Below are 56,422 nucleotides of genomic sequence, written 5' to 3'. Positions count from 1 at the left end.
CGGCGGCGCGTTCCTCGGTGTGCAGTTCCCGTCCCAGTTCCAGGAGTTCGGTGAGGCTGCCGACCCGGGCGAAGCGTTCGCGGTAGTGCTCGACGCGCTGCTCCGCGCCGTGGCGGCAGGCGGCGGCGAGGAGTTCGTCGACGCTGCCGAAGTGGTAGAAGACCAGGGCCTGGTTGACGCCCGCGGTGGCGGCGATGGTGCGGGCCGAGGTCTTGGTGATGCCCTGCTCGGTGAGCGTCCGCAGCGCTCCGTCGAGCAGTTTCGTACGGGTATCGGGGCTCACGCCCGCGCCTCCTCGCGCAATGGCCGCAGTCCGGCGCGTACCCCGCGCTCGGCGACGTTCATGAACTCGGCGTCGAAGGACCCCTCGTAGCCGAAGAGCGGGCCGAACCGCCGGTTGCCGACCCGTACCTGAATGCGGAAGCACCCGGCCGCGTCATCGTACGACTCGCGGACCACGGCGTCGCCGCCGATCAGGTCCGGTACCCGGACGTCGACCGGCCCCTCCCGGAAGCGGTGCTCGCCGGAGCGGATGACCAGGGCGCCGCTGTCGTCGACCGTGAAGTGCAGGTCGGTGGCGAGGTGCTGGTGGGTGCCGAGGTAGTCGACGACGCAGCCGCGCTCGGGGCTGAAGACCATGGTGGCGTCGAAGCGGCGGGGGCGGCGCGGACGGCCCGGGAAGGAGAAGGTCCGGACGAAGGTGACGGTCTCGCGGCCGAAGGAGTCGGTGTACGGGACGTTCTCGATGACGAAGGGGATGTCCCGGCCGGCCTGCGGGACGAGGATGTGGCGGCTGCCGCCGAGGGCCAGGAACGGCCGGACGAAGCTGCGGCCGTGCCAGATCCGGTCCATCGTGCCCCGCCCGACGCACGCCTCACCGCTGTCGAGCCCGACGGAGAAGCGCCGCCGGATCTGCGGGTGCAGCCGGTCGAAGTCGGCGCCCAGGGCGCGCTGGAAGATCGAGGTCATGACTGCTCCAGGGTGGCGAGGAGGGCGGTCGGGGCGGCGGCGCTCCGGTCGCGTCCGGCGGCCCGCTCCGGCGGGCGGCGCAGACAGCGGCGGGCGGCGGGGGTGCCGGGCAACGGCGGCAGCAGCACCGCGGCGGCCGCCACGGCCGGTACGGTCGCGGCGAGTACGGCCACCGGGGACACCGGGGCCACGGGGGCGAGGGCCGCGGTGACGAGAACGGCGGCGATACGCACGAACAGCTCCGCGAGCGCGTGGCGCAGCGACCGCTCGGGGGTGATCCCGCGCTCGCACCACAGCCGCAGCCGGTCGAAGGACCAGGCGGTGGCCCAGCCCATGAGCGGCCGGAAGAGGAGCCGGTCGGCGAGCCGGCCGAAGCGCCCCCAGCGCGGCCGGTAGTCGTATCCGGTGAGGAAGCGCAGCTCCGCGCCGTCCGGTATGTACCGCCAGTACCCGCGGCCCTCCTCGATGAGCGAGAGCGGATGGGCGGAGGCGAAGCGGAGGGCGGAAGTCCGGGTGCCGTCGGGCCGGTTGCGCTCACCGGCCGAGACGCCGGTGCCGTCGACCGTGAGCAGTGGCAGCACGCGGGTGGCGTAGCGGAAGCGCTGCGGCTCCCCCGGCGCGCACGGCAGGTAGTCGATCTCGCTGAACCTCAGGTCCCAGCGCTGGTGCCGGTCCGGCAGCTGGCTCCGGTCCCACACCTCGTCGAGCCCGGCGCGGATGCGCGCCTCCACGTACAACCCCATGCGGCTGCCTCCACCCCAGACGTTTGAGCGACTGCTCAAAACGCAGCGTAGAGGGTTTTGAGCAGTCGCTCAAGGCGGTTGTCCGGACGGGGCGTTCGGGCCGGCCCATCGCGGCGGCACCCGGATCCCGCCGTGGGCCGGCGGCCGCGGGCGCCCCGCAGGCAGGTGACTTACGGCCGCGCCCGGGAACAGACCGCCGTTTCCGGGCACTGACATAGGTATGAGTGACAACAGCGCATTCGGCGACTCCGACGACTTCCGGACCGAGCACGACTCCATGGGTGAGGTGCGGGTCCCGGCGCATGCCAAATGGCGGGCGCAGACACAGCGGGCGGTGGCGAACTTCCCCATTTCCGGGCAGCGGCTGGAGCGGGCGCACATCGCGGCGCTGGCCCGGATCAAGGGGGCGGCCGCCCTGGTCAACGGCGAGCTGGGGGTGCTGGACAAGGAGATCGCGGAGGCCGTTCAGGAGGCCGCCGCCGAGGTCGCCGAGGGGCGGTGGGACGAGCACTTCCCCATCGACGTGTTCCAGACGGGGTCCGGCACGTCATCGAACATGAACACCAATGAGGTCATCGCGACGCTGGCGGGTGAGCGGCTGGGCCGGGAGGTGCATCCGAACGACCATGTCAACGCCAGCCAGTCGTCCAACGACGTCTTCCCGTCGTCGATCCACATCGCGGCGACCTCGGCGGTCCTCAACGACCTGATTCCGGCGCTGGAGCATCTGGCGGAGGCGCTGGAGCGGAAGGCCGAGGAGTTCGCCGAGGTCGTGAAGTCGGGCCGGACGCATCTGATGGACGCGACCCCGGTGACACTGGGTCAGGAGTTCGGCGGCTATGCCGCCCAGGTGCGCTACGGCGTCGAGCGGCTGCGGGCCTCGTTGCCGCGGCTGGCGGAACTCCCGCTGGGCGGCACGGCGGTGGGGACGGGCATCAACACCCCGCACGGATTCTCGGCCGCGGTGATCGCCGAGGTGGCGCGGGCGACCGGGCTGCCGCTGACCGAGGCGCGCAATCACTTCGAGGCGCAGGGGGCCCGGGACGCGATCGTCGAGACCAGTGGGCAGCTGCGGACGATCGGGGTCGGGCTGACGAAGATCGCCAACGATCTGCGGTGGATGGCCTCGGGGCCGCGGACCGGGCTCGCCGAGATCGCGCTGCCGGATCTCCAGCCGGGTTCGTCGATCATGCCGGGGAAGGTCAACCCGGTGATCCCGGAGGCGGTGCTGATGGTGGCGGCGCAGGTCACCGGCAATGACGCGACGGTGGCGGCGGCCGGGGCAGCCGGCAACTTCGAGCTGAATGTGATGCTGCCGGTGATCGCGAAGAATGTGCTGGAGTCGGTGCGGCTGCTCGCCAATGTCTCGCGGCTGCTGGCGGACCGTACGGTCGACGGGATCACCGCGAACGTGGATCGGGCCCGGGAGTACGCCGAGTCGTCGCCCTCGGTCGTCACGCCGCTCAACAAGTACCTCGGGTACGAGGAAGCGGCGAAGGTCGCCAAGAAGTCGCTCGCCGAGCGGAAGACCATTCGTGAGGTGGTCCTGGAGGGCGGCTATGTCGAGCGGGCGCTGCTGACCGAGGAGCAGCTGGACGAGGCGCTGGACGTGCTGCGGATGACGCGCCCGTAAAACGGCACGGCGCAGGATAGCGCGTTCGTTACGCCCGGTGCGGCTCACGTCACGGCGCGCTCCGGGCCGCGCCTCTAAGATCTGCGCATGACAGCGGACATGGTGGACACGACGGAAGGCGAGGCGGCCGGCGGTCGCGGGGCGGCCGGGGCGAGGCGGGCGGCGGACGGGGCGCGCTGGGCGCCGGGGGACCACATCCTCTGGCGCTATCGCGACAACGCCGATGCCGGGCGGTTCCACATCTGCCGGCCGATGACCGTTGTCCAGGACACCGATGAGCTGCTGGCGGTGTGGATGGCGCCCGGCACCGCCTGCATCAAGCCGGTGCTCGCCGACGGCACACCGGTCCACCGCGAGCCGCTGTCCACCCGCTACACCAAACCGCGCCGCACCGCCCGGGACCACTGGTTCGGCACCGGCGTGCTGAAGCTGGCCCGGCCCGGCGACCCGTGGTCGGTGTGGCTGTTCTGGGAGCGCGGCTGGCAGTTCAAGAACTGGTACGTCAATCTGGAGGAGCCGCGCCGCCGTTGGGCGGACGGCATTGACTCCGAGGACCACTTTCTCGACATCTGTGTCTTTCCGGACCGGCACTGGGAGTGGCGGGACGAGGACGAGTTCGCCCAGGCGCAGCGGGACGGGCTGATGACGGACGCCCAGGCCGCCGAGGTCCGGTCGGCGGGCCGGGCCGCGATCGCACAGATCTCGGCCTGGCGCGCGCCGTACGCCGACGGCTGGGAGGACTGGCGGCCCGACCCGGCCTGGGGTGTTCCCCGGCTCCCGGCGGACTGGGACCGCGCACCGGAGCGTTTGCGGTCGTGAGGGAGTGAAGTGAAACGACGTGAGTGAAGAGGGCGAACCGTGGAAAGGTGCGCCTATGGGCAAAGCTGTTTCCCGCGGGGCGGGAGACGGGGCCGAGCCCCCTTGCTGCGCCCCGGGCCTTCAAACGTAGGATCGTCCTCCGCAAGACTGCACAGGCGCAACTCCAGAACTGGAAAACGAACTTGACCGCGGTCGCAGGAGGGGCGAGGTCGTGAGCGCGACTAGCTACGACGGATATGAGGGGCTGAACCGGTTAGCACTGGACCGGGCCGGCCAGGCCGAGGCGTTCGACGCGATCGGCGACCGGTATGACGACGCCTTTCCACACAAGGAGGGCCAGCTCGCTTCGGGTGCCTGGCTGGCCGACACCCTGCCGGCCGGCTCGCGCATCCTGGACCTCGGATGCGGTACCGGCCTGCCGAGCGCCCATCAGCTCTCGGACGCCGGGCACCGCGTGGTGGGTATCGATCTCTCCCCCTCGATGATCAAACTGGCCCGGCAGAACGTCCCCGCTGCCGACTTCCACCGGCTGGACATCGCCGATCTGCGCGGCGGCCGGCTCGGCGGACCGGGCTCCTTCGACGGTATTGCCGCTTTTTTCTCCCTCCTGATGCTGCCCCGTGCCGAAATCCCTTACGCATTGGGCATGCTCCATGATCTGCTACGTCCTGAGGGGCTGCTCGCCCTGTCGATGGTCGAGGCGGATGTGGACGACTTCACGATTCCGTTCCTGGGCAACTCGATCCGGGTATCGGGTTACCTGCGGGACGACCTGCGCCGGGTCGTGCACGACGCGGGTTTCGACGTCGTCGGGGAAGATGCCTACGCATACGCCCCGTCAAGTACGGACGTACCACCCGAGATCCAGCTCTTTCTGCACCTGCGACGCGCTTGAGACGCAGCGCGTCGGGCGCGGCCGCACGGACGGCCCGCTCGGAACGCGGCGCGTCGGGCGCGCAGCCCCGGACGGATGGAATCCCACGCGTGACGGAGCACCCCACCTCCCACGAATCGCGGCAGTCGGCACCGACCGCCGCGTCCTCGCTGTCCCCTGCCCGGGGGCCGGCCGGGACGGCGCCGCTCGGCGCGGTCCCCGACCCGCGCAGCGCCCTCCAGCAGCCCGGCACGACCGGCTGCGTGCCGGCGCCCGGCACCGGTTTCGCGGTGCGCGGCGGTGACGACATAGGTCTCGCCGGTGTCACCGTCACGGCCTCGGCGGGCCCGCCGGCCGGCCGTGACGACGGCGAGCCGGCCGCGGACCACGGCGCGGCGCGGCGGGACCCGTCGGCGGACGCGGACAGCGCCGCCGCCGGGCACTCCGGCGGGCGTGCCACCGAGCACTCCGCCACGCACCGCGGCGGCCATCCCGCCGCATGCGACGCCTCGGTCCCGTATGGGGAGGCGTACGGCGACTCGTACGGGGAGGTGTCCATGCCTGCGAGCGGACGGCCGGAGGGGGCGGACCGGGAGACGGCCCGGGCCGGACGGCGGGTGGCGCAGGGCGCGGTGGGCCGCGCCGAGGCGCCCGAGCCGGGTGAGGAGCCGCGCCGCGGGCACCGCCCGCACCACGGCGGTGAGGGAGTGGGGCGCCCGCGCGAGGGCGGCGGTCCGTCCGGCGCCGGGCGGTCGCGGCCGCGCGGCGGTGACCCGGGCGGGTCGGTGCCGGAGCAGGCGCCGCACGGCGGACGGTCGGCGGCCTCGGATGCCCCGCACGGTGCGGTGTCACGGCCGGCGGCCGGGGAGGCCACCGGGGAGCAGGTGCCCGCACCGGCCGGCCCGCCGCCGGGCCCGCTGCCCACTCCCCCGGCCCGCTCGGCACATCCGGGCGAGAGCGGTGAGGTGGCCGCGGCCCGGCAGGCCGGCGGGGACCGGCTGCGCTTCATCGGGGCGGCGACCCGGCGGATCGCCCGGGGCATCGACCTCGACGAGATCGTGCTCGGGCTGTGCCGGGCGACGGTACCGACGTTCGCCGACGCCATCCTGGTCTATCTGCGCGATCCGCTGCCGGTGGGCGATGAGCGGCCGACCGGTCCGGTGGTGCTGCGGCTGCGCCGTACCGACCGGATCCCGGAGGAGCCGGACACCAACGGCGGCCGGCTGCCGATGCTGCCCGCACAGCCCGATCTGGGCCCGGCGATGGGCGGCAGCGCGGCGGAGCTGGCCGAGGTGGAGCCCGGCGGTCCGCTGGCCGAGGTGCTGCGGGGCGTACGTCCGCTGTTCGGCGAGGCCCAGGCGGCGCGTACGGCGCTGCCCGAGCTGCTGGGGCCGGATCCGCGGCTGCCCAGTGGCCACCGGGTGATCCTGGCGCCGCTGCGCGGCCGCCGCCGGGTGATCGGTGCGGCGGTGTTCCTGCGCCGTCCGGACCGGCCGGCGTTCGAGCCGGACGATCTGCTGGTGGCGGCGCAGCTGGCGACGCACACCGCGCTGGGTGTGGACAAGGCGGTGCTCTACGGCCGCGAGGCGTACATCGCCGACGCGCTCCAGCGCACGATGCTGCCGGACTCGCTGCCGCAGCCGACCGGCGTCCGGCTGGCCAGCCGCTATCTGCCGGCCGCCGAGACGGCCCGGGTCGGCGGCGACTGGTACGACGCGATCCCGCTGCCCGGGAGCCGGGTCGCGCTGGTCGTCGGCGATGTCATGGGGCACTCGATGACCTCGGCCGCGATCATGGGCCAGCTGCGGACCACGGCCCAGACGCTGGCCGGGCTGGACCTGCCGCCGCAGGAGGTGCTGCACCACCTCGACGAGCAGGCCCAGCGGCTGGGCACGGACCGGATGGCGACCTGCATGTACGCGGTCTACGACCCGGTCGCGCACCGGATCACCATCGCCAACGCGGGCCATCCGCCGCCGGTGATGCTGCACCGCGGCGGGCGTGCCGAGGTGCTGCGGGTGCCGTCGGGCGCGCCGATCGGCGTCGGCGGGGTGGACTTCGAGGCGGTGGAGCTGGACGCACCGGCGGGCGCCACGCTGGTCCTCTACACGGACGGCCTGGTCGAGTCGCGGATCCGGGACGTGTGGACCGGGATCGAGCAGCTGCGGGAGCGGCTGGCCGAGACGGCCCGGCTGACGGGTCCCAACCCGCCGCCGCTGGAGCCGATGTGCGACGAGGTGCTGGACATGCTGGGCCCCGGCGACCGCGATGACGACATCGCGCTGCTGGCGGCCCGGTTCGACGGGATCGCGCCCAGCGATGTCGCCTACTGGTACCTGGACCCGAAGGCGCAGACCGCCGGCCAGGCCCGTCGGCTGGCCCGGCGGGCGCTGGCCCGCTGGGGCCTGGACGAGCTGACCGACCAGTTGGAGCTGCTGGTCAGCGAGGTGGTGACGAATGCGGTGCGGTACGCGGAGCGGCCGATCACGCTGCGGTTGCTGCGCACGGACGTGCTGCGCTGCGAGGTCGGGGACGATGTTCCGCAGCTGCCGCGGCTGCGGCAGGCCCGGCCGTCGGACGAGGGCGGGCGGGGGCTCTACCTCGTGAACCGGATGGCGCGGCGCTGGGGCGCGACCCGGCTGAGCATGGGCAAGGTCGTCTGGTTCGAGCTGTCGATGCCGCCGGGGACGCCGCGCCGCTGAGGTCTGCCGGGCGCCCGGCCGCGTCCCACATATTGGACCCCGTCTGAGACCGGACGGGGTCCAACTCTTGCCGACAGGCAGTCCGGGGAGTTGACTGCTTGGGTGGACGTAAGGGACCGGCTGCCCCAATTCGGGCCTGCCCGCTCCCGGCTCCCCGCCGTCGAGACAGGAGGCACTCCTCCATGACCAGCACCGCGCCCCACGACCCGCGCACCACGAACAACGCCGGCATCCCGGTGGAGAGCGACGAGCACTCACTCACCGTGAGTCCCGACGGCCCCATCCTGCTCCAGGATCACTACCTCATCGAGAAGATGGCCCAGTTCAACCGCGAACGGGTCCCCGAGCGGGTGGTGCATGCCAAGGGCGCCGGCGCGTACGGCTTCTTCCAGGTCACCAACGACGTCAGCCAGTTCACCAAGGCGGATCTCTTCCAGCCGGGCAAGACCACCGAGATGCTGGCCCGCTTCTCGACCGTCGCGGGTGAGCAGGGCTCCCCCGACACCTGGCGCGACCCCCGTGGTTTCGCGCTGAAGTTCTACACCCAGGACGGCAACTACGACCTGGTCGGGAACAACACCCCGGTCTTCTTCGTCCGTGACACGATCAAGTTCCAGGACTTCATCCGCTCGCAGAAGCGCCGCCCGGACAACGGGATGCGCGACAACGACATGCAGTGGGACTTCTGGACGCTCTCGCCGGAGTCGGCGCATCAGGTGACCTGGCTGATGGGCGACCGCGGTATCCCCAAGACCTACCGCCACATGAACGGCTACGGCTCGCACACCTATATGTGGGTCAACGCCGGTGGCGAGAAGTTCTGGATCAAGTACCACTTCAAGACCGACCAGGGCATCGACTTCCTCACCCAGGAGGACGCGGACCGGATCGCCGGCGAGGACGGCGACTACCACCGGCGCGATCTCTTCGAGGCCATCGACGGCGGGAACGTCCCGTCGTGGACGCTGTATGTGCAGGTCATGCCGTTCGCGGACGCCCCGGACTACCGGTTCAACCCGTTCGATCTGACCAAGGTGTGGCCGCACGGCGACTACCCGCTGATCGAGGTCGGGCGGATGACGCTCAACCGGAACCCCGAGGACTACTTCATCCACATCGAGCAGGCGGCGTTCGAGCCGTCCAACATGGTGCCGGGTGTCGGCCCCTCGCCCGACAAGATGCTGCTGGGCCGGCTGTTCTCCTACGCGGACACCCACCGGTACCGCATCGGCCCCAACTACGCCCAGCTGCCGCCCAACCGGCCGCGGGTGCCCGTCCACTCGTACGCGAAGGACGGCCCGATGCGGTACGAGCCGTCCCGCGCGGCCCGGCCCTACGCCCCGAACAGCTACGGCGGCCCGACGGCGGACACCCGGCGCTACGGGGAGCCCGCGGGCTGGGAGACCGGTGGCGAGATGGTCCGCGAGGCGTACACGCTGCGCCGGGACGACGACGACTTCGGCCAGCCGGGCACGATGGTCCGCCAGGTCCTCGACGACGCCGCCCGCGACCGGCTGGTCAGCAATGTCTCCGGTCATCTCCGCAACGGCGTCAGCCGTCCCGTGCTGGACCGCGCGGTCCAGTACTGGCGCAACATCGACAAGAACGTGGGCGACCGGATCGCCCACCACGTGAACGGGGACGGGGGCTGAGGCCCGCCTCCTCCCCCCACGCACACCGCGGCCCCCACCCTGGCGAGGGTCGGGGCCGCGGTGTGCGGTGCCGGGAGCGGCGTCAGTTGAAGTCGGTCAGGCTGTCTTTGCCGCCTCCGCCGCCGCCGTTCCCGCCGGTCGGCCTGCCGCCGGTGTCCCCGCCGTCCACGCCGCCGGCCGGCGGGCTGGAGCTGGGATCTGTCGGGGTGGCCGGGTCCGACGGCTTGCCGCTCCCGGACTCCGACGGCGAGGTGCTCGGGCTCGACGGCGTCTGCGACGGGGTCTTGCTCGGCGTCTCGGACGGGGTCGGGCTCTTCGACGGGGTCTGGCTCGGCGTCGGGGTGGGGGTCGGCGGGACGCCGGCACCGAGATCGGTGTCGAGGTCGAACTCCGCGCCGGTGCTGCCGCCCAGCGCCGACGCCGTGTAGTCGGCCCAGACCCGGGCCGGGTAGCCGCCGCCGTTGACCCGGCCGCCGCCACCGGTGCCCTTCAGGGTGACCTGGGCGCCGCCCTTGGGGGACTCACCGAACATGCCGACCGCGGTGACCAGCTTGGGCGTGTAACCGACGAACCACGCCGACTTGTTGTCGTCGGAGGTACCGGTCTTGCCGGCCGCCTCGTACGCGGTGTTCTTCACGGACTCCGAGGCGGTGCCGTCGTTGACCACGCCGGTCAGGACCGAGGTGAGGGTGTCGGCGGTGCGGCGGCTGAGGACCTGGTCGCCGATCGGGTCCTTGAGCGGGACCTCGGTCTGGACGCCGTTGACGGGGTGCGACGCCTTCTTGACCAGGGTCGGGGTGACCTTCTTGCCGTGGTTGTCGAGCGTGGCGTAGGCCCCGGCCATCTGGAGCGGGCTGGCGCCCATGGTGCCCAGGGTCATCGCGGGCTTGGCGTCGATCTTGGAGCCGTCCATGCCCAGGCTGACCGCGGTCTTCTTGATCTCCTCCAGGCCGACGTCCGCGCCCATCTGCGCGAAGACCGCGTTGACGGAGTTGTTGGTCGCCGTCTGGACGCTGATCTTCCCGTACTGGTGCTCGTCCTCGTTCGGCGGCGCGAAGGGGATGGTGCCGCCGACGACCGGGCGGCGGTTACGGCCGTCGTAGATCGTGTTCGGGGTGATCGGCAGGCGGTCCTGGGTGACCGCGTTGTTCTCCATCGCCGACGCCAGGATCAGCGGCTTGAAGGTGGAGGCGGGCTGGTAGTCGGAGCGCGTGGCGTTGTTCGTGTAGTGCTTGGGAGGGCCCGCGCCGCCGTACATCGCCACGATGTGACCCGTCTTGGGGTCCACCGAGGTGGCACCGAGCTGGACGTCCCTGTCGACCTTGCGGTTCTTGGGGTCCAGGTCGTCGGTGAGCTTGCGCTTGACGGACTTCTCCAGCGCCTGCTGCTTCTTCTTGTCGATGCCGAGGGTGACGGTCCAGCCGCCGGCCTCGAATTCGGTCTCGTCGACGCCCTGGGCGAAGAGCTCGTCCTTGGCCTGCTTGACCAGGTAGCTGGTCTGGCCGCTCACGCCGGGCAGCGGCTTGGGGTCCTGGGGCACCTCGAACTTCTGCTTGGCCCGGTCCGCCGCGGGGAGCCACTTCATCTCGACCATGTTGTCGAGGGTGTACGCCCAGCGCTCCTTGACCCGCTTCTGGCCGGCCTTGGTCGCGCTGGACCAGTCGTACTGGCTCGGGGCCTGGAGCAGCGAGGCGAGGTAGGCCCCCTCCGAGACGGTGAGCTTCTCGACGTCCTTGCCGTAGTAAGCCTGGGCGGCGGCCTGGATGCCGTAGGCGCCGCGGCCGTAGTAGCTGGTGTTGATGTAGCCGGCGAGGATGTCGTCCTTCTCGAACTTGTTGTCCACCTTGAGCGAGATGACGATCTCCTGGAGCTTGCGGGAAACCGTCTGCTCCTGGCTCAGGTAGTAGTTCTTGACGTACTGCTGGGTGATCGTCGAGCCACCCTGCTTGCCCTGGCCCCGCAGGGTGTTGAACACACCGCGCAGGGTGCCCTTCAGGTCGACGCCGGAGTCGTCGTAGAAGGTCTTGTTCTCCGCGGCGACGAAGGTGCGCTGGACGTCCTTGGGTATGCGGTCGATCGGGACGCTCTCCCGGTTGACCTGGCCGACCCGCGCCATGACCTTGCCATCGGCGTACTTGTAGACATTGCTCTGCAACTTGGCAGCGCTGTTGCCCTTGGGGATGTCCACGTACAGATACAGGCCGATGAAACCGAGGATGCCCAGCAGGCACGCCCCGAGGAAGGCTCCGAGGAGCTTCTTCCAGGTGAAGAAGCGGCGTATGCCGGACTTCTTTTCTTGCTTGGCCCGGCGAGCGCTTCCCTGTCGCGCTCGTCTCGCGTCCGCTCGGCCCATCGCTTCAGCAACTCCAGTCGTTCCGCCCCCAGCTAACTCAGCTGTTGAAGCTAACACCGCATCTGTAAACAAATACTCATCGATACAGGCTTTTCCTGACGTGACAAACAGCACCCGCCACGACGGAACCATGGGGTGGGTTTTGCGCGTCGCCCCGCTCTCACCTGGTGCCTTGCCTCCGGAGAGCCCCCGCGCAGTACTGGACGCCGCGGCTCGGCGAGCGCTAAAGTGCTATCACTTTGCTAGACCAGCGACATCACCAAATGCGGCGGACATCACCCGTCGCACCTGGAGAAACGGGGACCCCATGTCCGACCAGACACCGGCCGACCGCACCGGCGGCCCCGGCGACGACCTCACCGTCGACGCCCCCGAGATGCCCAGACCACAGGTCCGCGAGGTCCCGGCGCACAGCATCGGCGGCGGCCTGGCCCTGCTGCTGACCGTGCTCGGGGTCGCGCTGGGCATCGTCGCGATCATCAGCGGCGGCATACTCGGCGACGGCGGCAACAAGGCGACCGGCGTGCCGCTGATCATCGGCGGTGTCCTGCTGCTGCTCACCTCCTTCTTCTGCATGACCGGCGTGAAGATGGTCGCGCCCGGCGAGGCCCGCGTGATCCAGCTCTTCGGGCGCTACGTCGGCACCATCCGCACCGACGGGCTGCGCTGGGTCAACCCGCTCACCAGCGCACGGAAGATCTCCACCCGGGTGCGCAACCACGAGACCGCCGTCCTGAAGGTGAACGACGCCTACGGCAACCCCATCGAGCTGGCCTCGATCGTGGTCTGGCAGGTCGAGGACACCGCCCAGGCGCTCTTCGAGGTCGACGACTTCCTGGAGTTCGTCGCCACCCAGACCGAGGCGGCCGTCCGGCACATCGCGATCGAGTACCCCTATGACGCCCACGACGAGGACGCCCTGTCGCTGCGCGGCAACGCCGAGGAGATCACCGAGAAGCTGGCCCTGGAGCTGACCGCCCGGGTCCAGGCCGCCGGCGTACGGATCATCGAGTCCCGCTTCAGCCACCTCGCCTACGCGCCCGAGATCGCCTCCGCGATGCTCCAGCGCCAGCAGGCCGGTGCGGTGGTCGCGGCCCGCCAGCAGATCGTCGAGGGCGCCGTCGGCATGGTCGAGCAGGCACTGGTACGGATCAGCGAACAGGGCATCGTCGAGCTGGACGAGGAGCGCAAGGCAGCGATGGTGAGCAATCTGATGGTCGTGCTGTGCGGCGACCGGGCCGCCCAACCGGTCCTGAACACGGGCTCGCTCTACCAGTGAGCGAGCGCAGCGAGCGAACCATCGAAAGGTGCGCGCCGAGCGAGTGCGAGGCCGAGCGAAGCGAGGCTTCGGCATGAGTGCCGACACCCCCGAGGGATCCGGCGCCGAGGGCGGGCGGACCCCCGCGCGACGGCCGCAGCAGCGCAAGCAGGTGCTGCTGCGGCTGGACCCGTTGATCCACGACGCGCTGGCCCGCTGGGCCGGCGACGAACTCCGCAGCGCCAACGCCCAGATCGAGTTCCTGCTGCGCAAGGCCCTGGCGGAGGCCGGCCGGCTGCCGAAGGACGCGGGGGCGATACCACGACGGGGGCGGCCGCCCAAGGAGCCGGAAGAGGGCTGAGGAGGTGCTATACGCCGCATGTATACACCCCCGGCACACCCCCCGAGTAAGGTGATCGCCATGTCAATCGGTCATACGCTGCTGGGCCTTCTGGAGTCCGGTCCGCGCCATGGGTACGACCTCAAGCGGACCTTCGACGAGCACTTCGGGCAGGACCGTCCGCTGCACTACGGGCAGGTCTACTCCACGATGTCCCGGCTGCTGAAGAACGGGCTGGTCGAGGTGGACGCCGTGGAGGCCGGGGCCGGGCCGGAGCGGAAGCGGTACGCCATCACGGACGCCGGGGTCACCGATGTCGCGCAGTGGCTGGCCCGGCCGGAGAAGCCCGAGCCGTATCTCCAGTCGACGCTCTACACGAAGGTCGTCCTGGCGCTGCTGACCGGCCGGAACGCCGTCGAACTGCTCGACAGCCAGCGCGCCGAGCATCTGCGGCTGATGCGCGGACTGACCGAGCGCAAGCGCAGCGGCGACCTCGCCGACCAGCTGATCTGTGACCATGCGCTGTTCCATCTCGAAGCCGATCTGCGCTGGCTGGAGCTGACCGCCGCACGGCTGGACAAGCTGGCGGAAGCGGTCCGCCCGTGACGCCGGAGGGCTCCCTGCTCGCGGCGGAGGGGCTGTGCAAGTCCTACGGGGCGACGCCGGCGCTGGACGGCGTGGAGTTCTCCGTCCACCCCGGTGAGGTCGTCGCCGTCATGGGGCCGTCCGGCTCCGGCAAATCGACCCTGCTGCACTGCCTGGCCGGGATCATCAGCCCGGACGCCGGTACGGTCCGCTACGGCCCGCACACCCTGACCGGCCTCAGCGACGCCCAGCGCAGCGCCCTGCGCCGCAGCGACTTCGGCTTCGTCTTCCAATTCGGCCAGCTGGTGCCGGAGTTGACCGCGCTGGAGAACGTGGCGCTGCCGCTGCGGCTGAACGGCACCACGCGCAAGGAGGCCGAGCGGCAGGCCCGCGCGTGGCTGGAGCGGCTGGAGGTCGACGACGTCCGGGGCAAGCGGCCCGGGGAGATATCCGGCGGCCAGGGCCAGCGGATCGCGGTCGCCCGCGCCCTCGCCACCCGGCCGCGGGTCATCTTCGCCGACGAGCCCACCGGCGCGCTGGACTCCCTCAACGGCGAGCGGGTGCTGAACCTGCTGACCAACGCCGCCCGGGAGAGCAATGCCGCGGTGGTCCTGGTCACCCACGAGGCCCGGGTCGCCGCCTACTCCGACCGGGAGATCGTCGTCCGCGACGGCAAAGTGAAGGACACGCCGGCGGGCTTGATATGAGCCTGCTGCGCTCGCGGGCCGTGCGCGACGGCGGTCACGGCGACGACCGCGCGCCCGGCCCGCCCGCGTCCCCGCGCACCGGCCCCGGCGCCTGGGCCCGGGACCTCGCGATGGGGATGCGGTTCGCGGCCGGCGGCGGCCGCGAGGGCTGGATCCGTACGGCGCTGACGGCCGCCGGGGTCGCCCTGGGCGTGGCCGTCCTGCTGCTCGGGTCGTCCGTGCCGAGCCTGATGGACGCCTGGCACGGCCGGGAGAAGGCCCGCGAGAACCTGGGCCAGCTGCACGAGCCGCCGCGCGCCGACGACACCGTGCGCTACACCTCGACCGACACCGTCTTCCACGGGATGCCGGTCCGTGGCCGCGTGGTGTGCCCGGACGGCGCGCATCCGCCGGTGCCGCCCGGCATCCGCCACCTCCCCGGCCCCGGCCGGATGCTGGTCTCCCCCGCGCTCAAGGAACTCCTGGACTCCCCCGAAGGCGCGCTGCTGCGCGACCGGCTGGACTACCGGGTGGCCGGCACCATCGGCGACGAGGGGCTGAGCGGCCCGCGGGAACTCACCTACTTCGCCCAGAGCACCGGCCTCGCCGCAGCCGAGAGCTATCGCATCGACCACTTCGGCAAGAACTGGCGCCCGGCGCCGATGCGGGCGCCCGCCGTGGTCCTGGTGATCATGACGTGTGTGGCGCTGATGACGCCGGTGCTGGTCTTCATCGGCACCTCCGTACGGTTCGGCAACGAGCGCCGGGAGCGGCGGCTGGCCGCGCTCCGGCTGGTGGGCGCCGATGTTCCCACGACCCGCCGGATCGCCTCGGGGGAGGCGCTGTTCGGCTCGCTGCTGGGGCTGGTGGCGGGCGGGGCGCTGTTCCTGGGCGGCCGGCAGTTCGCTTCGGTGATCACGCTGTGGGACATCAATGTCTTCCCCTCGGACGTGGCCCCCGGACCGCTCGCCGTGGCACTGATCGCCGTGCTCGTACCGACGGCGGCGGTGGCGGTGACGCTGTTCGCGCAGCGCGGGGTCACCGTCGAGCCGCTGGGCATCGTCCGCCACCGCCCGCCGGTCCGCCGCCGGCTGTGGTGGCGTCTGGCGCTGCCCGCCGTGGGCGCCCTGCTGCTGGTGCCACTGGCCCGGGAAACCCCGTGGCGGGACACCCCGTTCAACACCCTCCGGCTCGCGGCCGGTGCGCTGCTGCTGCTGCTCGGCGTCACCGCGCTGCTGCCCTGGCTGGTCGACGCGGTGGTCGGCCGGCTGCACGGCGGGCCGGTCTCCTGGCAACTGGCCGTCCGGCGGCTCCAGTTGAACAGCGGCTCGGCCACCCGCGCGGTCAGCGGCATCACCGTCGCGGTGGCCGGCGCCCTCGCGATCCATATGCTGCTGACCGGTATGCAGTCCGGTTTCAGCCAGGCGTACGCCGAGTCCGGCAAGCTGCCGCGGATCGGTCTGTGGGGCAACGCCCGTGACTGGCCGCAGGTCCAGCGGGCGCTCACCGCGCTGCGCGCCACCCCCGGGGTGACGGCGGCCCGCGGCACGATCGGCGCCAACGCCGACCTGCTGCCCACCCCCGGGCAGCCCCGGTCCACCGACCGCTTCGCGACGATCGCCATCGGCAGCTGCGCCGAGCTGCGCACCCTGGCCCGGCTGGACTCCTGCCGGGACGGCGAGGTCTTCCTCACCGGCGCCCGCGGCCACACCCTCGGGCCCGGCGCGACCCTCGATCTCAACCCCCCGTACGAGAAGAGCGATCCGGCGCGGCCGCACCCCTGGAAGGTCCCCACGGCGGCCCGCGAGGCCCGGCTGCGGGACCCCGGCCGCGCCCCCGAACGCGTCCGCTACGACCTGCTGGCCACCCCCGCCGCGGTCGACATCAGCCGCTTCCGGTACCCCAGCGCGGATTACCAGGTCGACTTCGACCGTGACACCCCGGACGCGGTGGAGCACATCCGCAACACCGCGGCCCGGATCGACCCGACGATGGCCGAGCTCTCCTCGGTCGACAATCCCCATGACGCGCAGTACTCCAGCGTCCGCAACGGCCTGTTCGCCGGCGCCGTCATCACCCTGCTGCTGATCGGCTCGGGCCTGATCATCTCCACCGTCGAACAGCTCCACGAGCGCCGCCGTGTGCTGTCCACCCTCGACGCCTACGGCACCCGCCGCAGCACCCTGGGCTGGTCGGTGCTCTGGCAGACCGCCCTCCCGGTCGTCCTCGGCCTGGGCCTGGCTCTGGGCTGCGGCCTGGCGCTGGGCGCGCTGCTGCTGACGATGATCGACAGCAGGGTGACGGTGGACATCCCGGTGGTGGCGGGGATGACCGGCATCGGCGGCGGCGTGATCCTCTTCGTGACGGCGCTGAGCCTGCCGCCGTTGTGGCGCCTGATGCGCCCGGACGGCCTGCGGACGGAGTGAATCTGCGAGATCATTCCGGCGCAGCAGTGCACATCAACTGCCCAAGGGGGGCCCTTTATGCGTCGGCTTGTCTACTGCATCGCTTCCACTCTCGACGGTTTCCTCGCGGGTCCTGACGGCGCGGACCCCACCGGTCCGGACGGCTTCTGGCCGATCGCCGACGACTACGTCAAGCACCTGGCCGCCGAACTCCCGGAGGTACTGCCCGTCCAGGCCCGGTCGGCGTTCGGCCTCACCGGTGAGGGCACCCGCTTCGACACCGTCCTGGAAGGGCGCCGCACCTACGACATCGGCCTGCGGGCCGGGATCACCGACGCCTACCCCCATCTGCGGCACCTGGTCTTCTCCCGAACCCTGACGCAGAGCCCGGACCCGGCGGTGGAGCTGGTCGCCACCGACCCGGTGGCGAAGGTACGCGAGCTCAAGGCCGCGGACGGCAAGGACATCTGGCTGCTGGGCGGCAGCACCCTCGCCGGCGCGCTCTACCCGGAGATCGACCAGCTGATCGTCAAACTCAGCCCGCTCACCCTCGGCAGCGGCATCCCGCTCTTCTCCCGGGACACCGCCTTCGACCCCCGCACCTGGCAGCTGACCGAACACACCGTCCTCCAGAGCGGCGCGGCCTTCCTGACGTATACGCGGGCGGGCGCGGCGTAGCGGCCCCGGCGACGCTCTCGGCGGGGCAGCGGTCCTCGGCGTCGCCCGCCCCTGCCCCTCACTCCTTCACGATCCGCACCGGCAGCCCCCGCAACGCCCCGCGCAGCGCCTCCGCGAACTCCTCGAATTCCTGGTGGCGGGCGGCGCCGGTGCGCATGGCCAGCGCGATCCTCCGGGAGGGGGCGGGGTCCGCGAAGTAGCCGGTGGTGAGCTGGTCGTTGCGGCCGGTCTCGACGCGGAGGGCGGTGCGGGGCAGGAGGGTGACGCCGAGTCCGCCGGCGACCAGCTGGACGAGGGTGGACAGGCCCGCGGCGCTGGTCGTCACCGGAGTGTTCTCGTCGCGGCCGGCCTCGCGGCAGATGTCCAGGGCCTGGTCCCGCAGGCAGTGCCCCTCGTCGAGCAGCAGCAGATCCAGTTCCTGGAGGGCCTGGCGCGGGATGTCGCCGCGGCCGCCGAGCCAGTGCTCCTTGGGCGCGACCAGGACGAAGTCCTCGTCGAAGAGCGGGAGTTCGGCGACCTGGGGGACGCCGAGGGGGACCGCGAGCAGCAGCAGGTCGAGGCGGCCATGGGCCAGGCCGTCCAGGAGGGAGGCGGTCTGTTCCTCGTGTACCTGGAGATCCAGGTCGGGGTAGGTCTCATGGACCAGCCGCAGCACGGCCGGCAGCAGATACGGGGCGACGGTCGGGATGACACCGAGCCGCAGTACGCCCGTGAAGGGCGCGCGGGCCGCCTCCGCCTCCTCCATCAGATCGCCGACGGCCTCCAGGACCGCACGGGCCCGCGCGGCCACCCGCTCCCCCGCGGGCGACAGCAGCACCTTGCGCGTCGTACGCTCCAGCAGCTGCACTCCGAGGGTCTCCTCCAGCGCGGAGACCGCCCCGGACAGCGCGGGCTGGCTCATCCCGATCTCGGCCGCCGCCTCGCGGAAATGCAGATGCTCGGCCACCGCCGCGAACGCGCGCAGCTGGGCCAGGCTGGGCTGGCGGGGCCGGCCGCCCAGGTGTGCCGGTGACGCCACTGATAACCACCTCCGATCAACAGCAACCAGTCTAGCTATTTCCCTGATCAATGGCTGCTGTGCCACTGTGTAACCCGTCCAAGCCTCAAGGAAAGTCCTCAAAAGGGACTTTCTGCGCAACAAGGAGAGTACGTGCTCACTGTCGGTGACAAGTTCCCCGAGTTCGACCTGACCGCCTGCGTTTCGCTGGAAAAGGGCCAGGAGTTCGAGCAGATCAACCACAAGACCTACGAGGGCAAGTGGAAGATCGTCTTCGCGTGGCCCAAGGACTTCACCTTCGTGTGCCCGACCGAGATCGCCGCCTTCGGCAAGCTGAACGACGAGTTCGCCGACCGTGACGCCCAGGTTCTCGGCTTCTCCGGCGACTCCGAGTTCGTGCACCACGCCTGGCGCAAGGACCACCCGGACCTGACCGACCTGCCCTTCCCGATGCTCGCCGACTCGAAGCACGAGCTCATGCGCGACCTGGGCATCGAGGGCGAGGACGGCTTCGCGCAGCGCGCCGTCTTCATCGTCGACCAGAACAACGAGATCCAGTTCACCATGGTGACCGCCGGCTCCGTCGGCCGGAACCCCAAGGAGGTCCTGCGGGTCCTCGACGCGCTCCAGACCGACGAGCTGTGCCCCTGCAACTGGTCCAAGGGCGACGACACCCTCGACCCGGTCGCGCTGCTCTCGGGCGAGTGACACTCCGCTAGCGAACTGGAGGCTGATCCGACATGGCTCTCGACGAACTGAAGTCCGCGGTCCCGGACTACGCCAAGGACCTCAAGCTGAACCTCGGTTCGGTCATCGGCAACAGCGACCTGCCGCAGCAGCAGCTGTGGGGCACCGTGCTGGCCTGCGCGATCGCCTCGCGCTCGCCGAAGGTGCTGCGCGAGCTGGAGCCGGAGGCCAAGGCCAACCTCTCCGCCGAGGCGTACAACGCCGCCAAGTCGGCCGCGGCCATCATGGCGATGAACAACGTCTTCTACCGGACCCGGCACCTGCTGTCGGACCCGGAGTACGGCAACCTGCGCGCCGGTCTGCGGATGAACGTCATCGGCAACCCGGGCGTGGACAAGGTCGACTTCGAGCTGTGGTCGCTGGCCGTCTCGGCCATCAACGGCTGCGGTATGTGCCTGGACTCGCACGAGCAGGTGCTCCGCAAGGCCGGTGTGGACCGCGAGACGATCCAGGAGGCCGTCAAGATCGCGTCCGTCCTTCAGGCCGTCGGCGCCACGCTGGACGCCGAGGCCGCGCTCGCCGAGTAATTCGGTACGCGCGGACACCCCCGCAGTACAGAACCCCCGCAGACCTGGTGTCTGCGGGGGTTCTGTGCGTCCGGCGGGCAAGTGCGGCTACTCCCGGGGCTCCTCGGACGGCCGTGGCGTCGGGGGCGGGGTCGGTGCCACGGAGATCGCGGTGGCACCGCGCGGGGCCACCGACATCCGCAGCGCCTGCTCCGTGGAGTACGAACGGAGGTAGCCGACCACCGTGTTGGTGACCGCCACCAGGGGGACCGCGACGACCGCGCCGCCGATGCCCGCGATCAGCCCGCCCGCGGCCACCGAGAGGATCACCGCGAGCGGATGGACCCGGACCGCCCGGCCCAGGATGAACGGCTGGAGGACATGGCCCTCGATCTGCTGGACGGCCAGCACCACCGCCAGCACCATCAGCGCGGTGAACACCCCGTTGGCGACCAGGGCGATGACACAGGCCAGCGCGCCCGAGACCACCGCGCCGACCAGCGGGATGAACGCGAACAGGAAGATGAAGACGGCGAGCGGGACGGCCAGCGGCACATTGAGGAAGTAGAGCCCGATACCGATGAAAATGGCGTCGATCAGGGCGACCACGACCGTGCCGCGTACGTAGGCGGTCAGGGTGCGCCAGGCCCGCGGCCCGGCCCCGGCCACGCCCTCACGGGCCGCGCTCGGGACCAGCTTGAGCAGCCAGTTCCAGATCCGCCGGCCGTCGTAGAGCAGGAAGAGCGTGGTGAACATCGCCAGCAGGATGCCGGTGAACACCTCCAGGATGACGGTGACGCCCTCCAGACCGGCCGAGGTGATCGCCTCGGTGTTGGCGCCGATCGCATCCTGGAGATTCTTCGCGATGTGGTTGATCTGACTCTCGGTCACATGGAACGGGCTCTTCAGCAGCCAGCCCTTGAGCTCGGTGATGCCCTCCTGGATACGGCTGGAGACCGAGTCGATGTTGTCCTGGACCTGCCACACGACGAACCAGCCGACCAGGCCCATGACCACGAACCCGCCGATGAAGGTCAGCGCGGTGGCCGGCCCGCGCGGCAGCCCGCGGGAGCGCAGCCAGCCCACGGTGGGCTGGAGCAGCGCGGTGATCAGCGTGGCCGCGATGAAGGCCAGCACGACCAGTTCGATGCTGGTGATGGCGCGCGCAAGCACCCACAGGGTGGCGGCCAGCACCAGCAGCCGCCAGCCCGCCTCGGCGGCGACGCGTACACCCCACGGCACCGCGTCGACCGGGTCCGGGCGGGCCGCGACGGCCGGGGCGTAGGAGGGCGGGGCGGGCACGGACTCCGGCGGGCGGCCCGCGGCCGGCGGGGGCTCCTGCTCCGCCCCGGGCCCCGGCACCCCGTCCACCGCCGTGGGCAGTTGGGTACGGGGGACGGTGAGCGTGCCCACCGGACTGCCGTCCGCTGAACGGTCGCCCGCGGGGCCGTCACCCGCCGGGCCGCCGACCGCCGAGCTCTCGGCCGCGGAGGCGTCCGCGTGCTCGGCACGCCTCAGCTCATCCGGGTCGCCGGCCCCTCCCGAGGAGTCCGACGGGCTCCCTCCAGGGGGGACGCCCATCGAGCCCTCCGCGCGGCGGCGCTGTTCCTCCAGCCGCTGCGAGAGCCGCGTCAGACCGGCGCCGAGGCCACCGACCCACTGAGGCAATCTGGACATGTCCTTCCTCTTCCCCTCCCACGCGCCACAAGCTGACGGCACGACGTTACCTGTGCGGCACGCGCGAAACCCCCGACGCGGGCGCGTTCGGGGGTTTCGGAAGTGCGGTGGTGCGGCGTACGGCCTAGTACCAGCTGTTCGCCTGCCAGAACGACCAGGCACCACAGGGGCTGCCGTAGCGGTCGTTCATGTAGTTCAGGCCCCACTTGATCTGGGTGGCCGGGTTCGTCTGCCAGTCGGCACCGGCCGAGGCCATCTTGGAGCCGGGCAGCGCCTGGACGAGCCCGTAGGCACCCGAGCCGGCGTTGGTGGCCTTGTAGTTCCAGCCGGACTCGTGGTCCACGATGTTGCTGAAGCACTGGAACTGGTCGCTCGCCATCATCTGGCGGGCCATGGACTGCGTCTCGGCGATGGAGTACGAGCCCTTGGAGACGAAGTCGCTCGCGTCGCGCGTGGCGGACCGCGAAGCGGCCAGCGTCTTCTCGCGCTTCTCGGCCTCCTTCTTCGCCTTCGCCTCGTCCGCGGCGTCCTTCTTGCTCTTCGCGGTCTCAGCTGCGGCCTTGCGCGCCGACTCCTGGGCGGACTTCAGGGCTGCCGTGTCCGCCTGGGTGGACTGTTCGTCCGCCTGCTGCGTCAGGGAAGCCGTCTGCACCTGGGCCTGTGCGCCCGCGGGGATGTCAGCGATCGTCGCATCGGCAGCGGTCGCCTCGGTGTTGTTGACCGAGGCGGGCTCGTTGCCCGCGGCGACGCCGACTACGGCGCCGACGGTGGTGACCGCGGTGGCGGATGCCACGGCGAATCCCCGGACCGAGATCCGGCTCACACGTTTTCCTTCCAGCATCGTCCGCATAGGTGACCTCGCGGACGCAATCGTGCCCCTGACGCTGGCCTCCCCTTGTTCCGGGCCCGGTTGAACGGATGGGTCCGGCTGGTCACGGGAGGCACTGGCCCGGTACGTCCCCTTCGGGGTCCGCGTGGTGCTCGGGCGGCATACGGCGTTTCGCTATGAAGTTCGGTTTCGTTCCACACCGCTGGGGGTGTTGATGCTGCCGTATGCGGGGCCTGACAGGACCCAGACTCTGCCCGACCGGGATGCCGGGAGGCAATTCCCCGCTGGGTGTGAAAGCTCACACCTCGTTTACGGCAAACGATTTTCGGATATCCACTCGCAGCGCAACGCCGCCCGGCTAAGCTCCTTCGCTTCGCCGGGCGGCGTCGTCTTCACCACCGGTCAGATCCGGCCGTCCTCCAGCATTTCGGTCACCAGCGCCGCGATCGGCGAGCGCTCCGAGCGGTTCAGCGTGACGTGGGCGAACAGCGGGTGCCCCTTCAGCTTCTCGACGACCGCGACCACGCCGTCGTACCGCCCGACCCGGAGGTTGTCGCGCTGGGCGACATCATGGGTCAGCACCACCCGGGAGTTGGCGCCGATACGGGACAGAACCGTCAAAAGGACGTTCCGTTCCAGTGACTGGGCCTCGTCCACGATGACGAACGCGTCGTGCAGCGACCGCCCGCGGATATGGGTCAGCGGCAGTACCTCCAACATGCCGCGCCCCACCACCTCTTCGATGACGTCCTTGGTGGTCACCGCGGACAGCGTGTCGAAGACGGCCTGCGCCCAGGGGCTCATCTTCTCCGCCTCGCTGCCCGGCAGATAGCCCAGCTCCTGCCCGCCGACGGCGTACAGCGGCCGGAACACCATCACCTTGCGGTGCTGCCGGCGCTCCAACACGGCCTCCAGGCCCGCGCACAGCGCCAGCGCCGACTTGCCCGTGCCGGCCCGCCCGCCCATCGAGACGATGCCGACGTCCGGGTCCAGCAGCAGATCCAGCGCGATCCGCTGCTCGGCGCTGCGGCCATGGATCCCGAAGGCTTCCCGGTCGCCCCGCACCAGCCGGACCGCGCCGTCCGAGGTGACCCGGCCGAGCGCCTTGCCGCGCTCGGACTGAAGGACAAGTCCGGTATGCACCGGAAGTTCGGAGACTTCGGGGACATGGGTGGTCTCGGCGGCGAAGAGATCGTCGACCTGCTCGGCGGAGATGGTGAGTTCGGCCATCCCCGTCCAGCCGGAGTCGGTGATCGCCAGCTCGGCGCGGTACTCCTCTGCCAGCAGCCCGACCGAGGACGCCTTGATGCGCAGCGGCAGATCCTTGGAGACGACCGTGACGTCATACCCCTCGGCCTGGAGATTGCGCGCCACCGCGAGGATCCGCGAGTCGTTGTCGCCGAGCCGGAAGCCCGCGGGCAGTATCCCGGGGTCGGAGTGGTTCAGCTCGACGCGGAGCGACCCGCCGAGTTCCCCGATGGGGATGGGCGCGTCCAGCCGCCCGAACTGCACCCGGTACTCGTCCAGCAGGCGCAGCGCCTGCCGCGCGAAGTAGCCGAGCTCGGGGTGGTGCCTCTTGGCCTCCAGCTCGGTGACCACCACGACCGGCAGCACGACCTCGTGCTCGTCGAAGCGGGCCATGGCGCCTGGGTCGGCCAGCAGGACACTGGTGTCGAGGACATAAGTGCGCCGGTCGTTCTCACGGCGCTGCTTGATGTTCACCACGGATGGACGAACCCCCTCGGATGAGGTTGGGGTGCGACGGCGTCGCGGGGCGGTGTTCTCCCGGGGCCACCGCTTCGGGGCGGCGTCCCCAAGAACCCCGGCCATCTAATGACCGGACCGGGCTCGGGCCACGATGCGCGGGCCGAGCGCCGGCCCTCCGCGTCGACCGTGCGGTACGCACGGACCTCCGTGATGTGCAAAGGGCCTCCCGGGCGGACGGCCCCATGCCGCCCGCTGAGATGCGGCGCCTGATGGCTTGTTCCTGACGCCGACCTGGAAGGGATATTCCCTCGAACCCTCGTCGCCATGCCACGGCATATGACGCACGGACGATGAACCTTGGGTGACACGTGATCACCGAGCGGCGGGGCCATTCGGGTGAGCCCCGAGGGGATGGTGCGTCAGAAGAGGCCCCGCCGGCGGTTCATGGGGCCGGCGGGGCCTGATGACGCACCGTGACAATCAGGGATGTCCGGGACGTAAGGGATGTATGGGGTGTAACGCGCCTGGCGGAACGGGAGCGGCTCGGGAGGGCTCGTTCTAGAAGCCGTAGCGCCGGTGCCGGGCGGCGTAATCGCGCAGTGCGCGCAGGAAGTCGACCTTCCGGAACGCCGGCCAGAAGACCTCGCAGAAGTAGTACTCCGAATGGGCGCTCTGCCACAGCATGAAGCCCGACAGCCGCTGCTCCCCGCTCGTCCGGATCACCAGGTCCGGGTCGGGCTGGCCGCGGGTGTAGAGGTGCTCGGAGATCAGGTCGATGTCGACGATCTCGGCGAGCTCCTCGAAGGAGGTGCCGCGCTCGGCGTGTTCCAGCAGCAGCGAGCGCACCGCATCGGCGATCTCCTGCCGGCCGCCGTAGCCGATCGCCACGTTCACCAGGACGCCGGTGTTGTCGTGGGTGGCCTGCTCGGACTCCTTGAGCACCTTCTGGGTGGCGGTGGGCAGCAGATCGCGGTTGCCCACGTGGTGCACCCGCCAGCGGCCGTCGGCGGCCAGGTCCCGGACGGTGTTCTCGATGATGCCGAGCAGCGGCTTCAGCTCGTCCTCGGGCCGGTCGAGGTTGTCGGTCGACAGCAGCCACAGCGTGACCACCTCGACATCGGTCTCCTCGCACCAGCCGAGCAGCTCACTGATCTTGAGCGCACCGGCCTGGTGGCCCTGCTCGGTGGTCCGCCCGTCGGCCCGCGCCCAGCGCCGGTTGCCGTCCAGGATGACGCCGATGTGCTTGGGCACCTGGGTGTGATCCAGGCGACCCTCCACCCTGCGCGCGTACAGCCGGTAGACCAGTTTGCGCAGTGCAGGCGGATACGGGATGCGCATCCCGGAAGATCGCAGCATGTGTGGTCCAGCCCCTCCGTGCCAATGGCGGTCGCCCCGTCGCCTCAAGTGGGCAACTTTACTTCTCGGCTGTCTCGACAGCCCAATCAGGTCGGTCACAAGTACGTGATAGGGAGATGAGCATGACTGGCACCGACTACCGTGCGGCGGAATCCCGCTACGACTCGATGAAGTACCGGCGAACGGGTCGCAGCGGACTCAAACTCCCCGCTATCTCCCTTGGACTCTGGCACAACTTCGGGGACGACCGCACCCTGAGCTCCCAGCGCGCCATCCTGCGCCGCGCCTTCGACCTGGGCGTCACCCACTTCGATCTGGCCAACAACTACGGTCCGCCACCCGGGTCCGCCGAGCTCAACTTCGGAAAGATCTTTGCACAGGACTTCCGCGGCTACCGCGACGAGATGATTCTGTCGACGAAGGCCGGATATCTGATGCACCCCGGCCCCTACGGCGAATGGGGTTCACGGAAATATCTCCTCTCATCGCTGGATGCGTCCCTGAAGCGGATGGGCGTCGATTACGTCGATATCTTCTACTCGCACCGCTTCGATCCGGACACCCCGCTGGAGGAGACGATGGGCGCGCTGGCGTCCGCCGTCCAGCAGGGCAAGGCCCTGTATGCCGGTATTTCCTCGTACAACGCCGAGCAGACCCGGGACGCGGCCGGCATCCTGCGGGCGATGGGCGTACCGGCGCTGATCCACCAGCCCTCGTACTCGATGATCAACCGCTGGACCGAGGACGATCTGCTGCTGGACACCCTTGAGGCGGAGGGCATGGGCTGCATCTCTTTTGCGCCACTCGCGCAGGGCATGCTCACGGACAAATATCTGCACGGTGTCCCCGAGGGCTCGCGCGCCGCCCAGGGCAAGTCGCTGGACCCGAATCTGCTGTCCGACGACGTCGTACGCCGGCTGCGGGGCCTCAATGAGATCGCCGCCCGCCGTGGCCAGTCGCTGGCGCAGCTCGCCCTGGGCTGGGTGCTGCGCGACGAGCGGATGACCTCCGCCCTGATCGGCGCCAGCAGCGTCGCCCAGTTGGAGGCCAATATCGCGGCCCTCGACGCCCCCGCGATCACGGAGGCCGAGCTGGCCGAGATCGACGAGTTCGCCACAACCACGGACGGTGTGAACATCTGGGCCCGCCGCTGAGCGCTCCGCGCGCGTCCGGCGCGGGGAGCCGTCGTGCGGCCTCGGCCGCATCGTTGCTGGTCACGGGGTTCCCCGCGCCCCGGACAAAAAGCGGGCCGGTCCGTGGGGGGATACGGACCGGCCCGAGGGGGGGTTTCCACCATAACCCCGCGGGAGGGGTGCTGCGTGCACCGGCGTGGCCGCGGCGGGTCGGGCGCTCCCGGAGGCTCCGGCCCGCGGTGGGTCAGGACGCCGCGGCGGCGCCGGGGAGCAGCCCGCAGAACGCCCCGATGATCATGAAGGGCCCCAGGGGCATGGCCGCGTTCCGCGCCTCGCGCCGTACGAGCAGCAGCCCCGCGCCGTAGAGCGCACCGAGCAGTACGCCCGCGGCGCCCCCCATGACGAGGGTGCGCCAGCCGTACCACCCAAGGGCGATCCCCAGCCCGACCGCGAGCTTGACGTCGCCCAGCCCGATGCCCCGCGGATTCGCGAGATAGAGGACGAGATAGCAGGCGCCGAGGAGCAGGCCGGCCAGCAGGGCCCGGCGCCACGCCGCGGTCTCCCCCGTGAGCCGGCCGACGGTCCCCAGCAGGGCCGCGGCGGCCGCGGCGAGCGGCAGCGTCAGCACGTCCGGGAGGCGCCGGGCCCGCCAGTCGACGGCGGCCAGCAGCACCGCGACCGGCGTCATCACCAGCCAGGCGACGAGTTCCGGCCGGGGCCCGGTGGCCGCCGCCAGGGCCGCGCAGACCAGCGCGGTGGCCGCCGCCGTGGACAGTGGGCCCGGCCCGTACGCCCCACAGTCCGGGCAGCGCCCGCGCCCCAGCCAGCCCCGGGCCGGCCCGGTGATCGGATGCCCCCCGGGACAGACCGCGCGCCACTCCTCCTCGGGCTCGACGGCCAGCCGGTGGACGGGCCGCGGGATCAGCAGCCCGGCCGCGGCCCCGTAGACGGCGGCGAGAAACATCAGGATCACGGACACCCGTCGACCTTAGAGGCGCCCGGCCGCAGACCGCCGGGAAAGACGGCGGGCGGAGCTGATAGAACGCTGCGCATGGCGCGTTGGGAGAACGGTCCGGGGGTCCTGTACGGGGCGGAGAGCGGCATTCCGGCGGAGGGCGGTATTCCGGTGGAGATCGCGGCGTCCTACCGGGCCCGGGCCCGCGGGCTGTTGGGGCGGGACGGTATCGAGGGGGCGCTGCTGCTCACCCCGGCGAGCGGGGTGCACACCTTCCGGATGCGGTTCGCGATCGATGTCGCCTATCTGAGCCGGGACTTCACCGTGCTGGCCGTCCGCACCATGCGCCCGGGGCGGCTGGGGCTCCCCCGCCTCCGCGCCCGGCACGTCCTGGAGGCGGAGGCCGGTGCGATGGCGCGCTGGGGGCTGCGTGCCGGACTGCGGCTGGACGTCGCACCCCGCCGGTGAGGGCGGCCGGGCGCGGTCCCGGCCGGGGCACGGAGCGGGAGGGTAACGGGCCCGTCTCGGTGTCGAGTTGCCGCCGGGCGGGCCGGAGTGGTCACATGCGCGGCATGAACGCGACACCACCGGAGCACCTACCTCCCGCGGGACCCGGGCTTCCGGCGGGCCCCTGGTACCCCGTTCCCCCGGCGCACCGGGGCCCGGCCCCGGGCGTCCTCGGGAACCAGGGGCTGCGGCTGCTCGCCCTGCTCCTCGACACGGTGCTCGCCTTCGGCGTCCTGTCCCTGGTCACCTTCGGCGCCGGCCTGGTCGTCACCTTCGGCGGCGGCCGGGACAACGCGCCCTTCTACGTCCCGGTCCTGGCGGCCGTGGCCCTGCTCTTTCTCTACTCGCCGCTGCTGACCGCCCGTTGCGGCGGCACCCCGGGCAAGCTGCTGTGCGGACTGAGCGTCGTACGGCTCGCCGACGGGAGCCCGCTGTCCTACGGGGCCGCCCTGGGGCGGCATCTGGCCCATCTGGGGATGTGGGTGGTGCCGGTGCTCAGTCTGCTGGACCCGCTGAACTGCCTCTGGGACGGGCTCCGTCAGTGTCTGCACGACAAGGTGGTCGGCAGCTTGGTCATCCGCCGCCGGATGCGGCCGGCCCCGGCGGCCACCGCGGCCACCGCGGCCCCGGTCACGAGGCCCGCGGGAAGCTGACCTCGACCCGGCGGTTCTTCTTGCGGCCTTCCTCGGTGCCGTTGTCGGCGATCGGATACTGCTCGCCGTAACCGCGGATCTGGAAACTGACGGACGAGCCGAGGTCCTTGGCCAGCTCCTGCTGGACGGCGTTGGCGCGCTTCTTGGACAGCGCCAGGCCGTGGCCCGCCGAGCCCAGATTGTCGGTGAAGCCGAAGACCCGCAGATGGGTGGCGTTCTGCTTCTTGATCTCGGACGCGATGGTGCCGATACGGGACAGCGCGTCCGACGACAGATCGGCGCTGTCCTTGCCGAAGAGGACCTCGGCCTGGAGCGCGAAGGTCACATTGTCGTTGGTGTCCTGGCGGCGCTCGGAACCGTCGTCCGCCTCGACGATCGACTTGATGTTGAGGACCTTGGACGGAGCGAGCTTGGCGCCCTGGACCATCCGCAGGTCGGGGTCGGCGGTGTCGATGTGCACCGGCGGGCTGGAGTCCTCGGTCACGCCCGGCGGATCGGCGTGGGCGACGGGGACCGTCAGCGCCGCGGTGAGCAGCAGCGTGACGGCGGTGGCGGCGCTCCGGGGCGCTCGGCGCACCCGGCGTCCTCGGGGCATCTGGGTCACGGTCATCGGTGCCCGCTCAGTCCGTGATCCGCACGCTGGCCGGCGGCAGGGTCGGCAGCTGGAAATCGACCTCGGTCACCTTGGCCGGCGGCGCCGGGAACTGCGCGAAGACCGGGCGGCTGGCTCCCGGCATCAGCCCGCTGAGGCCGGTCGTGCACAGGCATTCGCCGTTGGTGTCGCGCAGCACCAGATAGCGCTTCTTGCCCGCCTTGTCGACGAGGGTCGCCCCGGAGATCGAGGAACGCGACCGCAGCTCGGTCTCGTTGGAGCGCCAGTCGATGGCGTTGAAGGCGCGGGTGCCGCGGTTGGTGACCGTGCCGTTGACGGTGACGAAGCCGCCGGAGTCCCGGACGACGGAGTGCAGGGTGACCACCACGCCGTCCGGCCCCTTCATCTCACCGATCACCTTGTCGGAGTCGGCCGCCGGGGCGCCGGGGCCGCTGTCCTTGGGGGCGGTGCTGCGGGCCGGTGGCTTGTCGCCGTCCGACGCCTTCGCACCGCCGCTGTCACCACCGCAGCCGGCCACGACGAGCGCAAGGCCGACAGCGCTCGCCATGGCGACCGCTCCCCTGGCGGCCTTGGTGGTGCGCCGAATGCTCATGGGATGCGATTCCTTTGATCGTCGTCTGGTCGTCTCGAGGGGGGTGGTCGGGTGCGGGCGGTCAATGAGCGAGGCGTACGGAGAACAGGTCGGCGGCGTCGGGCAGTTCCTCCAGGTGGCGGGGGTCGAGCGTCCAGCGGGTGCCGTCGCAGGTGATCTCGACGGGGGCGGGGGCGTCGTCGTCCTTGTCACCCTTGCCGCCCTTGCCGCCCTTGTCCGCCTCGTCGTCCGTGCCGTCCCCGCCGTCCGCCCCGCCGGTGTCGTCCTGGGCGGGGTCGAGGGTGCAGCGGGGGCCGACCACGGACTTCGCCTCGGCCGACGCATGCTTGCTGCTGGTCGCCGGGATGACGGAGTCCCCCACGGGGTTGCGGGTGGTGACCTGGACGGCGAACGAGGTGGGCCAGGAGTCCGGGGTGCAGCGGGGGCCGGAGAGCTCGGCGCCGTTGCGTCCGGCGAACCAGCCCGCGCTCTCGCATGCCGCTCCGGACGGCGCCCCGCGCCCGTTCAGCAGCTCTTCCCAGGCCGTCGGATCGGACAGGTAACTGCCGTCGCGGAGGCCGTCGAGCACGCTCTTGCGCAGCAGTTCACGGTATTTCTGGCCGGCCGCGAGGGCTGCCGCGTCGGCGGCGGTCTGCGCACCGTTGCGGGTGGCCGCCGCCTGCCCGACGGCGAAGAAGGCGAGCGCGAGGAAGAGCAGGCCCCCGACCGCGACGATGTAGAGCGGGAATGCCTGCCCTTCGTCGCGCCGGCGGCGGTGTGTGGTCGTGGCCGGCACGGCGGTGGCGGTGCGGGCTAAATGCCGACGACGTCGGAGATCTTGTTGGCGATGGCGTTCGCGATCTGGCTGCCGAAGTCCGTGGTCGACAGGACCAGGACGATCGCCACGACCACCGCGATGATGCCGAGGTACTCGATCGAGGTCTGTCCCCGGTCGTTCCCCAAAATCCGCTTCGCCATCGTCTTCCCCTCCATGGGCGGCCGTACCGCTCTGGTCCGGCTGGTCTGTCCCCGTGGTGCCGGCGCGGTCGGCCGCGCTCACGACACCAGAAAAGTACGCCGGAACCGTGTGCCCGGAACAGGGAATCCGTATCCCATCCTCTTTCGGGAACCCGGATGACAGGCACAACGTCGTCTTTCGGCCACTCAGTCGCACCCTACCCACCCCCGCTCCCCCTCCGGGACCGTGTCCCGTTCCGTGACCCATGCAGACCGGACGGTCCTTCCGCACCATAGTGCGAGCGCAACCATCCGCCCACCCACTGTGACACAACTCGTTGCTGTTGCGAAGGAGTTGAGGGGAAGCCGGGCCCGTAACGCACTCATCCGGCCGAGTACGGGCCGCCGTCGCCCCACCGGGCCCGGATGTGCAACCGCAAGCACGGACCGAAGCGGCGGCCGTCGCCCCGGGTGGCGGCACAGCAGGCCACAGGGGGTCGGGCGGGCGGCGCGCCGGGGTCGGCCGGGGCGGCGCGGCCGGCCGCGCTCCCGTGGTGCCGGGCGGCCGCCGGCGGGGCCGGGGCCGGGGCGCGTGAGACGGGTCACCTTCCCATCAGCGAACCGAAGTTGGTGCCCGAGCCCAGGAAGAAACCGGCGATGAGCAGGATCATCGTGGCCGGAACCATAAAGGTGGTGACGACCATGGTGGCCTTGGGGACCGCGCGGGCGGCCCGGCGCCGGGCGTTCTGGGCATCGGTCCGGCGCATGTCGTCGGCGATCTGGATCAGCGTCTCGACGATCGGCGAGCCCAGCTCCTCGCCCTGCTGGAGGGCGGTGACGAACTGCGCGACCTGTTCGGAGTCATTGCGTTTGCGCAGTTCCTCGAAGGCCGCCCGGCGGCTGACGCCCATGTCCATCTGCCGCAGGGTGATCCGGAGTTCATCCGCCCATGGGCCCTCGTACTTGTCCGCGACCCGGTCCAGGGCCTGACGGAAGCCCAGACCGGCGCTGACCACGACGGCCAGCACATCCAGAAAGTCCGGAAGGGTGCGTTCGATGGTGTCCTTGCGCTGACGGATGGCGGCCCAGATGCCGACCTCGGTCCAGAAGAGGCCGAAGAGCACCATCAGTACGCCGAGCAGCGGCTGGCCGCGCAGGAACATCACCAGCGCGCCGAAGAGGCCGAGGGCCCCGTAGACGGCGCGCCGGGCGGCGTACCGGTCGACGGTCAGCCCGCCCGGATTGCCCGCCAGGTCGATCCGCCGGCGGACCCGGGCGGTGCGCTTGCCGCCCATCAGCCGCAGCACCAGCGGCGCGTACCGCATCCCGGCGCGGTCCACCGCCGAACCGACGGCCGTGGTGCGGGTCGCGCCGACCTCCAGGGACAGCGCCAGGTCGGGCGGCAGCCGGGCCTCGCGCCGGTAGAGCGCGATACCGCAGCAGATACCGGCGACCGAGAGGGCGAAGGCGAGGGCCAGCAGGATTCCGAGTGCCATGGCGATACCGATACCTAGACGTCGATCTTGGACAGGCGGCGGATGAAGAAGAACCCGAGCCCGTAGAGGGCGAAGGCCACCACGACCGCGAGCTGGCCGAGGAAGGAGGCGGTCATCCGGTCGATGGCGCCCGGGGCGATCCGGTTCATCAGCAGCAGGGTGCCGATGCCGAGCAGCGGGACGACGTAGGCGGTGACCACCACCTGGGAGAGCTGGGTGCGGACCTCCCGGCGGGTCTCCTTGCGCTCCTCCAGGGTCTTGGTGAGGTTGCGCAGCGAGCCGACGACGGTGCCACCGGCGCGGTTGGCGAGCACCAGCGTGGTGACGAGCACGACGAGTTCCCGGGACGGCAGGCGTTCGGCGAGCTCGCCGAGCGCCTCGTCGATGGAGTGGCCGACGGAGAGCTTGTCGGAGACCTTCGCCAGCTCCTCACCGGCCGGGGCCTCCAGCTCCTCGGCCGCCATGCCCAGCGCCGTCCGCAGCGCGAGCCCGGCCTGGGTGGCGTTGGCGAGGATCCGGGAGAGTTCGGGCAGCTGGTTGATGAACTTCTCGATCCGCTTCTGCCGCTGCCAGTTGAGGAAGGCGAACGCCGCCCAGATGGCGACCAGCGCGGCGATCGGCCCGAAGAACGGGGCGAGGGTGGCCTGGGCGACCAGCCACAGCGCGACGACCGTGCCGAGCAGATAGACGGCGAACTCGCCGGGGGTGACGTCCAGCCCGGTGGCGGTCAGCCGCAGTTCGAGGCGGCGGCCGAAGCGGGTGCCGCGCAGCGCCCGGTCGACGGACGGGAAGCGGCGCCGCCCGGTCACCGGCAGCCCGCGCTCGTCGGCCAGCCGGTCGACGATGGCCTGCCGCTGGGCGCGCCCGGCCGCGTAGGTCCGGGCGCCGGCGATCGCGAGCAGCCCGCACAGCAGGGTGGCGCCGATGGCGAGCAGGGCGAGGTCGTTCCCGCCGGTCATGAGTGGGCCTTCCGGGTGGCGAGTTGGGCGTCGTGGGTGGCGACGCCGAAGGCGGGCGGGGTGGGCTCGCTCGCCATGAAGAGGCGTTCGGCGACCCGGCGCGGCAGCGGGAAGTAGCGGAACCGGCCGTGCACGATGCGGTCGGCGCCCATCGGTTCGGCGTCGAACCGGCAGACCGTGGCGATCCGGTAGTCCTCGTGGCCGCGCGAGTCGAGGATGGCGATCTCGCTGATCCGGCGGGAGCCGTCGGCGTGCCGGGTGAGCTGGACGAGGCAGTCGACGGCGCTGTTGATCTGGTCCCGCAGCGCCTCGAAGGGGATCTTGACGTCGGACATGGACGCCAGGGTCTGGAGCCGCATCAGGGCGTCCTCGGCGCTGTTGGCGTGCACGGTGGCCAGCGAGCCGTCGTGGCCGGTCGACATCGCCTGGAGCATGTCGAGGGTCTCGCCGCCGCGCACCTCGCCGACGATGATGCGGTCGGGGCGCATCCGCAGGGAGTTGCGGACCAGGTCGCGGATGGTGATCCGGCCCTTGCCCTCGACGTTGGGCGGCCGGGACTCCAGCCGGATGACATGGCTCTGCTGGAGCTGGAGTTCGGCGGCGTCCTCGACGGTGATGATCCGCTCCCCGTCCGGGATCAGCCCGGACAGCGCGTTGAGCAGGGTGGTCTTGCCCGCGCCGGTGGCGCCGGAGACCACCACGTTGAACTTGGCCCGCACCAGCCCCGCCAGCAGCATCAGCATCTGCTCGTCGAGCGTGCCCATGCCGATGAGTTCGGCGAGGGTGTAGGCGCGGGGGAAGCGGCGGATGGTGAGGGTGGCGCCGTTCAGCGCGAGCGGCGGGATGATGACATTGACGCGCTCGCCGGACGGCAGCCGGGCGTCGACCATCGGATTGGACTCGTCGACCCGGCGGTTGACGGTGGAGACGATCCGTTCGATGGTCTGCATCAGCTGCTCGTGCGAGGCGAAGCGGACGGGCAGCAGCTCGACCCGGCCGGCCCGCTCGACGTACACCTGGTCCGGGCCGTTGACCATGATCTCGGTGATCGAGGCGTCCTCCAGCAGCGGCTCCAGCACCCCGAGGCCCAGCGCCTCGTCCACCACCCGGCGGATCAGCTGGGCGCGTTCGGCGGTGGACAGGACCGGGCCCTCACGACTGATGATGTGGCCCAGCACCCGCTCCAGCCGCGAGCGGCGCTCGGCCGCGGCCAGCGAGGACATCTCGGCGAGGTCGATCTCTTCGAGCAGCTTGGCGCGGTAGACGGCGACCATATGGCTGTCCTCGCGCGCCTCACCGGCCGGTTCGGGTGCGACGATCCGTGCTTTCAGGCTCATCGCGGGGGTGCTCCTTCGTACGTGTCCGCGGCGCGCAGGCCCAGCGCGCCGGGTTCCTGCGGGCGGGGCATGGTGGCGGTGCGGCTGGCGGTACCGAGGTTGTCGACGCCGGGGATGACCGAGGGGATCGGTACCCGCACGGTCGCGCTGACCTCGGCGCCCCCGCCGCCCACCGAGATCGTCGCGCGGCCCGCGACCCAGCCGCTCATCGCGGAAAGGCCGGCGGCCTGTGGGCCGGTCTCCCGGTCGGCCTCGTCCATCGAGGCGGTACGGGCCGCGGCGCGCGCTCCGGTCCCGGCCTGCTGGACGGTGTAGGCGGCCAGACCGAGCTGGACCACGGCCAGCCCGACGACCAGCAGGATCGGCAGGAAGCCGAGGAATTCGATGGAGACCTGGCCCCGGTCGCGGCCGTGACCGCGGAGCCGGGCGGGACGGCGTACGGCGCTCATCCGGTGTCCTCCTTCGCGGCGCCGGCCGTGCCGGTGACGCGCCACGGATAGCTGCCCGCGCCGGGGAAGAGCACCGGGACCTCGATCCGGACGGTGGCCTTCCACAGGCCCGACTCCGTCCCGCAGGAGGTCGAGGCGCCCGCGCGCCAGGAGCCGGGCAGGTCCTCCTCGGCGGCGGTGCGGCAGGCGCCCGCGCCGCCGCCCTCGGTGGCGGTGGCGGCCCGTGCGCCGCGGTCGGCGGAGTGCGCGGCGAGCGCGTAGGCGTACCCGACCAGCACCAACTGCCAGAGCAGGGCGAGGACCAGCAGGATCAGCGGGAGCAGCCCCATGAATTCCACGGCCACCTGCCCCCGGTCGTCGCCGCCCAGCGGGCGCCGCACCGCTCAGCCCTCCTCGTACGGGCCGGACGGGTCGAACGGCCCCGGGCCGGCCGCCGCCGCGGATCCCCGCCGCACACCGAACCGGGGGCCGGGGACCGGCCCCGCCCCGGAGGCCGGCCCCGACGCCTGACCCGGAACTCCCCCGGAACCGGGAGCCGCCCCCGGCGTTATGGCCTTGCGCTTGCGCCCGGTCAGCGTGGGACGGGCCCGGTGACTGCCGCGGCCCTGCCGTGCGGACGGCGAGTCGACCAGGGCGAGTTCGCCGGCCAGCGCGCACAGTGCCTGCTTGACCGTGGACCGGTTGTCCAGATCCTGCATCCGGCCCGCGTCGACGCAGGGCTGGAGCTCCTTGAAGGCGGCCGGTACATGGGTGCGGGCGACCTGGGTGCCGGTGGCCTTGGCGACCAGCGGCGGCTGGATCTCGGTGTTCCGGGTGAGGCGGTTGACCACCGTCGTGGTGTCCTCCGCCTTGCGGATCTGGAGCCGGTCCCAGAGCCGGACCTGCCGCTTGGCGGCGCGTACGGCCACCACGTCCGGGGTGGTCACCAGCAGCGCCAGATCGGCGAGTTCGACGGCCGCGGCATTGGCGGACTGCATCTGGGAGCCGCAGTCGACCAGCACGACCTCGTAGCGGGAGCGCAGCGCGCCGATGATCTGCCGGGCCGCCCGGTCGTCGACCTCCTCACCGCGTTCGCCCTCCTCGGGCGCCAGCAGCAGGCCGAGACCGGTGTGGTGGTCGTGCACGGCGTCCTGGAGAACCCGTACGGAGATGTCCTGAATGCCCGCCAGGTCGACGACCGAGCGGCGGAACTGGACGTCCAGGTAGGAGGCCACGTCACCGGACTGGAGATCCAGGTCCACCAGCGCGACGCTGCGGCCCGCGGCCCGTGCCGCCAGCGCCAGCTGCACCGCGGTGACGGTGGTGCCGACCCCGCCCTTGGCGCCCGTCACGGTCACCAGCGTGCCGGCCGGCCCGGGGGCCGCCTCCGGGCTGCCCCCTAGGTGGACCCGGACGCCCGCCGACCACTGCGCGGCGGCCTGCACCCGGGCGGCCAGCTCGTCGTAGCCGAGCGGCATGCCGACGATGCCCCGGGCCCCGGCGTCCATCGCCGCGGAGAACAGCGCGGGCCCGGCGTCCGTGGTGATCAGTACGACGCCGACGGCGGGGAAGCGCAGCGCCACCTCACGGATCAGCTCCAGGGCCGGCGTCGGCCCGATCCGCTCGTGGACGAGCACGACCTCGGGGAGCGCCTCCACGGCGGACGGCTGGCCCGCGGCGGTCGGCTGGCCAGCGGCCGCCGCGCCGGCACCCTGGGCGGCGGCGCCGGCCAGCGCATGGAGCAGCGCGGCGGAGTCCGCGACGGTGGGCGCGGGTTCGGCGTCCGGCAGCTGGTGGAGCAGCGAGGACACGGCGCGGGCGGCGTCGGGGTCACCGATGGCCGGGAGGATGCGGATGGTCACCTGAGGCTCCGGGTCACTTGTCGCCGTCGAGGGTGTAGCTGCGCTGGCCGGGCGGTATGGCGGTCTCGTTGCCGGGGGCGAGCAGGGCGAGCCGTACGTGGGAGGCGAAGGACTCGGCGTAGGCCACCCGTTGGGCGTCCTGGGTGTTCAGCGCGAAGGTGATCGGGACGGCCTCACCGGCCTGCCGGCTGTTGGCGGTGGTGTTGTCGCCCGGGTCCTTGGCCTCCAGGGGCGTCAGCTTGCCGACGTCGATGACCTGGGCGCCCGCGACGATGACCTTGGAGACCGGCTTGTCCTCGGGGCGCTTGCCCTCGAACGTGGCGTAGATGTTCACCCGGGCACCGGGGTTGATCTTGCCGGCCACACCGGTGGCGGCGTCGATCATGATGGCGATCTCCTGCTGCCCGGCCTTCAGCGCGGGCCGCTCGACGATCATGTCGTCCTGGAGCAGCGACCCCTTCTTCAGCGGGGTCACCGCGATCTTGCCGCTGACCTGGTCCAGGTCGGTCACGGCGGTGGGCGGCAGCCACCGCTGCGGCATCTGCACCCTTTCGAACTGCCCCGGATTCAGCTCTTTATAGGCCGCGACATCACTCTTCAGCCGGTACGCCGTCTTCTCGGGGCCGACCTTGGACTCGACGTTCTTGATCACCGACAGTACGCCGACGAACGCGCCGACCGCACAGAGAACCGACAGGAGCAGCAGGATCACTCCGCGGCGCTGGCGTGAGTTCATGGGGGAGGGACCTCGATCGGGACGGGGAGAAGGGGCGGGCGGGGGACGGGGTGGCGGTCACCGGGCGGGACCACCGGGGGCGGCCGACGGACCGGCCGGAGGGGCGGGGCCACGGCGGGCCGGTCGGGCTCAGCGCACGCGGGCCACCGTCCGCGGGGTGCCGGGGACGTCCGGGCGGCCGGCGAGATCCGGCTGACCGGCGGCATCGGGGTGGGCTGCGAAGTCGGGGTGGCCGGGCAGGTCCCACTGACCGGGCGGGTGGGGGGTGTCGGACGCGTAGGGGTTCCCCGGCACCGGCCGCCCGGACCCGTACGGGTTCCCCGGTACGGCCGGACCGCCCGCCGTGAGATCCGGTCCGCGTACGTCCAGTTGCCCGGGTTCACCACGACCGCCGGGGCGGCCGCCCCATACGCCCACCACACCGGGTGCGGCCGGGGCCCCGGGCCCGCCCGACGGCGAGAACGCGCGGTCCTCCCAGGGGGAGGGAGGCTGAGCGGGCGGGGGTGAGGAGGGGGCGGAAGTGGCGGGGGAGGCGGAGGTGTTGGGGGTGTGGGGCGCGGGGGTGGGGGACGCTGACGGTGACGGGGCGGGGGCAGGGGCGGGCATCGGGGCGGGGGCCGCGGGAACGGCCGAGGCCGGAGGGGCAGCCGACGCCGGAGGAGCGGGCGAGGCCGAAGGGACAGCCGGGGCGGGAATAGCCGAAGCACCGGGAGCAGCCGGAGCCGAGGCCGGAGCACCGGGCCCCGGAGCAGCACCGGAGGAGGACCCACGCCCCTCGGCCGAAGCCGTAGCGGCGCCCCCCACCTGCCCGGATGCCGGCCCGCCTATGGCCGCCGGCTCCTGGCCCGAGCCGCCACCCCCCGCCGCCCGTTCCCTCGCCAGCGGGGCCGCGCAGAACGCACAGTGGTCGCCGAGGAGTTCCAGGCCACACCAGCGGCACTCCTCGCGGCGTACGGAGACCACCAGCTGATGAAGGACCGACACATCCGGTATGGCCGCCGCGAATTCGATCAGCTTCGGCGTGCCCCACCACCGGGCGGACTCGGCGGGCAGCCGGGTCTCGTACACCCCCTGCACCTGCCAGGCCGGGGCGAGCGCGCCGGTGACCCACGCCGAGGTGAGCTGGCCGCGGGCGACCGCGAGCTGGGTGGCGAAGCCGGGCGCCGGCAGCCCGGCCTCGGTGCTGTGCCGGTCCAGGTGCAGCAACTGCGGCCGGGGATGGGCCAGCACCGCGAAGTGCGCGCCGGGCAGCCAGGACTTCATATGGGCCCGCAGATCGACCTCGACCCGGTCCAGGCCGCTGACGCTCCCGAGCAGCGCGCCGGCGTGAATGTAGTGGGCCAGCAGCCGGGCCGCGCTGGCCAGCACCCCGGGGCTGAGGTCGCACAACGACAACTGCCGCAGCTGACGGGCCAGTAAGGCGACCCCCAGCGGCGGCAGGGCCAGCGGCACGATGGCGATCCGGTCGCTCTCCAGGACGGCGCGCAGGGTGTGCAGCCGGCGGATGTGTGCGGGCGGGCAGACGGAGGAGTACAGCACGACGAGATGGCCGTGGTGTTCCAGTACCGCGCTGGTCTCCGTCAGGGCGTCGTCCAGCGGCTGGAGATGCGGGGCCTGGAGGACGACGGCGGCGGGGGTCAGCCGGTCGATGGGGGCACCTCCCTGCTCGAACGAAGTTGAGAGCATGGGGGAGGGCAGCGCGAGGTCAGGGCTGGTGACTGCAATCGCGGTCGGCACGTCGCTCCCCCACTCCCTCCGGCCGCCGGGGGTCCCGGGACCGCGGATCGGCACAGCTCTGCGCCATCGGCGCCATTCGCTCAGCACTTTATCCACAGAGATACGTCCCAGAGAACACGTTCTGGGCTACTCGTCATGACCATCACCCCGCAGGGAAATGGCGAATACCGGCCAAGCGTCCCGCACGGGAACATCCGCTTCCGACCGGACTCTTGACAGGGAGATTGGTCTGGACCACGTTGTACGGCACACGCAGGGGCCCCTGAACACGCATCCGCACTCTCCCCAACTTCCCCCCACACGGAGGCAGTCGTGGTTCGCGCACGCTCAGGAAGACCGAAGACCGGCCCGGGGAACGGGCCGCACACCGGGCCGAATTCCGGCCCGCATTCCGGGCCGAGGGACGGGATGTCGGCCGGATGGCCCGGGAGGCTGCTGGCCGGCCTCACCGCCGCGGTGCTGGCCACGGCCGGCCTCGTCGGGACGAGCACCGCCCGGGCGGCCGGGAATCACCCCCCGGCCCCCGCCGCCGCAGCCACCACCGCACTCGCCACCGCCGCCGTCCCCCGGCACGCCGTCACCGGCTACTGGCAGAACTTCGACAACGGCGCCACGGTGCAGAAACTCAAGGAGGCCGACGACGCCTACGACATCATCGCGGTCTCGTTCGCCGAGGCGACCGGGCAGCCCGGCGCGGTCACCTTCCGCCTCGACCCGGCCGTCGGCTATGCCTCCACCGACGAATTCAAGGCAGATATCAAGGCGAAGCAGGCGGCCGGCAAGGCCGTGATCCTCTCCGTCGGCGGTGAGCGGGGCGCGGTGTCCGTCAACGACGCCGCCTCCGCGCGGAACTTCGCCGACTCCGTCAGCGGCCTGATGGACGAGTACGGCTTCAACGGCGTCGACATCGACCTGGAGAACGGCCTCAACTCCACCTATATGACGCAGGCGCTCAAGTCCGTGCACGACCGGCACGGCGATGTCGTGGTCACCATGGCGCCGCAGACCATCGATATGCAGTCACCGCAGAACGAGTACTTCAAGACGGCGCTCGGGATCAAGGACTTCCTGACCGCCGTCAACATGCAGTACTACAACAGCGGTTCGATGAACGGCTGCGACGGCAAGGTCTACGCCCAGGGCACGGTCGACTTCCTGACCGCGCTCGCCTGCATTCAGCTGGAGGGCGGGCTCGACCCGTCCCAGGTCGGCATCGGCGTACCGGCCTCGGCCCGGGCGGCCGGCAGCGGCTATGTCGCCCCGTCCGTCGTCAACGCCGCACTGGACTGCCTCACCCGGGGCAGCAACTGCGGCTCCTTCACACCCCCCAGGACCTACCCGGGCCTCCGTGGCGCGATGACCTGGTCCACCAACTGGGACGCGGCCAACGGCAACGCCTTCGCGCGCCAGGTGGGCGCGCACGTCCACGGCCTTCCGTAACGGCGCCCCGGCCGCCCCGTCAGGGACCGGAGCCCGGCCCACCGCCAGGTCCCGCGCACCGCGGGCACGGGACCTGGGGTGTTGCTCCTGCTTCAGCTCAGTGGCGGGTGGCCTTCGGCTTCGGCAGCACACAGCCCTCGGCGTTCAGGTCCAGCTTGTTGCCGTCGCCGAAGCACTTCGGTATCTGGTACGTCTCCTGGGCGTAGCCGATGCCCTCGCGCACCGTGGTCTTGCCGTTCTCGTCCACCTCACAGGGGTTGTTGAGGGTGCACTCCTCGCCGCTCTCGTTGCTGGTGTTGTTGACGGCCGTGACCTTGCCGGTCGCGGTGTCGACCACCGGAGAGCCGGACGTGCCGCCGATGATCTGGCACTCCGGGGTGTAGCGGACCGAGTCCTTCCAGGTCCACTCGCCCTCCTTGAGGGTGGGGGCGAACCCGTCGATGCCGCAGGAGTAGATCTTCTTCCAGTAGCCGGAGACGATGCTGATCTTCGCGTCCTTGGCCGGGTGCTCGGTGGCCAGCTCCAGCGGCTTGATCTGGTACTTCTTCTCGATCTCGGCGTAGGTCGACCCGGTCTCGTAGAGCGAGACATCGGTGTCGGTCATCGTGGCGTAGGCGACCTTGGTGGCCTTGATCGTGCCCAGTTTGCCGGCCGACTTGTCCAGCAGGGTGAAGCTGCGGCTGGACGGCTTGTCGACGACGACTTCGCCGGCGCCGGGCATCCCGCCTTCCAGGCAGTGGCCGTTGGACATCACCAGTGCCGGGTCATCCGCCTTCGACCCGGGCATCCGGACGACCGAGCCGGAGCAGTTGCTCAGCGCGACACTGCCGGCGAAGTCCACCGCCTTGGTCTTCTTCTGGGTGGGGTGCTGGTCCTGCGGCGCGGCGTGCGCCGTTCCGACGGTGCCCAGCAGGGTTGCGGCGCCCAGTGCGGCCGTGGCCAGGGTGCCGACGAGAGGTCGATTCATGTGGGGGTCCTCTCAGCGTCTGTCACCGAAAGTCCTTGCGCGGACCTTCGGTTTTGTCGTGCGCATTGTTGGCGACTCGGCACGTCCTGGCAATCAATTTCCGCCGCTCAGGAGGAAGTTGAGGGATTCGCCACTTTCCGGTGGCCGATTCCGGTGGCCGATTCCGGCGCGCCCCACATATGGCCGCCCGACCTCTTGTCACGGCCATGACATGGGCCAAAACTGACGCCGTCGCTTCGCCTCACACCCCACAGGAGACCGCATGCGACCACGTATCCGCGGCGGACGCACCACCGTCCTCGCCGCACTCCTCTCCCTCGCGCTCGCCGCCCCCATCGCCGCCGCCCAGGCCCAGACCGCACCGTCCGCCGGGCTCACTCCCCACCCCGCCCAGCAGGCCGAACTCCCCCACCAATACGAGGTGACCGGCCCCGCGACCCGCGCGGAGCGCACCGCCCTGGCCGCGACCGGCGTCAGCATCGACGAGGTCCACGCCCGCGCGCTCGTCATCACCGCGACCCGCGCCCAGGCCACCGCGGTCCGCCGACTCGGCCACACCCTCCGCAAGTTGCCCGACCCCCCGGGCTTCGCGACGTCGTCCCCTCACAAGCCCCGCGCCAAGGACTTCCCGGCCGGCTACGCCAACTACCACACCTACGACGAGGCCACGAAGGAGATCGACGCCCTCGTCGCCAAGCACCCGGACATCCTGAGCAAGCAGGTCATCGGCACCTCCCATGAGGGCCGCGACCTCCTCGCCCTCAAACTCAGCAAGAACGTCACCAAGGACGAGCAGGAGCCCGAGGTCCTCTTCACCGCCCACCAGCACGCCCGGGAACACCTCACCGTCGAGATGTCCCTGTACCTCCTCAACGAGTTCACCTCGAAGTACGGGAGCGACGCCCGCATCACCAAGATGCTCGACTCCCGCGAGATCTGGATCATCCCGGATCTGAACCCGGACGGCGGCGAGTACGACATCGCCTCCGGCTCCTTCCGCAGCTGGCGCAAGAACCGCCAGCCCAACGCCGGGTCCAGCGCGGTCGGCACCGACCTCAACCGCAACTGGGACTTCAAGTGGGGCTGCTGCGGCGGCTCTTCCTCCAGCCCCTCCTCCGAGACCTACCGCGGCAAGTCCCCCGCCTCCGCCCCCGAGGTCCAGGTCGTCTCGAAGTTCGTCCACGGCCGCAACATCGGCGGCAAACAGCAGATCACGGCCGCCATCGACTTCCACACCTACAGCGAACTGGTCCTCTGGCCCTTCGGCTTCACCAACGACGACACCGGCCCCGGCATGACCCAGGACGAATACGACACCTTCGCCACCATCGGCAAGAACATGGCCACCACCAACGGCTACACGCCCGAGCAGTCCAGCGACCTGTACATCACCGATGGCGCGATCGATGACTGGCTGTGGGGCGACCAGCGCATCTTCGCGTACACCTTCGAGATGTACCCGTCATCCTTCGGCTCCGGCGGCTTCTACCCGAAGGACTCGGTGATCCCCAAGGAGACGTCACGGAACCGGGAGGCGGTCCTGCAATTCCTGGAACTGGCCGACTGCCCGTATCGCGCGATCGGCAAGGAGGGTCAGTACTGCAAGGGGAGCTGACGAGCCCCTGACGGATCAAGGGCGCCCGGCGCGGCTCCATGCCGACGCCGGGCGCCCCTTCGTCGTTCCCCTACGGGGCACTACAGCAGGTGATCGGCCTTGCCGGCCTTGATGTCGAGGACGAGGGCGCGGAGCGCTTCACGACCTGCGCATCAGCCTTTACGACGGGCACCCGCGCCACACCCACCGCCGTCTCGCGGCCGCCTGTGACGGCAGGCGGCGATCCGTGCTTCTGCTGCTGGCCTGTGTGATGCACGCCTGCGACGGCGAGTGGGGGTTCGGGGAGTCCCCGCAGCCCGGCGACGGGACGCGGTTGCGGGCGGTGTTGCCGCGCGCGAGGGCTCGGGCATAAGGGCAGGCGGCTTGCGCTAACAGGTCACCCGGCGCCGTGCCGGGCGACCCGTCACGTACAGCGGCAGCCGCCGCAGCGCTCCTGTCAGCCGGCCGCCCGGCCGCATGTCACCGTTGCTCATGCTCGTGATCACGGGGACGGCGGCCAGCGCCTTTCGGTTCTCCTCCGCAGGTCTTTCTTCCCGTACCCCAGGAGTCGGATCAAGATCGCTCCGTTCGCCCTGCGGAGGGATTCGCAGACATGACCCCACGCGAAATGGTCGTTCCTTCCAGAAAGTTGACCGGAAGGAACAGACATCGTGCGAATACGACGCTTAGCGCCCGTGCTTGCGGTGGGGGTCACGGCAACGCTGGTCCCGGCCTTATCCCCGGCGCAGGCATCCGCCGCGGTCCCACTTCAGAGATTCCAGAACCAGCACCCCGCGTGGCACCGTTGCGACACGTCGACGCCCGCCGCACACCAGTGCGCGACGATCGAAGTGCCGCTGGACTACGCCCATCCCACCCGTAAGACCATCAAGCTGGCCATCTCCCGCATGAAGGCCGGCGCCCCGAGCAAGCGGCACGGCGCGATCCTCTTCAACCCCGGTGGTCCCGGCGGCGAGGGCCTGTCCATGCCGGTCATGATGAACGGCATGATGCCCAAGGAGGTCCGCGAGCAGTACGACCTGATCGGGTTCGACCCCCGCGGTGTGGGCCGGAGCACTCCCGTCACCTGCGGTATGACGGCGGCGGAACAAGTCACCGAACACCCGTACAAGCCAGAGACATTCAAGCGTGACGTCACCTGGGCGCGAACCGTCGCTGAAAAGTGCCGCGGCAAGAACGGCGACACACTGCGGTACATCACCACCCGCAACACCGTCCGTGACATGGACGTCATCCGCGCCGTACTGGGCGAGAAGAAGATCTCCTACCTGGGCTACTCGTACGGCACGTACCTGGGCGCCGTCTACGCCCAGATGTTTCCCCAGCGGACCGACCGCTTCGTACTGGACAGCGCGATCGACCCCGGCCGGGTCTGGCGCGGCATGATGCAAGTGTGGGCGGAGGGCACCGAACCGGCTTTCACCCGCTGGACGAAATGGACCGCTCAGCGCAACCACACCTACCACCTCGGTGCCACCCCGGCCGCGGTGAAGAAGACGTTCTGGGACCTGATCGCCCGAGCCGACCGCGATCCGATCCCGTACGAGGACGAGAAGCTCAACGGGGACGGCATCCGTTCCGCTCTGCGGCGCCAGTTCTTCAGCCCGCAGAGCGCCGCCGCAAGCGTCGTCAGCCTGAAGAAGGCCGCCGACGGCAAACCCGGCTCGCGCAACTCCGCGACGCCGGACGACGCCCCCGGACCGCACCGCTCCGCGGCGCCCGGCGGGCAACTGCCGGCCGACAACGCCTCCGCCGTCTTCTGGTCCATCGTCTGCGGCGACACCGCGGCCTGGCCGCGTGATCCTGATCAGTACCGGCGTGACGCGGTCCGGGACAAAGCCAGGTACCCGCTGTACGGCGATTTCAGCTCCAACATCACCCCCTGCGCCTTCTGGAACAAGCCGGCCGAACCGGTCACCGCCGTGCACAACCGCACCGGCATGCTCACCGTCCAGAATCAATGGGATTCCCAGACGCCGCTGTCCAGCGGACTGGGCATGCACCGCGCCCTGAAGGGTTCGCGCATGGTCTACGTCAAGGGCGGCGAGGGGCACGGCGTCTACTACGGGGACCCGGGCGCCTGCGCCAACCGCGCGGTCAACGCCTACCTGAGCACCGGACAGCTCCCGGCGCGGGACGTCACCTGCGAGAGGCCCGGCCACCAGAACCGCGGCCCGCGCGAGGGTATGGTGCCGATGCCGCGACACACACCGGGAGCGCCCGGCTTCTGACCGCCTCGCTCACCAAGCCACCCACGCCTCAGGTCCTGGCTGTGGCCACAGCCAGGACCTGAGGCGTGGGGGTCGGCGGGCTGCAACTTCCGTGGCACGAGAGCGTATTCGCCGGAGCCGCGTCGGGGGCCTCCCGGGCGTACCGGCACCCGGCTTGAGCCGACGGGGCGCCCTGCGTCATGCCATGGCGGGCGCCCCGCCACGTACGGCGGCCACCGCGGCACTACACGAAGATGCTGACCACCCCCGCCACCCCAAACCCCGCCACCGACAGCACCGACTCCAGGACCGTCCACGACTTCAACGTGTCCCGTTCCGAGATGCCGAAGTACTTGCTCACCATCCAGAAGCCGCCGTCGTTCACATGTGAGGCGAAGATCGAGCCTGCCGAGATGGCCATGATGATCAGGGCGAGGTGGGCCTGGGACATGTTCTGGCCCTCGATCAGGGGGACGACGATGCCGGCCGTGGTGACGATGGCGACCGTGGCGGAGCCCTGGGCCACGCGGAGGACCAGGGAGAGGAGGTAGGCGAGGACGATGACCGGGAGGCCGACGTGGTGGAAGGTGTCGGAGAGGGCGGTGGCGACGCCGCTGCCCTTGAGGACGGCGCCGAAGATGCCGCCGGCGCCGACGACCAGGATGATGTTGCCGACCGGCTTGAGCGAGGCGGTGGAGACCGTCTCCAGGGACGTGCGGGACCAGCCGCGGCGGATGCCCAGCAGGTAGTACGAGAGCAGCAGGGCGATCGTCAGGGCCACGAAGGGGTGGCCGAAGAACTCGATGACCGAGCGGCCGGGCGAGGGGGCCAGGGCGATGGAGGAGAAGGTCGCCAGGAGGATGAGGAGCAGCGGGGTGCCGATGATGGTGAGGACGGTGGCCAGGGGGACCGGCGCCTCGTCGGACGGGACGCCGGCCGCGGCCTTTTCGGCGGTGACGGCCGCCTTGGCCTCGTCCGCCGCCTCGACCATGTCCTGGGGGACGGGGACGAAGAGCCGCTTGCCGATCCAGGCCGCGTAGCCCCAGGCGGCGAGCACCGCGGGGATGCCGCAGACGAGGCCCATGAGGATGATCCAGCCCAGGTCGACCTTGAAGAGGCCGGCGGCGGCGACCGGGCCGGGGTGCGGCGGCAGGAAGGCGTGCGTCATGGAGAGGCCCGCGAGAAGCGGCATGCAGTAGAGGAGGATCGACTTGCCGGACCTCTTGGCGGCCGCGTAGACGATCGGGGCGAGGACGAAGATGCCGACGTCGAAGAAGACCGGGATGCCGAAGATCAGGCCGGTCAGGCCCATGGCGAGGGGTTCGCGCCGCTCGCCGAAGAGGCGGAGCAGACGGGCGCTCAGCACCTCGGCGCCGCCGGAGACTTCGAGGATCGCGCCGAGCATGGTGCCCAGGCCGATGATGATCGCGACATGCCCGAGGATGCCGCCCATGCCGGTCTCGATCAGCGAGACGGCGTCGGACTTCTGGACCGTGCCGAAGAGTTCGGTGACCGAGAGCCCGGCGGCCAGACCGACCGCGATGGAGACGGTCAGCAGCGCGACGAACGGCTGGAGCCGGATCTTGATGATCAGTACGAGGAGCAGGGCGATGCCCAGGGCGGCGACCGTCAGGAGGCCCGCGGTGCCCGGTATCAGGGCGAGCAGTCCACCGGTGTGGGGTGGTGCCGGTGGGGTTGGGGCGGCGGTCGTGGCGGCGAGGTGCATGGGTGAACTCCCGTGGCAGGCAGCGGCTTTCCGGGTAGGGGGGACCGCGGCAGGGCGCCCCGTCGGTGCGGGGTGCCCTGCCGTGCGGCGGATGGTGCGGACGTACTAACGGCACAGCGGTTGGCTCACTAAAGGCACGGCGGGTGGCTCAGCTCAGGACGGCGAGGGCGTCGATCTCGATGAGGAGCCCCGCGGGCAGACCGACGTAGACGGTGGTGCGGGCGGCGGGGGCCTCCTTGAGGCCCTGCTCCTCGAAGTAGGCGTTGTAGATCTCGTTCATCTCGGCGAAGTGCGCCACGTCGGTGAGGTAGACGCGGATCATCATCGCGTCGTCCCAACTGGCGCCGCCCTCTTCGAGGATGGCCTTGACGTTGGCGAGGGTCTGGAGGGTCTGCTCGCGCAGGGTGGGGCCGGCCGGGGTGGGGGCCTGGCCCTCGACGGCGGGGAGGAAGCCGACCTGGCCCGCGACCTGGAGGATGTTGCCCTTCCTGACGCCGTGGGAGAACTTCGCGGGCGGGGTGGTGTGGGTGGCCGGGGTGAGCGCGGTCTTCTCGGTCATGGGGTCCGGGCTTCCTCTGCGGGGTGGGTGGCTGACGGGGGGACGGGGGTTCCGGAGTACTCCCGGCTGATGGCGTCGGCGGTGCGGCGGACCAGCGGGAGCAGCCCGAGGAGTTCCTCGGCGCTGATGACGACATTCGGTGCGGAGACCGACATGGCGGCGACCAGGCGGCCGTCGGCGCCGCGGACGGGGGCCGCGACGCAGTTGATGGACTCCTCGTGGCCACCGAGATCGGTGGCCCAGCCCTGTTCGCGGACCTTGGCCAGTTCGGCGAGGAACGCCGTGGCGTCATGGGTCGAACGGGACGTGTAGCGGGGGTAGTCGAGCTTCTCGGCGAGGGCGCGGCGCTCGGGTTCGGGGAGGTCGGCGAGGAGCAGCTTGGCGACCGCGGCGACCGTGATCGCGACGGGCTTGCCGATCCGGGAGTACATCCGGACCGGGTAGCGGCTCTCCACCTTGTCGATGTAGAGGACCTCGTTCTCCTCGTGGACCGCGAGGTGGACGGTGTGTCCGCATCTCTCGTTGAGCGCGACGAGGTGGGGGTGGGCGATCTCGCGTACGTCGAGGTTCTCGACGGCCTGCTGGGCGAGGGCGAAGAGCCGGGCGCCGAGGCGGTAGCGCTGGTCGGACTGGCGGTAGACGAAGCCGTGTTCGTGGAGGGTGCGCAGCAGCCGGAGGGCCGTGGACTTGTGGACGCCGAGCCGGTCGGCGACCTGGCCCAGGTCGGCGGGCCCCTCGGCGAGCAGCGGCAGAATGCTCAGCGCCCGGTCGACGGTCTGGCTCATGCCGGCACCTCGTTGCCCTCGGCCCGGTCGGCGGTCCGGCGCACGCCAGGCACCTCGCTTCGCCCGGCCCGGTCGGCGGTCCCGCTCATGCCGCCACCTCGCTTCGCCCGGACTGCCCGGTCGCCCGGGGCGCGGCTCTCGATGGCTCTCTCACGTGGCTCGTTCACTTCGTGGGTACCTCCTCGCCGGCCCTGTGGCCGGATGTGTCGGCGTCGGTCCAGCCGGGAGCGAGGTGCAGTCTCTCCCAGGCCGGGTCGTCGAGGGCGGCCAGGCGGTCGGCGTACGGCCGGCTCGGCGGGGTGGCGAGATCGCCGGGGACGGTGAGGGCGGCGGCGGCCCACAGATGGCCGTGCCGGAGGCGGGCGCGGTCCGGGAGGCCGCGGAGGGTGGCGGACAGGAAGCCGGCGGCGAAGGCGTCTCCGGCGCCGGTGGCCGCCACGACGTCGACGTCCAGGGCGGGGACGAAGGTGGCGGTGCCGGTGGCGTCGTCGCGGTGGCCGCCCGCGGTGCCGGTGGCGTCGTCACGCCGTCCGTCCACTGTGCCGGTCGCGTCGTCACGCCGTCCGTCCGCCCCTCGCGTCCGCCGGAACACCGTGGCGCCCGCCGCGCCCTGCTTGACGACCAGGGTGTGCGGTTCCGGCAGCGCCCGGCGGATGGCCCGGGGGCCGTCCAGGCCCCAGGCGTCCCGGGCCTCGTCGTCGCCCACGAACACCAGGTCCGCGCCGCGGGCGAGGTCGAGCAGCACCCCTGCCCGCGCGGTGTCCCGCCACAGCCCCGGCCGGTAGTTGACGTCGAAGGAGAGGAGCGGACGCCCGGGGCGGCGGGCGGTCAGCTCCGTCAGCAGGCCGAGGCAGTCCGCGGACAGCGCCGCCGTGATGCCGGACAGATGCAGGATCCGGCCGGCGTGCAGGGCGGCCCGGTCCAGACCGTCCGCCGTCATGGCGGAGGCGGCGGAACCGGCGCGGTAGTAGGCGACTTCATGGCTGCCGGTGGCGCGGTCGCCGGCGGTGCGGAAGTAGACGCCGGTGGGGCGCAGCGGGTCGCGCCGGACGTGGCGGACGTCGACGCCGCAGGCGGCGATGGCGGCCAGCAGGTGGTCGCCGAAGCCGTCGGTGCCGACCCGGGAGATCCAGCGGGTGGGGTGACCGGTACGGGCGAGGGTGCAGGCGACATTGGATTCGGCACCGCCGATGGCGCGGTCGAAGGAGGTGACATCGGCGAGCCGCCCGGGCAGCCGCGGCAGGAAGGTGACCATGGACTCGCCGAGGCAGACGACATCGACGTCCGGGACGGGTGCGCCGTCCGGGGCTCGGCTGTCGCCGGCGTTCGGGGACCTGGTCACGATCGGATGCGCTCCTTCGCTGTACGGCTCACCCGGGCGCGGCCGGGGCGGAGGTCCGGGTGTCGTCCGGGCGGCGGTTCGGTGTCGTCCGGAGCGGCGGTCCGGGTGTCGTCCGGGGCGGTGTCCAGGGCCCGTTCCGGCCGGTTTCCCACGATGCTTCTCACCATTGACCGGGCGATGGCCCGGATGTTAGACAGCTGTACGCGACATGCGCAATGCGTGTTGCAGAGAGTGCAACAGGAACATGGAGGAGGCCCCATGGCCGGCGAGCGGCTCGCGCAGGGACTCAAGGGACTCGCGGACGAACGGGTCGACCACCGCTTCAAGGCACTCCCGCCGGACGCCGAAGGGCTCACCGTCGGAGAGCTGGCCGCCGAGCGCCGCAACCTCTTCGACGGCGGTTTCACCACCCCCGTCCTCGCCCTCTCCGCCGAGTCGGTCGAGCACAACCTCGCCCTGATGGAGACCTACGCGGACCGGCACGGCCTCGCCTTCGCCCCGCACGGCAAGACCTGCATGGCCCCGCAGCTCTTCGCCCGTCAGCTGGAGTACGGCGCCTGGGGCATCACCGCCGCCGTCCCCCACCAGGTCCGCGTCTACCGCGCCTACGGCATCCAGAAGATCTTCCTCGCCAACGAGGTCGTGGACCCGGCCGCCCTGCGCTGGCTCGCCGCCGAACTCGCCGACGACCCCGAGTTCCAGCTCATCTGCTACGTCGACTCGCTGCGCGGTATCGAGCTGATGGACCGCACCCTGCGGGAGGCCGGCGCCACCCGCCCGGTGGACGTGGTCGTCGAGCTGTGCGCCGGCGAGGGCGCGCGCACCGGCGTCCGCACCGAGACCGAGTGCCTGGAACTCGCCGATGCCATCGCGGGGGTGGACACCCTGCGCCTGGTGGGCGTGGCCGGCTACGAGGGCGAGGTGCCCGAGGCCACCCCGGAGCGGGTGACCGCCTACCTGCGCCGACTGGTCGCGCTGGCCGAGGCGTTCGACAAGGCCGGCCGGTTCGCCGACCTGGACCAGATCGTGGTCAGCGCCGGCGGCAGCGCCTGGTTCGACGCGGTCGCCGAGGTCTTCGCGGACCTCCCCGCGCTGTCGGCCCCCGTCCTCAAGCTGCTGCGCTCGGGCGCGTATGTCTCGCACGACGACGCCCACTACCGCCGGCTCACCCCCTTCAACCGCGTCCCGGACGAGGGCGCCCTGCACCCCGCCTTCCGGCTGTGGGCCCAGGTCGTCTCCCGTCCCACGACCGAGCAGGCGTTCCTCAACGCGGGCAAGCGCGATGCGGCGTACGACCTGGATCTGCCGCAGGCCCAGGTCGTCCGGTCCGGCCGGGACGGCACCGAACGCCCGGCGGACGGCCTCACCGTCACCAAGCTGTCCGACCAGCACGCCTGGGTCGACACCGAGCGGGCCGGCGATGTGGAGGTCGGCGACTGGGTCGCCCTCGGGCTGTCCCACCCCTGCACCATCTTCGACAAGTGGCAGCTGATCCCCCTCGTCGAACAGGACGGCACGGTCACGGACTTCATCCGGACCTTCTTCTAGGGTCTTCAGCCAGGCCCTCCCTTTAGGGCCTTCTTTTAGGGCCTTCTCCCAAGACCCTCTTCCAGGACCTTCTTCGAGGACCTGCCCGGCGGGGCCCCGGCCCCGTGGGCTTCCTGGGGCGGAGCCTTGCTCCCGCCTCCCCGGACGCCGGCGGCGCGCGCCGATCCCCCGCGGTGCGCGCCGCCGGCCCCGGTCCCGCGACCGCACGTCCCCTGGGCGCCGACGCTCCGGGCAGCGAGAGAGGCAGGCCGAGCCATGGAGACCGTGTTCCGCGACGTACGCGTCCTCGACGGGTCCGGCGGTCCCTCCTACCGCGCCGATGTCGCCCTGTCCGGCGGCCGGATCGCCGCCGTCCACCGCGAGTCGGACGGCGGTCCGCGGCCGGGCGCCACCCGTGTGGTGGAGGGCCAGGGCCTCGCCCTCTCCCCCGGCTTCATCGATATGCACGCGCACAGCGACCTGGCGCTGCTGCGGGACCCCGGGCACGAGGCGAAGGCCGCCCAGGGGGTCACCCTCGAAGTCCTCGGCCAGGACGGCCTGTCGTACGCACCGGTCGACGACCGCACCCTCGCCGAGGTCCGCGCCCAGATCACCGGCTGGAACGGCGGGGCGCCCGGGGACACCTCCGTCGACTTCAGCTGGCGCACCGTCGGCGGCTACCTCGACCGCCTCGACCACGGCTTCGACGGCCAGGGCATCGCCGTCAACGCCGCCTATCTCGTCCCGCAGGGCACGGTACGGATGCTCACCCTCGGCTGGGAGGACCGCGCGGCCACCGCCGACGAGCTGGCCCGTATGCGGCAGCTGGTCGCCGAGGGCCTGGAGGAGGGCGCGGTCGGGATGTCCTCCGGCCTGACCTACACCCCCGGGATGTACGCCTCCGACGCCGAACTGACCGAACTGTGCCGGGTGGTGGCCCGCTACGACGGCTACTACTGCCCGCACCACCGCTCCTACGGCGCCGGTGCCCTCCAGGCGTACGAGGAGATGGTGGCCCTCACCCGCGAGGCCGGCTGCGCACTGCATCTGGCGCACGCCACCATGAACTTCGGGGTCAACGAGGGCCGTGCGCCCGAGCTGCTGGCGCTCCTGGACGACGCGCTGGACGCCGGCGCGGACCTCACCCTGGACACCTATCCGTACACCCCCGGCTGTACGACCCTGGTCGCCATGCTGCCGAGCTGGGCGAGCGAGGGCGGCCCCGGGGTGATCCTGGCCCGCCTCCGGGACGACGCGACGGCCGCCCGCATCCGGCACGTCATGGAGGTGGAGGGCGCCGACGGCTGTCACGGGGTGCCCATGGACTGGGACACCATCGAGATCTCCGGGGTGTCGCACCCCGAACTGGCGGACCACGTCGGCAAGACCGTGGCCCGCACCGCCGCAGAGCGCGGCGAGGAGCCCTGGCAGACCGCCCGCCGGCTGCTGATCGAGGACCGTCTGGGCTCGACGATCCTCCAGCACGTCGGCCACGAGGACAATGTCCGCCGGATCATGCGCCACCGGGTGCACACCGGCGGCAGCGACGGCATCCTCCAGGGCGACAAGCCGCATCCGCGGGCGTACGGCACCTTCCCCCGGTACCTCGGCAGGTACGTCCGCGAGCTGGGCGTGCTGTCGCTGGAGGAGTGTGTCGCCCATCTGACGGGCCGTCCGGCCGCCCGGCTGCGGCTCCCCGACCGCGGCCTGGTGCGCGAGGGCTACCGCGCCGACCTGGTCCTCTTCGACCCGGACACGGTCGCCGCCGGGTCCACGTTCGAGGCCCCGCGCACGCTGCCCACCGGCATTCCGCATGTCCTGATCGACGGCCGGTTCGTGATGGAGGACGGGCGGCGGACGGACGTACTGGCGGGGCGGTCGGTGCGGCGGACGGCGCCGGGCCGGGGCTGAGGTCAGCCGGGCGGCGGCAGCGCCCCCACGGCCGCGCGCAGGACCAGCCGTTCGATCTCCGGTCCGCTGCTCGTCAGATGAGCCCCCAACTGCCGGGCCAGCCCAGCGGCTTTCCGGACACCGAGGGCGCGGTGCTGCACGGTGTGCACATCCTGTGGGTGGACGACCATCCGCGGAACAACGAGTCGCTGGTCAACGCCTTCCGGGCGGCGGGCGCGGTGGTGCGGATCGCCGAGGACCCGCGCCACAGCTCGTCGACCAGGCCGGTCACCCCGAGCGGCCCGGCGGCGACCGTGGTCATGGCCCGTACGGCCCGCAGCAGCGCGCCCCGCTCGGAGATCCGCTGGAGTCCGCGCCGCAGCACCCGCCGGTCGAAGCGCATCAGTACGGATTTGATCAGCCCTTCCAGTGCGTCGGCGCCGGTCGAGGTCCAGGCGTTGTACCAGACGGTGTGCACCTCGGGAGCCTGCGCCAGCTCCGCGTCGACCAGCCGCATCAGGCTGCTCTTCCCCATGCCCCAGCCGGCGTCGACGGCGAGGGTGAACGGGGTGGCGGCGCGGGAGGCGACCAGGAGTCCGGCGAGCGAGCCGGCGGGCGGCGCGGCCGGCGCCGAGCAGATCCGCGCCGGGCTCGGCCACCGGCTCGTCGTTGAGCAGCGCGAACGGGCCGCGGGGCGCGGAGACGGCGGGAGCGGGCGAGGCCGGTGTGGTGGCTGCGGCGGGTGCGGCCGGGGTAACGGTGCCGAGGCGGGCATGTGCCGGAGCGTAGTGGCGCGCCCCCGCCCGTAGGGGCCTCCGCGGAATTCGCACCCCCGGAATCGTCACCGGCCGTGAGGAACTCCACACCGTCCGGTGATCAACGTGGGGAAAAACACCGGGCGGCCGCCGATACGCGCCCGTAAAGTGGCGGACATGCAGGTGATCCAGTCAACGAAGCTCGCCAACGTCTGCTACGAGATCCGTGGCCCGGTGCTCGAGGAGGCCATGCGGCTGGAGGCGGCAGGTCACCGCATCCTCAAGCTCAACACCGGAAACCCGGCGGCGTTCGGCTTCGAGTGCCCGCCCGAGATCCTGGAGGACATCCTCCGCACGGTCGGCACGGCACACGGCTACGGGGACGCCAAGGGCCTGCTCTCCGCCCGCCGCGCGGTGATGCAGCACTACCAGACGCAGGGCATCGACCTGTCCGTCGACGACATCTACCTGGGCAACGGCGTCTCCGAGCTGATCCAGATGTCGATGCAGGCGCTGCTGGACGACGGCGACGAGGTGCTGGTCCCGGCCCCGGACTATCCGCTGTGGACGGCGTCCGTCTCGCTCTCCGGCGGCACGGCCGTGCACTACCGCTGCGATGAGCAGGCGGACTGGATGCCGGACCTGGCCGACATCGAGCGCAAGGTCACCGACCGCACCAAGGCCATCGTCGTCATCAACCCCAACAACCCCACGGGTGCGGTGTACGACGACGAGCTGCTGCGCGGTATCGCGGAGATCGCCCGCCGGCACAACCTGATCGTCTGCGCCGACGAGATCTACGACAAGATCCTCTACGACGGCGTCACCCACACCCCCTTCGCCTCGCTCGCCCCCGACCTGCTGACCCTGACCTTCAACGGGCTGTCCAAGTCGTACCGGGTCGCGGGCTACCGCAGCGGCTGGATGGCGGTCTGCGGCCCGAAGGCGCACGCCGCCTCGTACATCGAGGGCCTGACGATCCTCGCCAATATGCGGCTGTGCGCCAATATGCCGGCCCAGCACGCGGTCGCCACCGCCCTCGGCGGCCGGCAGTCGATCAACGAGCTGGTGCTGCCCGGCGGCCGGCTGCTGGAGCAGCGCGACACGGCGTATGAGCTGCTGACCCAGATCCCCGGCGTCAGCTGCGTCAAGCCGAAGGGCGCGCTGTATGCCTTCCCGCGGCTGGACCCCAAGGTCTACAAGGTCAAGGACGACCGGCAGATGGTGCTGGACCTGCTGCGCGCCGAGAAGATCATGATCGTGCACGGCACCGGCTTCAACTGGCCGGAGCCCGATCACTTCCGCCTGGTCACGCTGCCCAGCAAGGACGATCTGGCGGATGCCGTCACCCGGATCGGCTCCTTCCTCGACGGTTACGGACAGTACTGACCGGGGACTATTTTCTGTATGAGCCACAACTTTAGACAATGTCTAAGCTAGGCTGGTCTCCTGAACGTTTTCAGGAGGCCGTCCCATGTACGAACCGATCCGCACCAAGTCGGTCCACACCATGGCCGCCGCCCCGGAGATCCCGCACCGCTCGCGCGAGCAGGAGCTGGACATCCGGCTCGCCGGACAGCTGACCGCGCTGCTCACCGTCACCGATGAGCTGCATGCGCTGGCGACGCGGACGGACGGCGGCGCGCCGCAGGACGCCGGGCCGGGCGCCGGGCCGGCCGCCGCCGAGCTGGCCACCGCCGCCGAGCGCATCGCCGAGCAGGTCGCCCGGCTGAGCGGCGGCCACTATCCGCTGCGCGCCGAGCCCACCGACGGCGGCACGCCGGCCCGGATCGAGGCCCTCCAGCAGCGCGCCCACACCCTCGCCGGGAACGCCCTGGCGGTCGCCACCACCCGCGAGGACGCGGCGGCGGCGGAGCTGGCCGCCGAGCGGATGGCGGCCCACGCCGCAGCGCACCGGGATCTCGCCTCGGCCTGAGCCCGGGCGCCGGCCCCGGCCCGGCTCACCCGACCGGCTCAACCGTTCCGCGCCGCATCAGCTCACCCACAGCTACGAGCCGGGGGCCCCCACGGCCCGTGCGGGGGCCCGGCCGGTTTTGGCGAAGGGGGTTAAGCCGGGCCGCAGGGCCACCGCGCGGGTGTCGTCCCACCACACCATCGGCGGGTGGGGAGCCAAGGGGTTTTTGTG

Annotated in this window: 51 protein-coding genes (1 of these 51 only partly in view); 23 read left to right on the top strand and 28 right to left on the bottom strand. The window is 71.4% G+C overall.

The annotated features are described in order from the left end of the window. The 3 genes in view from ACFWJW_RS01820 to ACFWJW_RS01810 are tightly spaced (each overlapping or abutting the next) and all read right to left on the bottom strand, a layout consistent with a single transcriptional unit that may run on beyond the window. Positions 1–283, bottom strand: partial view of a TetR/AcrR family transcriptional regulator gene (locus ACFWJW_RS01820; RefSeq protein WP_387233361.1) — the start only. It extends 371 nt beyond the left edge of the window; only the first 283 of its 654 coding nucleotides appear in the window; its start codon is at positions 281–283; the stop codon falls past the left edge of the window. Further along, entirely contained in the window at positions 280–969 is a 690-nt protein-coding gene (locus ACFWJW_RS01815; RefSeq protein ID WP_387233358.1) for a DUF4166 domain-containing protein, read from the bottom strand. Before ACFWJW_RS01815 ends, ACFWJW_RS01820 begins: the two co-directional genes overlap by 4 nt. Next, positions 966–1,712, bottom strand: coding sequence for a hypothetical protein (locus ACFWJW_RS01810; RefSeq protein WP_387233355.1), 747 nt, complete (start codon positions 1,710–1,712; stop codon positions 966–968). Before ACFWJW_RS01810 ends, ACFWJW_RS01815 begins: the two co-directional genes overlap by 4 nt. A gap of 220 nt (positions 1,713–1,932) precedes the next feature. On the opposite strand from ACFWJW_RS01810, the gene ACFWJW_RS01805 reads away from it, so the two are divergent. The 5 genes from ACFWJW_RS01805 to ACFWJW_RS01785 all read left to right on the top strand — a co-directional run bounded on the left by ACFWJW_RS01805 (position 1,933) and on the right by ACFWJW_RS01785 (position 9,392). Continuing rightward, on the top strand, positions 1,933–3,345 hold the full coding sequence (locus ACFWJW_RS01805; protein WP_387233353.1) for a class II fumarate hydratase: 1,413 nt from the start codon (positions 1,933–1,935) through the stop codon (positions 3,343–3,345). Positions 3,346–3,432: 87 nt separating this feature from the next. Further along, complete coding sequence (locus ACFWJW_RS01800) at positions 3,433–4,164, top strand: DUF402 domain-containing protein (protein ID WP_387233350.1); 732 nt, start codon at positions 3,433–3,435, stop codon at positions 4,162–4,164. 211 nt (positions 4,165–4,375) lie between these two features. After that, positions 4,376–5,059 carry a class I SAM-dependent DNA methyltransferase gene (locus tag ACFWJW_RS01795; RefSeq protein ID WP_387233347.1) on the top strand — a complete coding sequence of 228 codons (684 nt, stop codon included), beginning with the start codon at positions 4,376–4,378 and terminating at the stop codon, positions 5,057–5,059. Between the two features lie 89 nt (positions 5,060–5,148). Continuing rightward, complete coding sequence (locus ACFWJW_RS01790; protein WP_387233345.1) at positions 5,149–7,740, top strand: SpoIIE family protein phosphatase; 2,592 nt, start codon at positions 5,149–5,151, stop codon at positions 7,738–7,740. Between the two features lie 182 nt (positions 7,741–7,922). Beyond that, positions 7,923–9,392: a catalase gene (locus ACFWJW_RS01785; protein WP_387233343.1), complete on the top strand. Its 1,470-nt coding sequence runs from the start codon at positions 7,923–7,925 to the stop codon at positions 9,390–9,392. A gap of 82 nt (positions 9,393–9,474) precedes the next feature. On the opposite strand, the gene ACFWJW_RS01780 is transcribed toward ACFWJW_RS01785, so the two are convergent. Then, positions 9,475–11,745 carry a transglycosylase domain-containing protein gene (locus ACFWJW_RS01780; protein WP_387233340.1) on the bottom strand — a complete coding sequence of 757 codons (2,271 nt, stop codon included), beginning with the start codon at positions 11,743–11,745 and terminating at the stop codon, positions 9,475–9,477. Between the two features lie 307 nt (positions 11,746–12,052). Here ACFWJW_RS01780 and ACFWJW_RS01775 point away from each other — a divergent pair, with 307 nt between their 5' ends. The 6 genes from ACFWJW_RS01775 (at position 12,053) to ACFWJW_RS01750 (ending at position 17,697) form a co-directional block, all read left to right on the top strand. After that, a complete protein-coding gene (locus tag ACFWJW_RS01775) occupies positions 12,053–13,024 on the top strand; it encodes an SPFH domain-containing protein (RefSeq protein ID WP_387233338.1) in 972 nt (323 codons plus the stop codon). A 73-nt stretch (positions 13,025–13,097) separates the two neighbouring features. Beyond that, entirely contained in the window at positions 13,098–13,364 is a 267-nt protein-coding gene (locus ACFWJW_RS01770) for a hypothetical protein (protein WP_387233335.1), read from the top strand. A gap of 60 nt (positions 13,365–13,424) precedes the next feature. Then, entirely contained in the window at positions 13,425–13,949 is a 525-nt protein-coding gene (locus ACFWJW_RS01765; RefSeq protein ID WP_387233333.1) for a PadR family transcriptional regulator, read from the top strand. After that, positions 13,946–14,635 carry an ABC transporter ATP-binding protein gene (locus tag ACFWJW_RS01760; RefSeq protein WP_387233330.1) on the top strand — a complete coding sequence of 230 codons (690 nt, stop codon included), beginning with the start codon at positions 13,946–13,948 and terminating at the stop codon, positions 14,633–14,635. The genes ACFWJW_RS01765 and ACFWJW_RS01760 overlap by 4 nt, the downstream gene beginning before the upstream one ends. Further along, a complete protein-coding gene (locus tag ACFWJW_RS01755) occupies positions 14,632–17,040 on the top strand; it encodes an FtsX-like permease family protein (protein WP_387233328.1) in 2,409 nt (802 codons plus the stop codon). The genes ACFWJW_RS01760 and ACFWJW_RS01755 overlap by 4 nt, the downstream gene beginning before the upstream one ends. Positions 17,041–17,097: 57 nt before the next feature. Continuing rightward, the gene (locus ACFWJW_RS01750) at positions 17,098–17,697 is read left to right on the top strand and encodes a dihydrofolate reductase family protein (RefSeq protein ID WP_387233325.1); all 600 of its coding nucleotides are present in this window, start codon (positions 17,098–17,100) and stop codon (positions 17,695–17,697) included. A 58-nt stretch (positions 17,698–17,755) separates the two neighbouring features. Here ACFWJW_RS01750 and ACFWJW_RS01745 read toward each other — a convergent pair whose 3' ends face one another. Continuing rightward, entirely contained in the window at positions 17,756–18,715 is a 960-nt protein-coding gene (locus tag ACFWJW_RS01745) for a LysR substrate-binding domain-containing protein (RefSeq protein WP_387233322.1), read from the bottom strand. Between the two features lie 132 nt (positions 18,716–18,847). On the opposite strand from ACFWJW_RS01745, the gene ACFWJW_RS01740 reads away from it, so the two are divergent. Both ACFWJW_RS01740 and ACFWJW_RS01735 read left to right on the top strand, forming a co-directional pair. Next, the gene (locus ACFWJW_RS01740; protein ID WP_042148025.1) at positions 18,848–19,402 is read left to right on the top strand and encodes a peroxiredoxin; all 555 of its coding nucleotides are present in this window, start codon (positions 18,848–18,850) and stop codon (positions 19,400–19,402) included. Between the two features lie 32 nt (positions 19,403–19,434). Continuing rightward, a complete protein-coding gene (locus ACFWJW_RS01735; protein WP_042148022.1) occupies positions 19,435–19,968 on the top strand; it encodes an alkyl hydroperoxide reductase in 534 nt (177 codons plus the stop codon). An 87-nt stretch (positions 19,969–20,055) separates the two neighbouring features. Here the strand turns inward: ACFWJW_RS01735 and ACFWJW_RS01730 are convergent, their stop codons facing one another. From ACFWJW_RS01730 to ACFWJW_RS01715, 4 genes are all read right to left on the bottom strand, one after another. Beyond that, positions 20,056–21,624 carry an AI-2E family transporter gene (locus ACFWJW_RS01730; protein WP_387233318.1) on the bottom strand — a complete coding sequence of 523 codons (1,569 nt, stop codon included), beginning with the start codon at positions 21,622–21,624 and terminating at the stop codon, positions 20,056–20,058. Positions 21,625–21,748: 124 nt separating this feature from the next. Then, complete coding sequence (locus ACFWJW_RS01725) at positions 21,749–22,447, bottom strand: transglycosylase SLT domain-containing protein (RefSeq protein ID WP_387233315.1); 699 nt, start codon at positions 22,445–22,447, stop codon at positions 21,749–21,751. Positions 22,448–22,855: 408 nt separating this feature from the next. Continuing rightward, positions 22,856–24,178 (bottom strand): PhoH family protein, encoded by a 1,323-nt coding sequence (locus ACFWJW_RS01720; RefSeq protein WP_387233312.1) that lies wholly within the window; start codon positions 24,176–24,178, stop codon positions 22,856–22,858. A gap of 540 nt (positions 24,179–24,718) precedes the next feature. Then, positions 24,719–25,498, bottom strand: a complete 780-nt coding sequence (locus ACFWJW_RS01715) for an isoprenyl transferase (protein WP_387233460.1) — start codon at positions 25,496–25,498, stop codon at positions 24,719–24,721. A 140-nt stretch (positions 25,499–25,638) separates the two neighbouring features. Here ACFWJW_RS01715 and mgrA point away from each other — a divergent pair, with 140 nt between their 5' ends. Then, positions 25,639–26,670: an L-glyceraldehyde 3-phosphate reductase gene (mgrA, locus tag ACFWJW_RS01710; RefSeq protein WP_387233310.1), complete on the top strand. Its 1,032-nt coding sequence runs from the start codon at positions 25,639–25,641 to the stop codon at positions 26,668–26,670. A gap of 223 nt (positions 26,671–26,893) precedes the next feature. On the opposite strand, the gene ACFWJW_RS01705 is transcribed toward mgrA, so the two are convergent. Next, a complete protein-coding gene (locus tag ACFWJW_RS01705) occupies positions 26,894–27,628 on the bottom strand; it encodes a prepilin peptidase (protein WP_387233307.1) in 735 nt (244 codons plus the stop codon). Positions 27,629–27,700: 72 nt separating this feature from the next. Between ACFWJW_RS01705 and ACFWJW_RS01700 the strand changes: the two genes are divergently transcribed. Next, positions 27,701–28,072 carry a DUF192 domain-containing protein gene (locus ACFWJW_RS01700; protein WP_387233304.1) on the top strand — a complete coding sequence of 124 codons (372 nt, stop codon included), beginning with the start codon at positions 27,701–27,703 and terminating at the stop codon, positions 28,070–28,072. Between the two features lie 104 nt (positions 28,073–28,176). Then, on the top strand, positions 28,177–28,764 hold the full coding sequence (locus ACFWJW_RS01695) for an RDD family protein (RefSeq protein ID WP_387233302.1): 588 nt from the start codon (positions 28,177–28,179) through the stop codon (positions 28,762–28,764). Here the strand turns inward: ACFWJW_RS01695 and ACFWJW_RS01690 are convergent. The 12 genes from ACFWJW_RS01690 to ACFWJW_RS01635 form a co-directional block, all read right to left on the bottom strand. Further along, the gene (locus tag ACFWJW_RS01690) at positions 28,742–29,374 is read right to left on the bottom strand and encodes an OmpA family protein (RefSeq protein ID WP_387233299.1); all 633 of its coding nucleotides are present in this window, start codon (positions 29,372–29,374) and stop codon (positions 28,742–28,744) included. The two genes, ACFWJW_RS01695 and ACFWJW_RS01690, sit on opposite strands and share 23 nt — an antisense overlap. Positions 29,375–29,384: 10 nt before the next feature. Then, positions 29,385–29,969: a hypothetical protein gene (locus ACFWJW_RS01685; protein ID WP_042147996.1), complete on the bottom strand. Its 585-nt coding sequence runs from the start codon at positions 29,967–29,969 to the stop codon at positions 29,385–29,387. 61 nt (positions 29,970–30,030) lie between these two features. After that, positions 30,031–30,744: a pilus assembly protein TadG-related protein gene (locus ACFWJW_RS01680; RefSeq protein ID WP_387233296.1), complete on the bottom strand. Its 714-nt coding sequence runs from the start codon at positions 30,742–30,744 to the stop codon at positions 30,031–30,033. A gap of 17 nt (positions 30,745–30,761) precedes the next feature. Further along, entirely contained in the window at positions 30,762–30,926 is a 165-nt protein-coding gene (locus ACFWJW_RS01675; RefSeq protein WP_018089307.1) for a membrane protein, read from the bottom strand. Between the two features lie 581 nt (positions 30,927–31,507). Next, positions 31,508–32,401 carry a DUF5936 domain-containing protein gene (locus ACFWJW_RS01670; protein ID WP_387233292.1) on the bottom strand — a complete coding sequence of 298 codons (894 nt, stop codon included), beginning with the start codon at positions 32,399–32,401 and terminating at the stop codon, positions 31,508–31,510. 14 nt (positions 32,402–32,415) lie between these two features. After that, the gene (locus ACFWJW_RS01665; RefSeq protein ID WP_387233289.1) at positions 32,416–33,360 is read right to left on the bottom strand and encodes a type II secretion system F family protein; all 945 of its coding nucleotides are present in this window, start codon (positions 33,358–33,360) and stop codon (positions 32,416–32,418) included. After that, positions 33,357–34,697 (bottom strand): CpaF family protein, encoded by a 1,341-nt coding sequence (locus ACFWJW_RS01660; protein ID WP_042147980.1) that lies wholly within the window; start codon positions 34,695–34,697, stop codon positions 33,357–33,359. Before ACFWJW_RS01660 ends, ACFWJW_RS01665 begins: the two co-directional genes overlap by 4 nt. After that, positions 34,694–35,146: a TadE/TadG family type IV pilus assembly protein gene (locus tag ACFWJW_RS01655; RefSeq protein WP_387233285.1), complete on the bottom strand. Its 453-nt coding sequence runs from the start codon at positions 35,144–35,146 to the stop codon at positions 34,694–34,696. The genes ACFWJW_RS01660 and ACFWJW_RS01655 overlap by 4 nt, the downstream gene beginning before the upstream one ends. Next, positions 35,143–35,526: a TadE/TadG family type IV pilus assembly protein gene (locus ACFWJW_RS01650; protein ID WP_387233283.1), complete on the bottom strand. Its 384-nt coding sequence runs from the start codon at positions 35,524–35,526 to the stop codon at positions 35,143–35,145. Before ACFWJW_RS01650 ends, ACFWJW_RS01655 begins: the two co-directional genes overlap by 4 nt. A gap of 3 nt (positions 35,527–35,529) precedes the next feature. After that, on the bottom strand, positions 35,530–36,987 hold the full coding sequence (locus ACFWJW_RS01645) for a CpaE family protein (protein WP_387233280.1): 1,458 nt from the start codon (positions 36,985–36,987) through the stop codon (positions 35,530–35,532). A 13-nt stretch (positions 36,988–37,000) separates the two neighbouring features. Beyond that, positions 37,001–37,723: a Flp pilus assembly protein CpaB gene (gene cpaB, locus ACFWJW_RS01640; protein ID WP_387233278.1), complete on the bottom strand. Its 723-nt coding sequence runs from the start codon at positions 37,721–37,723 to the stop codon at positions 37,001–37,003. A 129-nt stretch (positions 37,724–37,852) separates the two neighbouring features. Then, the gene (locus tag ACFWJW_RS01635; RefSeq protein WP_387233275.1) at positions 37,853–39,460 is read right to left on the bottom strand and encodes a hypothetical protein; all 1,608 of its coding nucleotides are present in this window, start codon (positions 39,458–39,460) and stop codon (positions 37,853–37,855) included. A gap of 408 nt (positions 39,461–39,868) precedes the next feature. Here ACFWJW_RS01635 and ACFWJW_RS01630 point away from each other — a divergent pair, with 408 nt between their 5' ends. Then, complete coding sequence (locus tag ACFWJW_RS01630) at positions 39,869–40,900, top strand: chitinase (RefSeq protein ID WP_387233272.1); 1,032 nt, start codon at positions 39,869–39,871, stop codon at positions 40,898–40,900. A 97-nt stretch (positions 40,901–40,997) separates the two neighbouring features. Here the strand turns inward: ACFWJW_RS01630 and ACFWJW_RS01625 are convergent, their stop codons facing one another. Next, positions 40,998–41,867, bottom strand: a complete 870-nt coding sequence (locus ACFWJW_RS01625; protein ID WP_387233269.1) for a trypsin-like peptidase domain-containing protein — start codon at positions 41,865–41,867, stop codon at positions 40,998–41,000. 262 nt (positions 41,868–42,129) lie between these two features. Here ACFWJW_RS01625 and ACFWJW_RS01620 point away from each other — a divergent pair, with 262 nt between their 5' ends. Together ACFWJW_RS01620 and ACFWJW_RS01615 are read left to right on the top strand one after the other, a co-directional pair. Further along, the gene (locus tag ACFWJW_RS01620) at positions 42,130–43,482 is read left to right on the top strand and encodes a M14 family metallopeptidase (RefSeq protein WP_387233266.1); all 1,353 of its coding nucleotides are present in this window, start codon (positions 42,130–42,132) and stop codon (positions 43,480–43,482) included. Between the two features lie 650 nt (positions 43,483–44,132). After that, positions 44,133–45,713 (top strand): alpha/beta hydrolase, encoded by a 1,581-nt coding sequence (locus ACFWJW_RS01615; RefSeq protein ID WP_387233263.1) that lies wholly within the window; start codon positions 44,133–44,135, stop codon positions 45,711–45,713. A gap of 223 nt (positions 45,714–45,936) precedes the next feature. Here ACFWJW_RS01615 and ACFWJW_RS01610 read toward each other — a convergent pair whose 3' ends face one another. From ACFWJW_RS01610 to ACFWJW_RS01595, 4 genes are all read right to left on the bottom strand, one after another. Next, positions 45,937–47,418: a GntP family permease gene (locus ACFWJW_RS01610; protein WP_387233260.1), complete on the bottom strand. Its 1,482-nt coding sequence runs from the start codon at positions 47,416–47,418 to the stop codon at positions 45,937–45,939. A 148-nt stretch (positions 47,419–47,566) separates the two neighbouring features. Then, positions 47,567–47,977, bottom strand: coding sequence for a RidA family protein (locus tag ACFWJW_RS01605; RefSeq protein ID WP_387233257.1), 411 nt, complete (start codon positions 47,975–47,977; stop codon positions 47,567–47,569). Continuing rightward, positions 47,974–48,762 carry an IclR family transcriptional regulator gene (locus ACFWJW_RS01600; RefSeq protein ID WP_387233254.1) on the bottom strand — a complete coding sequence of 263 codons (789 nt, stop codon included), beginning with the start codon at positions 48,760–48,762 and terminating at the stop codon, positions 47,974–47,976. Before ACFWJW_RS01600 ends, ACFWJW_RS01605 begins: the two co-directional genes overlap by 4 nt. A 163-nt stretch (positions 48,763–48,925) precedes the next feature. Beyond that, positions 48,926–50,017 (bottom strand): sugar kinase, encoded by a 1,092-nt coding sequence (locus ACFWJW_RS01595; RefSeq protein ID WP_387233457.1) that lies wholly within the window; start codon positions 50,015–50,017, stop codon positions 48,926–48,928. A gap of 345 nt (positions 50,018–50,362) precedes the next feature. Here ACFWJW_RS01595 and ACFWJW_RS01590 point away from each other — a divergent pair, with 345 nt between their 5' ends. Both ACFWJW_RS01590 and ACFWJW_RS01585 read left to right on the top strand, forming a co-directional pair. Then, a complete protein-coding gene (locus ACFWJW_RS01590; RefSeq protein WP_387233251.1) occupies positions 50,363–51,652 on the top strand; it encodes an amino acid deaminase in 1,290 nt (429 codons plus the stop codon). 255 nt (positions 51,653–51,907) lie between these two features. After that, the gene (locus ACFWJW_RS01585; RefSeq protein WP_387233250.1) at positions 51,908–53,542 is read left to right on the top strand and encodes an amidohydrolase family protein; all 1,635 of its coding nucleotides are present in this window, start codon (positions 51,908–51,910) and stop codon (positions 53,540–53,542) included. Between the two features lie 73 nt (positions 53,543–53,615). On the opposite strand, the gene ACFWJW_RS01580 is transcribed toward ACFWJW_RS01585, so the two are convergent. Further along, positions 53,616–54,296 (bottom strand): P-loop NTPase fold protein, encoded by a 681-nt coding sequence (locus ACFWJW_RS01580; protein WP_387233248.1) that lies wholly within the window; start codon positions 54,294–54,296, stop codon positions 53,616–53,618. A 157-nt stretch (positions 54,297–54,453) separates the two neighbouring features. Here ACFWJW_RS01580 and ACFWJW_RS01575 point away from each other — a divergent pair, with 157 nt between their 5' ends. After that, the gene (locus tag ACFWJW_RS01575) at positions 54,454–55,665 is read left to right on the top strand and encodes a pyridoxal phosphate-dependent aminotransferase (RefSeq protein ID WP_387233245.1); all 1,212 of its coding nucleotides are present in this window, start codon (positions 54,454–54,456) and stop codon (positions 55,663–55,665) included. 85 nt (positions 55,666–55,750) lie between these two features. After that, positions 55,751–56,212, top strand: coding sequence for a hypothetical protein (locus tag ACFWJW_RS01570; protein ID WP_387233242.1), 462 nt, complete (start codon positions 55,751–55,753; stop codon positions 56,210–56,212). Positions 56,213–56,422 lie beyond the last annotated feature (210 nt).

The sequence above is a fragment of the Streptomyces sp. NPDC127097 genome, assembly GCF_042724075.1.
Classification (GTDB): domain Bacteria; phylum Actinomycetota; class Actinomycetes; order Streptomycetales; family Streptomycetaceae; genus Streptomyces.
Note: the sequence above shows the minus strand (reverse complement) of the source record. Positions and strands in the feature narration are given on the sequence as shown.

Bases quoted from the DNA above. Each gene is read 5' to 3' on its own strand.
- ACFWJW_RS01685 (WP_042147996.1), bottom strand. From the start codon at position 29,969: ATGAGCATTCGGCGCACCACCAAGGCCGCCAGGGGAGCGGTCGCCATG.
- ACFWJW_RS01780 (WP_387233340.1), bottom strand. From the start codon at position 11,745: ATGGGCCGAGCGGACGCGAGACGAGCGCGACAGGGAAGCGCTCGCCGG.
- ACFWJW_RS01815 (WP_387233358.1), bottom strand. From the start codon at position 969: ATGACCTCGATCTTCCAGCGCGCCCTGGGCGCCGACTTCGACCGGCTG.
- ACFWJW_RS01750 (WP_387233325.1), top strand. From the start codon at position 17,098: ATGCGTCGGCTTGTCTACTGCATCGCTTCCACTCTCGACGGTTTCCTC.
- ACFWJW_RS01605 (WP_387233257.1), bottom strand. From the start codon at position 47,977: ATGACCGAGAAGACCGCGCTCACCCCGGCCACCCACACCACCCCGCCC.
- ACFWJW_RS01755 (WP_387233328.1), top strand. From the start codon at position 14,632: ATGAGCCTGCTGCGCTCGCGGGCCGTGCGCGACGGCGGTCACGGCGAC.
- ACFWJW_RS01625 (WP_387233269.1), bottom strand. From the start codon at position 41,867: ATGAATCGACCTCTCGTCGGCACCCTGGCCACGGCCGCACTGGGCGCC.
- ACFWJW_RS01770 (WP_387233335.1), top strand. From the start codon at position 13,098: ATGAGTGCCGACACCCCCGAGGGATCCGGCGCCGAGGGCGGGCGGACC.
- ACFWJW_RS01655 (WP_387233285.1), bottom strand. From the start codon at position 35,146: ATGAGCGCCGTACGCCGTCCCGCCCGGCTCCGCGGTCACGGCCGCGAC.
- ACFWJW_RS01670 (WP_387233292.1), bottom strand. From the start codon at position 32,401: ATGGCACTCGGAATCCTGCTGGCCCTCGCCTTCGCCCTCTCGGTCGCC.
- ACFWJW_RS01610 (WP_387233260.1), bottom strand. From the start codon at position 47,418: ATGCACCTCGCCGCCACGACCGCCGCCCCAACCCCACCGGCACCACCC.
- ACFWJW_RS01630 (WP_387233272.1), top strand. From the start codon at position 39,869: ATGTCGGCCGGATGGCCCGGGAGGCTGCTGGCCGGCCTCACCGCCGCG.
- ACFWJW_RS01690 (WP_387233299.1), bottom strand. From the start codon at position 29,374: ATGACCGTGACCCAGATGCCCCGAGGACGCCGGGTGCGCCGAGCGCCC.
- ACFWJW_RS01660 (WP_042147980.1), bottom strand. From the start codon at position 34,697: ATGAGCCTGAAAGCACGGATCGTCGCACCCGAACCGGCCGGTGAGGCG.
- ACFWJW_RS01620 (WP_387233266.1), top strand. From the start codon at position 42,130: ATGCGACCACGTATCCGCGGCGGACGCACCACCGTCCTCGCCGCACTC.
- ACFWJW_RS01730 (WP_387233318.1), bottom strand. From the start codon at position 21,624: ATGTCCAGATTGCCTCAGTGGGTCGGTGGCCTCGGCGCCGGTCTGACG.
- ACFWJW_RS01600 (WP_387233254.1), bottom strand. From the start codon at position 48,762: ATGAGCCAGACCGTCGACCGGGCGCTGAGCATTCTGCCGCTGCTCGCC.
- ACFWJW_RS01735 (WP_042148022.1), top strand. From the start codon at position 19,435: ATGGCTCTCGACGAACTGAAGTCCGCGGTCCCGGACTACGCCAAGGAC.
- ACFWJW_RS01700 (WP_387233304.1), top strand. From the start codon at position 27,701: ATGGCGCGTTGGGAGAACGGTCCGGGGGTCCTGTACGGGGCGGAGAGC.
- ACFWJW_RS01570 (WP_387233242.1), top strand. From the start codon at position 55,751: ATGTACGAACCGATCCGCACCAAGTCGGTCCACACCATGGCCGCCGCC.
- ACFWJW_RS01715 (WP_387233460.1), bottom strand. From the start codon at position 25,498: ATGCGCATCCCGTATCCGCCTGCACTGCGCAAACTGGTCTACCGGCTG.
- cpaB (WP_387233278.1), bottom strand. From the start codon at position 37,723: ATGAACTCACGCCAGCGCCGCGGAGTGATCCTGCTGCTCCTGTCGGTT.
- mgrA (WP_387233310.1), top strand. From the start codon at position 25,639: ATGACTGGCACCGACTACCGTGCGGCGGAATCCCGCTACGACTCGATG.
- ACFWJW_RS01595 (WP_387233457.1), bottom strand. From the start codon at position 50,017: ATGGTCACCTTCCTGCCGCGGCTGCCCGGGCGGCTCGCCGATGTCACC.
- ACFWJW_RS01775 (WP_387233338.1), top strand. From the start codon at position 12,053: ATGTCCGACCAGACACCGGCCGACCGCACCGGCGGCCCCGGCGACGAC.
- ACFWJW_RS01665 (WP_387233289.1), bottom strand. From the start codon at position 33,360: ATGACCGGCGGGAACGACCTCGCCCTGCTCGCCATCGGCGCCACCCTG.
- ACFWJW_RS01575 (WP_387233245.1), top strand. From the start codon at position 54,454: ATGCAGGTGATCCAGTCAACGAAGCTCGCCAACGTCTGCTACGAGATC.
- ACFWJW_RS01800 (WP_387233350.1), top strand. From the start codon at position 3,433: ATGACAGCGGACATGGTGGACACGACGGAAGGCGAGGCGGCCGGCGGT.
- ACFWJW_RS01785 (WP_387233343.1), top strand. From the start codon at position 7,923: ATGACCAGCACCGCGCCCCACGACCCGCGCACCACGAACAACGCCGGC.
- ACFWJW_RS01695 (WP_387233302.1), top strand. From the start codon at position 28,177: ATGAACGCGACACCACCGGAGCACCTACCTCCCGCGGGACCCGGGCTT.
- ACFWJW_RS01590 (WP_387233251.1), top strand. From the start codon at position 50,363: ATGGCCGGCGAGCGGCTCGCGCAGGGACTCAAGGGACTCGCGGACGAA.
- ACFWJW_RS01765 (WP_387233333.1), top strand. From the start codon at position 13,425: ATGTCAATCGGTCATACGCTGCTGGGCCTTCTGGAGTCCGGTCCGCGC.
- ACFWJW_RS01810 (WP_387233355.1), bottom strand. From the start codon at position 1,712: ATGGGGTTGTACGTGGAGGCGCGCATCCGCGCCGGGCTCGACGAGGTG.
- ACFWJW_RS01585 (WP_387233250.1), top strand. From the start codon at position 51,908: ATGGAGACCGTGTTCCGCGACGTACGCGTCCTCGACGGGTCCGGCGGT.
- ACFWJW_RS01580 (WP_387233248.1), bottom strand. From the start codon at position 54,296: ATGCCCGCCTCGGCACCGTTACCCCGGCCGCACCCGCCGCAGCCACCA.
- ACFWJW_RS01805 (WP_387233353.1), top strand. From the start codon at position 1,933: ATGAGTGACAACAGCGCATTCGGCGACTCCGACGACTTCCGGACCGAG.
- ACFWJW_RS01675 (WP_018089307.1), bottom strand. From the start codon at position 30,926: ATGGCGAAGCGGATTTTGGGGAACGACCGGGGACAGACCTCGATCGAG.